This window comes from Algoriphagus aquaeductus, from assembly GCF_003253485.1.
In the GTDB taxonomy this organism is placed as follows: Bacteria; Bacteroidota; Bacteroidia; order Cytophagales; family Cyclobacteriaceae; genus Algoriphagus; species Algoriphagus aquaeductus.
Genome location: NZ_QKTX01000008.1, coordinates 76902 through 134278, shown reverse-complemented (window position 1 = coordinate 134278; position 57377 = coordinate 76902). Strand labels below are relative to the sequence as shown.

Genomic DNA, 57377 nt, shown 5'->3' with positions numbered 1-57377 from the left:
TGATTGTGGAGAAGTTTGCACCAGCTCTGTACGGGCAATTGGGTATCTTCCTCCCTTTGATCGCGGTAAACTGTGCCATTTTGGGTGGATCGCTTTTCATGGCTCAGCGTGATTATACTTTTGCAGAATCGGCTGTTTATGGATTTGGTTCTGGAACTGGTTTCATGCTTGCTATCGTTGCCCTGGCGGCAATCAGAGAGCGATTGAAGTATTCCGCAGTACCCAACGGACTCAAAGGCCTTGGAATCACCATGCTTCTGACTGGTTTGATGGGAATTGCGTTTATGTCCTTTATGGGTATTGACCTTTAAAATCAAAACTTAGTAGATTTTAGGCTCTGGGGGTAACTTCAGAGCCTTTTTATTTTTGCGGTACATGGACACGTCTTATTCTTAATTATCTTTCACTATCATAACTCAAACCCAAAACATATGAAGAATTTATTTGCATTTGTATTCGTGTTTCTTTTTTCCATTTCCGGTTTTGCGCAGAAGGGTAAGTGGATTGAACTTTTCAACGGCAAGAATCTGGAAGGATGGAAAATTTCTGAAAATCAGGCCTCTTTTTCAGTGGTGGATAAAACGATTAAAGTAGACGGACCTCGTGCCCATGCGTTTTATGCCGGACCGGTCGGCAATCATGATTTCAAAAATTTCGAGCTAAAAGTGGAGGTCAAGACTATGCCTAAGGCTAATTCTGGTATTTTCATCCATACTACCTACCAAGAAACCGGATGGCCGAATAAAGGCTACGAAGTTCAGGTGAACCAATCACACGGAGACTGGAGAAAATCAGGTAGTCTTTATTCTTTCAATGATGTCCGAGAGGTCTATGTCAATGACGGAGAATGGTATACCTATCATATCATTGTCAATGGTGACAAAGCGACCGTGAAGATCAACGATAAAGTGGTGATGGAATATGATGAATCTGAGGATCAAAACAGACCTGCCAATGCCGGAGAAAAAAAGTTTGACCGAGGAACTATCGCTCTTCAGGCCCATGACCCTGAGAGTGTGATCTATTACAGAAGTGTAAAAATTAAACTCTTGGATTAAATTCAGTTTTCCTCAACCAATACAGTCTAGGAGGATCTGATCTGCCCTAAAGCTGGTGGAGATTTGAAATTTTTAAATTTCCACCAGTTTGTGTTTTCTCCGGGAATGCTTAACTATGCTTTGGAAGGCTTTTTGAGAAAGTCCTGTTCTAAACTGATTGTGAAAACCTATGGCCTTTACCTATCGAAGAATTCTCTCCTATTTTTTTCGAGGGCTGTTATTTTTAACCCCTTTGGTTGTCACCATTTATATTGTTTATGAGATATTTCTTTTTTTGGACAACCTGATTCCTGTCCCTATTCCGGGGATAGGGATTTTGATGGTTTTGGGATTGATCACCTTTGTAGGCTATCTCGCGAGTTTGTTCTTCACCAAGCCCCTGTTTGACTGGTTTGAACGGGGAGTATTCAAAATTCCTTTTGTGAATCTACTTTATACTTCCATCAAAGATTTGATGGGGGCATTTGTAGGAGAAAAGAAGAAGTTTAGTTCTCCGGTAATAGTCGAAATCTCAGATACAATGAGTCGGCTTGGATTTATTACACAGGAAGATTTGACGGTGATTGATCTTCAGGATAAGGTGGCGGTTTATTTTCCACACAGTTACAATGTTTCTGGGAATGTTTTTCTCGTCAATAAAGAGAAAGTCAAGCCCTTGAAAGGGGTCCGAAGTTCTGACGTAATGAAATTTTTGGTGTCAGGAGGGGTTTCCCCTTTGGAGCATTGATTGAGGCATTGAGCCTGATGCCTGGATTGGTTATATCTCCGCTTTTTTACCTGAAGGCTTTGCAAACTTTGGAAAGGTATCGAAAAGGTGAATATCTGAAATCCTTCGTTCGCTTGTGCTGGGCGCAGTCTAAGCATCCGACCCTTAAATCATAGCCTATTTGGATCGTGAGGCTATTGCCGATAATCCTATTTGGTCAAATCCCAAATTGTCCCAAATGATGCTCGACATGTTTTGCATGAAATTTTTCCCATTCCTCAAAGGATAGTTTTCCAAACCTTGGATGCATTGTTTTAAGATCAGGCTGCTGATCAAACGTTTGATAATATGCTTCTACTGATTTTAGAAGTTCATTTTTAGTCTCTTCAAGATTTGAGTATCTCAATTCCATGAGCGTTTCAGGCAATCCGGGTGCTTTGATTCCTCTTGGAAAAGTGAGATCAGAAAAGATCAAGGCCTGTTTTTGCGCCAGTTGTTTTTCGGTGGGTTCAAATTCCGGGATTTTTATCCGTCCGTAAGAAAGTTTGTAAGTGAGTATCAAATGCTCAACCATGTGTTGAGGAGTCATGATACCAAATTGCGCCGGTGTCGAGGGCATCAATTTGTCGAGGCGGGTTTGAAGAGTGTCTTTGATCATGTCTTAGCTGTTTAGATAAAAAAAGCGCTTGATACCATCAAACGCCTTTTCTCCATTTTACGAACTCTAGAAAATTAAATTAACTGCCGCACATTTCGCATCCTTCGGGGTTGTCGAGAGAGCATGCGATTGCATCTTGTTTTTGATTTTTTGCTACTTCAGGTTCACTTGCTTTTTCAACTTTTGGCTCCAAAGCAGATTTATCCAAAGTGAATTTGATAGCCGAAGTGGCTGCTTGAGATCTGAGGTAATACATACCGGTCTTCAGTCCTTTTTTCCAGGCATAAAAATGCATGGAGGTCAGTTTTCCGAAATTCGGGTCTTGCATGAATATGTTCATGCTTTGAGACTGACAAATGTAGGCGCCCCGGTCTGCTGCCATATCGATAATGACTTTCTGCGAAATCTCCCAAACCGTCTTGTACAGATCTTTGATGTTCTGAGGAATGCCTGGCACGTTTTGTACCGAACCGTTGGTTGAGATCAAACGGTTTCTCATGGTGTCATTCCATAATCCAAGATCAATCAAATCCTTCATCAGGTGTTTGTTTACCATGATAAATTCACCTGAAAGGGTTCTTCTGGTGTAGAGATTAGAGGTATATGGCTCAAAGCATTCGTTATTGCCAAGTATCTGTGAAGTGGAGGCAGTAGGCATTGGAGCTACCAACAGTGAGTTTCGCATGCCGTACTTTTTGATTTTCTCCTTCAACCCATCCCAGTTCCATCGGCCTGACTTAGGAGTTACACCCCACATGTCAAACTGGAGGATGCCTTTGGATGCAGGGCTTCCCTCATAGGTTTCGTAGGTGCCTTGAGTTTTGGCTAATTCCATAGACGTCTCCGCAGCAGCATAGTAGATCGTTTCAAAGATGTCTTCATTCAATCCTCTCGCTTCTACGGAGTCGAATGGCATTCTCAGCATGATGAAAGCATCTGCCAATCCCTGAACGCCCAACCCGATAGGTCTGTGTCTGAAGTTTGATCTTCTGGCCTCTTCAACAGGGTAGTAATTGATGTCAATTACCTTGTTCAGGTTTCTGGTGGCGACTTTGGTGATTTCATAAAGCTTGTTATGGTCAAAGAACAACTTTCCATCAGGCCCTGTTGTGACGTATTTTGGCAACGCGATGGAAGCTAAATTACAAACCGCTACTTCGTCTGGCGCAGTATATTCAATGATCTCAGTGCAGAGGTTGGATGACTTAATGGTTCCCAAATTCTTTTGGTTGGATTTGCCATTGGCTGCATCCTTATACAGCATGTATGGAGTACCTGTCTCAATCTGAGATTCTAATACTTCAAACCAAAGCTCCTGAGCTTTAATGGTTTCTCTTGCTTTTCCTTCGCGCTCGTATTTTTCATACAATCTTTCGAATTCTTCGCCATGGCAGTCAGAAAGTCCGGGGGCTTCATTGGGACAGAAGAGTGACCATTCTTCGTTTTTCTCCACACGCTTCATGAACAAGTCAGGAATCCATAGTGCATAGAACAGGTCTCTGGCTCGCATTTCTTCTTTACCGTGGTTTCTTTTCAGCTCAAGAAAATCCTTGATATCCGCATGCCAAGGTTCCAGATAGATCGCGAAACTTCCCTTTCTTTTTCCTCCTCCCTGATCGACATATCGTGCAGTCATGTCGAAGTTTCTAAGCATCGGTACAATTCCGTTAGATACTCCATTGGTGCCCTTGATATAGCTTCCTTTGGCCCGGACATGGTGAATAGAAAGCCCGATACCACCAGCCGATTGGGAGATTTTTGCACACTGTTTTAAGGTGTCATAGATACCGTCAATGCTATCGTCCTTCATGGTCAGCAGGAAGCAGGAGGAAAGCTGAGGTTTTGGAGTACCTGCATTGAACAGGGTAGGAGTGGCATGAGTAAACCACTTTTCAGAAAGCAAATGGTAGGTTTCGATGGCTGAATCGATATCCTCCCGGTGAATTCCTACTGCCACTCGCATCAGCATATGTTGGGGTCTTTCTACGACCTTACCATCCAAGCGAATCAGATAGCTTCTTTCAAGGGTTTTATAGCCGAAGTAATCGTATCCAAAATCTCTCTTGTAATCAATCACCTCATCGAGTTTGGCAGCGTACTTTTTGATGATGCCGTATACTTCTGTGTCGATGAGCTGGGCATTTCCACCGGTCTTGGGATTGACATAGGTGTACAATCTTTTCATCGTATTGGAAAAAGACTGACTGGTGGTTTTGTGAAGATTGGAAATGGCAATTCTCGCAGCCAAAATAGCGTAATCCGGATGTCTCACCGTCAGAGATGCACAGACTTCCGCCGCCAAATTGTCCAGTTCAGAAGTGGTCACTCCATCGTAGAGTCCATCAATTACTTTTTTGGCAACCTCGATGGGCTGGATAAATTTTGGATCAAGTTCGTAACAAAGATTCTCAATCCTAGCTGTGATTTTGTCGAATCTAACTGATTCTCTTCTTCCGTCTCTTTTGATTACTAACATACTCAGGTGATTTTAGGATGGTTGGTGGTTGAAAAATGGATGGTTATCAGAAGTCTTCCTCGATGGAGAAGCGTGCGGAACTTTCGGCCGGTTCGGTGGATTTCATGACGCCGGCTTTTTGATAGTCTCCCACTCTTTTTTCAAAGAAGTTGGTTTTCCCTTGGAGCGAAATCATATCCATGAAATCAAATGGATTGGTGCTGTTCCAGACTTTTTCACAGCCCAGTTCCATCAATAATCGATCTGCTACAAATTCGATGTATTGGCACATCAAGTCGGAATTCATCCCAATCAGCCGCACAGGGAGTGCATCAGTGACGAATTCTTTTTCAATCGCTACAGCGTCCATGATTATTTCCCGCACAGTATCTTTTGGAAGCTGATTGTTCACATGTTTGGTGTAAAGGTGACAAGCAAAATCACAGTGAAGTCCCTCGTCCCGTGAAATCAACTCATTGGAGAAGGTAAGGCCCGGCATCAGGCCTCTTTTCTTCAGCCAGAAAATCGAGCAGAATGAACCGGAGAAGAAAATGCCTTCTACTGCTGCGAAGGCAATGAGTCTTTCTTGAAAGGTCCCATTATCGATCCAACGGAGTGCCCATTCCGCTTTCTTTTTGACACAATCGATATGTTCAATAGCATTCAATAACCGATCTCTTTCTACGGCGTCTTTGATATAGGTATCTATGAGTAGAGAATAGGTTTCGGAGTGGATATTTTCCATTGCGATCTGGAATCCGTAGAAAAACTTGGCTTCTGTATATTGAACCTCTGCCACAAAATGTTCTGCGAGATTTTCATTTACAATACCATCAGAAGCAGCGAAGAAAGCCAATACGTGGGAAATAAAATGTCTCTCGCCATCATTGAGGTTTTTCCAATCAGTCAAATCCTGGCTTAGATCAATCTCCTCTGCTGTCCAAAAACTCGCCTCAGCTTTCTTATAATACTGCCAGATATCGGCATGCTGAATCGGAAATAATACAAATCTTCCTTTGTTCTCCTGTAAAATGGGCTCTTGCTGCATCGCTCTCTCGGTTTTGTTGTTCAAGTAAAATGGTTTTAGCCTTTAAACTTGTCTTCATTTAGACTGGTGATAACAAAGGCTGCCTCTTCAGAACAGCCTTTGAACAAATATGTGACGGAAAATAATAAAAAAAAACATGCAAAAAGGCTGTTTTGACCAAAAATTGACCAAAGGTCGAAAAATTCATTAAAATCTATTAATCAATAAGATAGAAGTATTGAAATAAATCAAAGGATCAATCATTTGGACGTTTTTGGCCATTTGGAATAATTTTCAACATTTTCAAAAAAGTTTTCCACAGTGATTTTTGAATCAAATTTTGAACAAAAGTCAAAAAATAATGGAATCAGAAGCTCTTTTTTTTGATTTGGTTTTCAGGGATTTGCCTCTGAGACCGTCGAGCAGACATCAAAATCAGTGTTGATTTTTCGGAAAAAATCGTAAGCGAGATTGACCATAATCTTAGTCCCTCAGATTTACCGGCAAGATTAAGGCTTGATCCTCTTTATTGAAATTTGGGGAAAGTTTTTTTGTTCAATTTTCCTTCTCTATATTTGCACTCCGATTTCGATAAATCAATTCTCATGTACGCAATTGTTAACATCGCAGGAAAGCAGTTCAAAGTAACAAAAGATCAGTTCGTCTATGCCCCTAAGTTGGCTGGCGAAGCTGGCGCTTCCGTCGAATTTGATCAGGTCCTCTTGGCTGAAGCCAATGGCACTGTATCCGTAGGTGCTCCCGTTATTGCCGGAGCCAAGGTATCCGGGAAAATCCTGGATCATGTAAAAGGTGACAAAGTGATTGTCTTCAAGAAGAAGCGTAGAAAAGGCTACAAAAAGAAGAACGGTCACAGACAAGACTTCACCAAAGTATTGATCGAAAATATTTCACTCTAAGATTTTCCCTCAAGGAGATCATAAACGAATAAAACCATGGCACACAAAAAAGGTGTAGGTAGTTCCAAAAACGGTCGTGAGTCACATTCCAAAAGATTGGGTGTGAAGAAATTTGGCGGTGAAGCAGTAATCGCCGGTAACATCATTGTGAGACAAAGAGGCACCAAGCATCACCCAGGTCTTAATGTGGGTGTTGGAAAAGATCATACTTTGTTTGCTTTGACAGACGGAGTGGTTGCTTTCAAAACCAAAGCTGACGGTAGATCTTACGTTCACATCGTTCCTTCTCAGGCTTAAGTACTACTTACAAAAAAACATAAACCTCTTCCACAGAAGAGGTTTTTTTTTGCCTCTACCTCATTCTTCTCTGCCCTTTATCAATTTTTTGAATAAATATCTGGATCAATCAGCTATTTTTTAATTTGAATTCCAATCAACAAGACCTTACATGTACACTCCTTTCAAATCAGCCTGGTCAGGACTTCTCCTGATTTTGCTGCTCTTGGGCAATACGCTTTTTGCTCAGCAAGTCCCCGGTCCCAAAATTTACGATGCCATACAATGGCGACTCATTGGCCCTTTCCGAGGTGGTAGGGCTGACGGAGTCACAGGCGTCAAGGGAAGTGACAAAGCCTACTATTTCGCTTCCACAGGCGGAGGAATCTGGAAAACCACCAATGCCGGCCAAACCTGGAAATCTGTCTCTGACGGCTTTTTTGGAGGCTCCATGGGAGCTGTGGCAGTAGCAGAAAGTGATACTTCCGTCGTCTATGCCGGTGGTGGTGAGAAAACCGTTCGAGGCAATGTGTCTTTTGGTTATGGGATCTGGAAAAGCATAGATTCAGGTAAAACCTGGTCTCAGGCTGGTCTAGACAAAAGCCGCTTCGTTTCCCGTCTTCGCATCCACCCAACCAATCCCAACGTGGTCTATGCCGCAGTGCTAGGCGATATTTTCAAGCCTGATTCGACCCGTGGCGTTTTCAAGACCACCGACGGCGGGGCTACATGGCAAAAAATTCTGTTCGTAAATGACGTTTCCGGCGCGGTAGATCTGATTTTGGATCCCAATAATCCCGAAGTGATCTATGCGACCACTTGGGAATTGAAACGCACTCCTTATAGCTTGGAAAGCGGTGGTCCCGGTTCCAAGATGTTTAAATCCACCGATGGGGGCAAAACCTGGGATGAGCTTTCAGCTAAAGAAACATTCCCCAAAGGCCTTCTTGGCATCATGGGAATTGCGGTTTCTCCGAAAAACTCCAACCGCCTTTACGCCATTATCGAGAATGACAACGGTGGTGTATTTACCTCCAAAGATGCAGGACAAATCTGGGAGCGTGTGAATGAAGACCGAAACCTGCGTCAGCGGGCTTGGTACTATTCCCGAATCTATGCAGATACCCAAGACGAGGAAACCCTCTATGTGCTCAACGTGGATTACCACAAGTCTACCGATGGTGGAAAGACCTTTAAAAACTTCGAAGCTCCCCATGGAGATCACCATGACCTCTGGATCGATCCTGCCAACAATCAGCGAATGATCATTGCGGATGACGGGGGAGCGCAAGTTTCCGAAGATGGTGGGGCGACTTGGTCCACTTATATGAATCAGCCAACCTCTCAGTTTTATCGAGTGACTACGGACAATAGTTTCCCTTACCGGATCTATGGGGCGCAGCAGGATAATTCTACGGTCCGAATCCGTCACCGCAATGACGGTGGAGCGATTACCGAGGCCGATTGGGAGCCTACAGCAGGTGGTGAATCCGGCTGGATTGCTCCGGATCCTTTGGATAATGACATCGTGTATGGCGGTTCGTATGGTGGCCTCTTGACCCGGGAAAATCACCGCAACGGAACTTCCCGTACCGTCAATGTATGGCCTGACAATCCGATGGGCCATGGGGCTGAGGGCATGAAGTACCGGTTCCAGTGGAACTTCCCGATTTTCTTTTCCCCACATAACCCAAAGCTGCTTTACACGACCAGTAATCAGTTTCACCGCTCGACGAATGAAGGCCAAAGCTGGGAGGTCTTTTCTCCTGACCTGACTCGAAATGACAAGAGTAAACTTGGTCCTTCAGGTGGTCCGATTACCAAGGACAATACTTCGGTGGAATATTATGCAACCATCTTTACTGCAGCGGAGTCTCCTGTAAAGCAAGGAATCATCTGGGCGGGTTCGGATGACGGATTGGTGCATGTGACTGTGGATAATGGAAAAACCTGGCAGAACGTGACTCCGAAAGAAATGCCGGAGTGGCTGCAGATCAATTCGATCGAGGCCAGTCCATTTGAGGCTGGGGAGGCGTATTTTGCAGCGACCGGCTACAAGAGCGGTAACTATGCCCCTTACCTCTACAAGACCAAGGATTATGGAAAAACCTGGACCAAGATCGTTTCAGGTATCGATGCGGAGCACTTTACCCGTGTGGTGCGAGCTGATCCTGCGAAAAAGGGTATGCTCTATGCAGGAACGGAAACAGGCATGTATTATTCCAAAGATGATGGGGCAAGTTGGCATTCGCTTCAGTTGAATCTTCCGATTGTGCCGATCACTGATCTGACGATCAAGGAAAATAACCTCATCGCTGCGACTCAGGGCCGTTCGTTCTGGATCATTGATGATCTGACTGTACTCCATCAGGCTGAGCAGGGAATTGCAAATAAGGCCTTCCATCTCTACAAGCCACAGGATTCATACCGAATCGATGGCGTTAAGCGAAACAGCCTGACCAATGGTTCCAACCGTCCGGGTGGCGTTCTAGTCTATTATTTCCTAAAGGAAAAGCCCAAGGAGGAATTGAAAATCGAATTCTTCAATGAGAAAAATGAGCGTATCCGATGGTTCTCTTCCAAGGGGGTGAATGGGGATACTCTGAAAGTCAAAGAAGGGGCGGGTGAATTCAATTGGAACCTAAGGGCAGAAAATGCCGAAGGCTTCGACGGACTCATCATGTGGGCAGCCAACCTACGTGGACCTAAAGTAGTTCCGGGAACCTACAAAGTGAAAATGACGGTGGATGGCCAAGCGCAGGAACAAAGCTTTAAAGTCTTGGCAGATCCTCGTTACGAATCCACGCAGGCTGAATTGGAGGAGCAATACACTTTCCTTTTGGCCGTGCGGGATAAAATCACCGAAACCCATCAGGCTATCAAGATGATTCGGGTGTATCGATCCGAGTTGGATTCACTTTCTACCAAACCTGACAATCTCGAAGCCATCAAAGCCGAAATGCAGGAGATTGAGGAGACGCTCTATCAGACCAAAAATCGAAGCGGTCAGGATCCACTTAACTATCCGATACGTCTAAACAACAAACTCGCTCACTTGAGCAGTGTGGTCGGTAATGGAGATTACAAGCCCACCGATCAATCTGAGGCAGTAAGAAAAGAGCTGACTGAGCAAATCGATGTGCAGCTCGCTCGATTCCACAAACTGGAGCGAGAGCAGATTTCCCGACTGCTCAATATCGAGGAAATGAAAACCAAGTTGGAAATCAAGAAGTAATGCGAAAGGCCTCCGGAGTGATCTGGTGGCCTTTTTTTGATAAGGCCTGGTAGGTTTTGAAAACCTACCAAGTCTTTGTTTTCTAAAACAACCTAAACCCCTTAATCTGCTCCAAAAACATCCCTGCACTCGAGGGAGAAATGATCAAAATAAAGGCAATCCCAAAAATCGCTCCGTACAAGTGCGCGTCATGATTGATGTTGTCCCCGCCTTGTTTTCCCTTGACATAAGAGTAAATCAAGAAAAGAACTCCAAGGATAAATCCCGGTAAACAGATGATTCCAAAGAAGCAAATGTCTGAAAGTGGCATCAAAATTATACTTGCAAAAACTGTTGCGGCCGTACCTCCCGAAGCTCCCAAAGCGCGATAGTAGCTGTCTTCCTGATGCTTTTTATAAGTGGGCAAATCTGATATGACTATCCCTAAAATGTAGAATAACACAAACAAAATTCCTCCTAAACCCACTCCAAATTTGTATCTCAGAAACAATTCCACCACGCCACCAAAGAAGTAAAAGGTGAACATGTTGAAAAGTAAGTGCATGTAGTCCTTGTGGATAAATCCCGATAGGACAAACCGATCCCATTGATTCCGATGCTTGATCCGATAGGGCATAAACATCCATCGATCCATCATTTCTGGTCGATTGAAGGCCAAAATACTCGTGATCGCAGTGATCGCGATAAGGATGACGGTCAGCGATAATTCCATGGCTTATTTCTCCCGGTGAATCAGGTCTTGGGTGATGGCATAAAGTGCCTGATAATATTCCTCATTTTGGAAGTGAAGGCCATCAAATTGGCTGAAGCCCGCATCAAAATAGGATTGCATCTTGGCTTCGGTTAGGCTGCGGATGCCGAGTTTTTCATAGATTGCCTTTACGGCATTTACCTTTTCGACTTTGTCAAATTCCTTCAGCGAAAGCCAATAATTCAATGCTGCCAAATCTTCCCCTTGGGCCAGTTCCAAGGCCTTGATCAAGAGGAAGGTCTTCTTATTGGAAATGATATCTCCGCCTACCTGCTTGCCAAATTTGGCCTGATCGGCATAGACATCGAGGAGGTCGTCTTTCAGCTGGAATCCCACACCGATATTCACGCCAAACTCATACAGCTTCTGCTCATCTTCCTTTTCAGCCCCAGCCAAAACTGCTCCGAGCTGAAGAGCAAAACCCAACAACACGGCTGTTTTGAGACGGATCATATTGATGTATTCGTCTTCGTGGACGGTCTCGTAGGCCTCAAAGTTCATGTCAAACTGCTGCCCTTCACAGACTTCGGCCGCTGTCTTATTGAACAGGCGGATCACCTCAGTTAGCAACTTTGGATCTGTACCCAATAGCAAATCATAGGCTCTCACGAGCATCACATCTCCGGAGAGAATGGCGATATTGGCATTCCACTTTTCATGAACCGTAGCCTTTCCTCTACGCAGCGGAGCATTGTCCATGATGTCGTCATGCATCAGGGTAAAATTGTGAAAGACCTCCACTGCCGCCGCCTGAGACAGGATTTCCTCGGGATTTTTCCCATAGATCCCATACGCCAAAAGCGAAAGCAGCGGACGGATCCGCTTGCCTCCGAGGCTCATGATGTAGGTGATGGGTTCGTAAAGTTCGGTGGGTGATTCTCCGAAAGAGTGGGTGGTGATGTGTTGTTCCAGCTTAGTTAAAAGCGCGTGGGCGAGACTTTTTTCTGTCATTTTCTGCAAATTCCAAATCGATGGTTCGACGGTCGATATCGGTGTTAACCACTCTGACCATTACTTTGTCACCCAAAGTGATCATTTTTTTACTTCTCGTCCCAATCAGACGCATGTTTCTTTCGTCAAATTCATAGTAATCGTCGTCCATATCCTGCACCCGAATCATGCCTTCGCACTTCGTTTCAGTGATCTCGACGAAGACTCCCCACTCGGTCACGCCGCTGACGATACCCTCGTAATCCTTCTGTTCGGCAAGGGACATGTACTCGACCTGCTTGTATTTGATGGAGGCGCGCTCGGCGTCTGCGGCACGCTTTTCCCGCTCGGAGGAATGCACACATTTCTGCTCCCAGGATTCTGCTTCAGGAGATTTGCCTCCCTCCAGGTAATGCTCCAGCAGTCGATGCACCATCATATCGGGGTATCGGCGGATAGGAGAGGTGAAGTGGGTATAGTGTGGAAAAGCCAAGCCAAAGTGACCTTTGGGCTCGGTAGTGTATTTGGCTTTGGCCATGCTTCGAATGGCGAGTTGCTCGAGGACATTTTGCTCGGGTTTGCCCTGAATCTCATCCATGAGTTTATTAAGTGCGGCAGAGATTTTCTGCACGTTGGTCACGTCCATTTGATGGCCAAATCGCTTTGCAAAACCTGAAAATGTCTCCAACCGGTCCAAATCCGGGCTGTCGTGTGTTCGATAGACAAAGGTGTCCGTGCCGTTATTTTTCTTGTAAATAAATTCAGCTACATACTTATTAGCCAAGAGCATAAACTCCTCGATGAGCTTGTGGATGTCTTTCCGCTCTTTGACAAATAGCCCAAGTGGCGTTCCTTTTTCATCCAGCTTAAACTTCACCTCGACGGTCTCAAAGTTGACCGCTCCTTTGTCAAATCGCTGCTTCCGGATCTTTTTAGCCAGCTCATTGAGCAAAGTCAACTCCTGGAAATAATCTCCCGATTGGGTATCGATGCACTCCTGAGCTTCCTCATAGGCATAGCGTCGATTGGAATGAATGATGGTCCGGCCGATCCAGTGATTGACCACTTTGGCATTTCGGTCCATCTCAAACACACAAGCAAAAGTCAACTTGTCCTCGTTGGGACGAAGGGAGCAAAGCCCGTTGCTGAGTCGCTCGGGTAGCATAGGGATGGTGCGGTCGACCAGATAAACTGAGGTGGCTCGATTGAAAGCTTCCTTCTCCAAAGCTGTTTTAGGCTTCACATAATGGGTCACATCGGCGATATGGACACCAATCTCCAGGTTGCCATTTTCAAGTTCCCGATAGGAAATCGCATCGTCAAAGTCCTTGGCATCGACTGGGTCAATCGTGAAGGTAAGTACGTCGCGAAAGTCTTTTCGGGCCTTGATTTCCTTGGCAGAGATCTTTTCGGGAATGGCATTCGCTTCTTCGTCGGCCTCTTTGGGATATTCGAAAGGCAATCCGAATTCGGCCATGATGGAATGGATTTCCACCTCGTGCAAACCGGCCTTGCCAAGTACACGAATGACTTTTCCTGTAGGATTTTTGTCATCCTCTCTCCATTCGGTCAGCTTGACAATGACTTTTTCATTGTGCTCGGCCCCCATCAAATCACCGCGATGGACAAAAATGTCCTTGTGCATCTTTTTGAAATCAGGCACCACAAACGCAAATCGCGGGGAGATTTCAACCCGACCCACAAATTCATCCCGGCTGCGCTCCAAGATCTCGAGCACGCGGCCTTCGGTACGACCGGTTTTCCCTTTTACAGGAAATACCATCACCCGGACTTTGTCTCCATCGAGGGCCTGCTTGAGGTCGGCCTCTTTGATCAAAATATCTCCATCTACGGCTTCCTTATCATCTGGGACAATGAAAGCAAAACGTGGATTGACAAAATCAACCGTTCCGGTGATGAAGTCAGGATCCTTGGTGGACGAAAAATAATTTCTTGCATTGCGGGAGACTTTTCCGGCATCTACCAGTTGGTAAAGTACCGGTTCGACTCCGCCTTTGTTGAGTGCGTCCCGGATATCGAGCTGCTTGATGATCTGCTTGGCGTTGTATTCCTGGCCAAAATTAGAGTCTAAAAATTGAAGGATTCGTCGGGCCAGTGAGGCGGAATCATTTCCACCGGAATAGCCCCCTTTATTTTTTTTTGAATGTTTTCTGTCTGATTTTCTTCCCATGAGGGGTGTATTTTTTCTTAAGGTAAAAAGAATTGGATGCTCAACGGCATCAATCCTTGTGATCTTTTTTTGAATCTTCTGCGGAAACTATTTCAATTTCCATTTCGTCAAGTTGCGGATGCATGGCCATATAGATTCGGGCGGTTACTTCCACATCACGTTGACAGTATTTTTTGATTTTTTCGAGGTCTTTTTCTTTGTAAAAAGTAGCATTGACCTCGCTGCCATCGATGGATTCTTTGGAGGTGGGAATTCCAAAAACACCCGCCAAGAGCTCCAATCGCGTGTAATATTTGTAGTCACCAAAACGCCAAAGCTCCATCGTGTCCAAATGCCTTACTTCCCAAGGCTTTTTGCCGGCGATGTGTAGCGGCTCGGGAAGGGAAATCCCGTTGATCAGCATGCGTCGGCAGAGGTAGGGAAAGTCAAATTCCTTGCCGTTGTGCGCGCAGAGGATCCATTTTTTCTTCTCTAACAAGCCTTTAAACTCCAGTAAAAGTTCCCTTTCTTCCTCATGCGCAAAAACCTTAGATCGGAAATAGAGCTTTTTCTCTTTCTTTTTGGTCTGAAAAAAGCCCACACCCACACAGATGACCTGCCCAAATTCGGCATGGATTCCTGCTCGGTCAAAATACAGGGAACCAGGCTCCGGATTGGGGTTTTCGGTGCGTATCAGCTTTTCTTTCTTGAGCCATTCGGGCTGAAGGCGTGGATCGAGGTCCTCGAAGTGCTCGGTTTGCGAAGCCGTCTCAATATCCAAAAAAAGAATGTCGCTCAATTGGTCTAAAAAATCTGCCATAGTGAGGAAAGATTAACTGTGAAGGATGCCTTCCAATCCCAATTCCGGGATCATCCGGAGGTTGACAGGATCAAAACTGCCAGGAGTAAAGATAAACTTTTTGTCAAAAATCTGATCCAGAATGTAATAGCTGACCCAGTATTCATTGGTAAGCGCAAAGACAGATGGATCGATGGGTTCGACTTTGGCAACGGATTGCGACCCAAGCTCCTCAATCATATGTCGTAGGGTGGAGGTTTGTTTTTTTTCCCCGTCCAAAATCCCATAGCCTTTGGATGTGATCATCACGTTGCTTAGTTCGATGAGATTGAGATTGATGATAAAGACGCCCCATTCAGCACCGGTGGGTTTTTCTTCTTTTGCTATGGCTAGTTTTACTCCTGTGACGGGTGAGAAGTCGATGTCTTTTTTCATTTTCCTATTTGAGTATTTAGGAGCTGTTTATTTCTCGAATTAAACTTTTTAAATCCCCCCTGCCCCCTTGACAAGGGGGAGTTGCCTTGATTTGGACCTCAATCTCCAAAACTAGAATTTAAAGGGATTTAGTATTAAGATCTATTTTACTTCGATCAGGTTCATTTCAAAAAGGTCAACCAAGTGCTTTTTGACCTTGTTTTTGGCTTCGGTTTCATCCACAGGTATGCCCAATTCCAGATGAAGAGAAGTCACGGCCTTGTCATCGATGCCGCAGGGGATGATGTGTCCAAAGTAGGAGAGGTCGGCATTCAGATTAAAGGCAAATCCATGCATGGTCACCCATCGGCTGGATTTGACACCCATGGCGCAGATTTTTCGTGGATTTTTTTGTTCCACATGATCCAGCCACACCCCGGTCAGTCCATCGATTCTTCCTGCCTCAATTCCATAATCTGCCAAAGTCAGAATAATAGCCTCCTCCAATAGCCGGAGGTATTTGTGGATGTCGGTGAAGAAATTATCCAAGTCCAGGATCGGATAGCCGACCAACTGGCCCGGACCGTGGTAGGTGATATCACCGCCCCGGTTGATTTTGTAGTAGGTAGCATGGTGTTTTTCCAAGCCCTTTTCATCCAAAAGCAGGTTTTCAGGCTTTCCGCTTTTTCCCAAGGTGTAGACATGGGGATGCTCGACGAAAAGGAGATAATTCGGAGTTGGGGCTTGTTGATCGGCTGAAAGGTTTCGATTTTTGATCTTCAGAGCCACGATCTCGGCAAAAATCTTTTCCTGAAAATCCCAAGCCTCCTGATAATCCATGCAGCCTAGATCTCGGAATTGTACTGATTTATTGATAATTTGGTTCATGTGACTTCCTCTTGGAATTCTTTTTCAACAGCCCTTCTTGCTGTATCGTTCTTCGATTTTTCAAAATTAACCAATAAATCCGATGGCAGAACACAACGACACTGGAAGACTGGCCGAGCAGCTTGCCGCAGATTGGCTGGTGAGCAAAGGCTACGAACTCTTGGATACCAATTACCGACATGGACATGCGGAGATCGATCTGATCATGCAGCATCGGGGACTTCTGATTTTTGTGGAAGTCAAATTCCGTTCGGGCACAGGTTTTGGGTACTCAGAGGAGTTTGTTGATTCCATTAAGAAAAAACTACTCGTGAAGGCCGCCGATCATTATATCCATGAAAAAGACTGGCACAAAGACATCCGTTTTGACATCGTGGGCGTTTACAAAGACCGGAATGGAAATTTTAACTTTCGGCAGTTTGAGGATGCGTTTTATTAAACTTGGTAGAGGCAAGAGGACCGAAGATGGAAGACAGACTGAAGTAAATCAGTTTTCAAAGTTTTTCTGTCTTCGAAGTTTGAATCAAGTTCTACTAGTAAATAGAACGTTCTGGGAAATGAATGTACGGGAACCTGCCAGTAGAATCCAAGGATGTCAGTGGATCAAGTTCATGTCACGTTTTTGGAAATCTTCGGTCTCCTGTTTTCCATCTTAATACCTGATAACTATTCGTCTACTGTCAGAATACCGTATGTTCAGATTCTGTAATTTTCCAATCACCCAATAATTCACTTATATCTAATGAAAAATTTAATTCTCTTTTTGGTATTGAGTCTGTTTTCCGTTGTGGCATTTGCCCAAACTGATGAAAAAGGTGAAAAAATCATGGCTGATTCGGAAGATGCCAAGGCTGCTTTTCTCAAGGATGATCCGGGGATGATGGAGTTTTTTGAAAACTCCTACGGTTACATCATTTTACCTAATGTAGGCAAAGGGGCTTGGGGGGTAGGGGCCGCCGCAGGAAACGGAATAGCGGTCGAGCAAGGAGTTCATGTCGGTTTTGCACGAATGACTCAGCTTACGATCGGCTTCCAAGCGGGAGGTCAGGCGTATTCCGAGGTGGTCTTTTTTGAGACCAAGGAGGCTTTTGACCGCTTTAAGCAAGGAACTATTGAAATGGCAGCACAAGTTTCCGCTGTTGCAGCCGCTTCGGGAGCTTCGGCCAATGCCAAATACAATGAAGGAGTGTTGGTTTTTACCCGAACCAAAAAAGGGCTGATGTACGAAGCCTCGGTAGGAGGGCAGCAGTTTAAGTTTCGAGCCAAGTAATCAATCTCGTCGATACACGAGATTTCCCTCCTTGTCCCATTCGGCCCGGATATAAGGGCGAAAATTTTTGGTATAGGGAGTCTCCTGGTATTGGATTTCCCGTTTGCGAATGGCCTTGGTGTTTTTGGTGTCCCAGTACTCGGTCCAAAGGCCTACTTTTTCTCCGTATTTATATTCTCCGGTGACAGCGATTTGTTGATTTTCGTAGAAATGGAAGTAATTTCCCTCCTCCAGTCCATATTGGATAGGAATGATTTCTTCCACTGATTTGGATGCCTCATTGAAGTAGCTGACCTTGGATTCCTTGGGCCAACCTTCGCTGAAATGGGCTTTATCCTGAAGCACACTTCGGTCATCAAAAACCATCCAGGTTTTGTGTTTCATTCCATAATAAAACATCCCGCTTTCTACGACGGTCTCATTTACCAATCGCTCATAGGGCCCGTGAAGCAAATAGCCCAGTCCTTTTGCAAACCCCTCCTTTCTTACGGCTTTTTCTTTGGGATCATACCAATAGACATCTCGGATATATGGATTGGGATTTCTTTCAGCGTCGGTGTAGTTAAAGTATTCCAGATATTCCTGGCCTCTGATCGAGCGTCGGGTATACCCCCTCATGGTTTTGATTCCAAACCAGATGTTTTTCCGGGCGTTTTTCTTTTTCTCTTTTTTTTCCTCCTTAACTTTCTCTTCATCGAATAGTAACAAAGGTGCTACAGTCGGTAAAAGCACAGAACTCACGACGCCTGAGGAGTCCGGATCTGACTTTTTATCTGGGTCGGTTTTTTGAGCCATGCCGACTTTGCCCAAGCCAAAAATTAAAAGGAATAAAATGAGGGTTTCTTTCTTCATTAAGGCAAAAACGAAGTTGGAGCTTTGCTATTTTATTCAAAAATAACATTCTGTTTGATTTTAAACTGAATTTTCTCGGGAGCATCCACTTTTTCCAAATTGAATGAATATTTTGATTTTTTGTCGATTTTTCTCCAAGAGGGAAGCTTTATCCCCGATTTATCCATCAATTCCATGGGATTATTTAGAATTTATAATCTTCTGTCTATTTTTGAGGAATTTGTAAAAAAATCAATCAAAAAATGAATTCTATTCTATCAGATCGCATCCTGAATATGGAAGAGTCTGCTACTCTCGCTATGGCAAAAAAAGCGAGAGAGCTCAAGGCTCAGGGTATTGACATCATCAGTCTCAGCTTGGGAGAGCCGGATTTCAAAACTCCAAAGCACATTCAGCAGGCTGCCAAAGATGCGATCGATGAGGGAAAATATTTTGCTTATCCTCCTGTGGCAGGCTATCAGGATCTCCGGGAGGCAATCGCCAAGAAACTCCGGGAGGAAAATAATATCACCCAGGCAAAGGCTGAAAACATCGTAGTGTCTGTAGGTGCGAAGCATTCCATCGCCAATACCTTCATGTGTATCATCAATGAAGGGGATGAAGTGGTGATCTTCTCTCCGTATTGGGTGAGCTATGCCGAAATCATCAAACTGTGTGGTGGTGTGCCTGTCCTGATTGAGGGTACACTGGAGAATAATTTCAAAGCTACTGCAGCCCAGTTGGAAGCGGCGATTACGCCGAAAACCAAGGCAGTGATCTATTCTTCACCATGTAATCCTACCGGCTCGGTCTTTTCTCAGCAGGAGTTGGAGGCGATCGCAGCGGTGGTGATGAAGCATCAAAACATGGTGGTGATTGCTGATGAAATCTATGAGTTGATCAACTTTACCGGTAAAAACTTCAGCATCGCTTCCCTTCCGGGAATGTTTGAAAGAACGGTGACGGTCAATGGTTTCTCTAAAGGTTATGCGATGACTGGCTGGAGAGTGGGCTATATCTGTGCATCTTTGGAAATCGCAAAAGCGGTAGAAAAAATGCAGGGACAGTTTACTTCCGGAAATACCGGAATTGCCCAGCGAGCTGCCTTGGCAGGTATCGCAGGGGATCAGACTCCAAGTCAAGAAATGGCTGCTGAATACTTGAAGCGTAGGGAGTTAGTTTTGGGGCTATTGAGAGATATTCCAGGAATCAAAACTCACGTGCCTGAAGGAGCCTTCTATTTCTTTCCTGATGTGACTGCATTCTTCGGAAAGTCCGCCCATGGACACAGCGTGGCTAATGCCGATGATCTTTGTCTTTACCTTTTGGCTGTGGCTAACGTTTCGCTGGTGACTGGTTCTGCTTTCGGAGCACCCAACTGCGTGCGTATTTCTTACGCAGCATCCGAAGCTGAATTGATTGAAGCAATGAAGCGAATCAAGAAAGCGCTGGGCGATCTGGCTTAATACGTTTGTAGACGCTATTCCAATTGCCCCGGCGAAAGTTGGGGCAATTTTTTTTCGGGGTTAAATTTCCCGAAGACCTGACCGCTGTCAGGCAAGTTTCCACAGAAAAAGACACAGATTTTCGCGGATTATTCCGATAAAACCCCAGTCCATTCTTAATCTAAATTTTACTGAAAATCATCTTTATTTTCTACCTAAGCAGAAAGCCCTAATTTTGGCCAAATCTTTTATCATGGCCGAAGTACTCGTCATCACTCCCGTAAAAAACTCCATCGAAACTACCCTCGATACGGCCAAGGCAATTGCATCTTCTACGGTGAAAGTCCATCATGTCATTTTCAATGACTTCAGTTCGGCGGAGACCAAAGCGATTTTGGAGAAGAAAAAAGCAGAGATCGGCTATGAACTGATTCACATCGAAGACCTCACAGACCATCCTTCACCCAATTACAAATTGGTGCTTCAGCTTTCACAAAAGCGGGCGCTCGAAGAAAACCTTCCGCTTTTAGTCATCGAGTCTGACGTAGTAGTGAAGCAGGATACTATTGAAAAGTTGCTTCAAACGCTTAATGCTCAATCCAAGCCTGGTTTGATTGGCTCCGTGACTGTCGATGAATTTGGCGTGGTCAATTTTCCTTACCTCAAGTTTAAAGGAGTAAAAGAGCCGGTGATCGATACGCAGCGGAGTTTGAGCTTTTGCTGTACGCTATTTTCACCTGATTTTTTGAAAAGCTATGATTTCACAGGGCTGGATGAGGCTAAGGATTGGTACGATACCTTTATTTCAAAAAAGGCAATCGAGTTAGGTTTCAAAAATACGGTGCTGATGAATGCGCCCGTGTGGCATCGTCCACATGCAAGCCGTCCTTGGAAGCAACTCAAGTACACCAATCCCCTGAAATATTACTTCCTGAAATTTTGGAAGGGATGGGATAAAATCTGATCAGAGTTTTCCAAGGAACTTCAAGAGGGTATTGTAAGGCTTGGACCAGGTTCGTTGAAAGCGCAAAGGCCCATTTAATTCTCTTTCGAAGAAGTCCATATGTTTTGCGTTGAGATAGGCAATCCGCTCCCTTTTTTTCTGATTGGTTCCGGTTTTTTTTCGCTTGCTGCCGCTATGAATGCGATAGTGAAATCCAATAAATGGGAGTTTGACTACCTCTCCACCATTTTTGAGCAGTTTAATCCAAAATTCCCAATCCTCGCGGCCCATGGTCATGTCTTCTGAGAAGCCTTCTGCTGCTTCCCAGTCTGATTTTCTAAACAATGAACAAGCAAAAATCATATTGTCTCTTGCCAAGAGATTAAGGCTGAAGGGTTTAAGCTTCCATGGTTTTTGACCAAAGTCCCCAAACTTGACAGCTTGGCAATACACTACTTTTACCTGCTGGGATTGATCCAGAATTTTGGCTGCTTCGGAAAGATAGCGCTCTGAAATCAGATCATCTGCGCCAAGAGGAAAAAGATAGATCCCATTTGCGGCTCTGCAACCTGTATTGAGTGCTGCTGAGACTCCGGCATTCTTCTGGGAAATTACCACTAGTTCAGAATGTTGTTCTGCAAGTCGATTGGCAATATCCAAGGAGGAATCCGTAGATCCATCATTTACCACCACAATTTCCAAGGGTATATGAATGGAATGAAGGGCAGAAAGGATAGTTTCCTCCAGGTATTTTTCTCCATTAAAGACTGGAATAACGACAGATATCAGAGACTGGGACATTTTTGAGTCTAGGGTATGGGGTTAAATCATCAAAGATCGTGTAAATAAATATTCATCCAAATGAGACCAACTTTCAAACTGGACCAAGGGAATAGGATTGGAAAAAGGGAGGAGGAAAAATTGAATCGGTTTTCCCACCTTTCCAGACTTTTATCCTAGGGCAATGAATTTGCCTTGAAATAGTTCAAATTAAAATTTGATAAATTGAAAAGATTAAATACTTTTAGTTCGGTGATTAACAACTTTTCTCATATTTCCTTTTTCAAAAAATGAGATTCTCAGGAATCCATTTTTCGAACTCTCATAGTTTCAAAGGATCTTGACCACGGTCAAGATCCTTTTTGATTATATTTGATGCCTGATTTATTGTTTTATGGAGCGAAGTGTTTTCCTGATTTTTTTATTGGTCTTGCTTGGAAGTTCCCTTGTGTCCGGGCAATCCAAAATTGACTCTGCCTACATTTCTTATGATGAGGAGGTGATGGTCACCCGGTTTTATTTTTCCAAGAAGTTTACCGATTTCAAAATCCCTGAGAAGGAAGTTAGGTACCGTCCGAATACAGGTCTTAATGCCGGATTGGGATTTACTTATCAAAAATTTACCTTGAATGTGGCCTTTCCGCCTTCGTTTTTAAACCCAAACAGAGAGAAAGATTTTCCGAGGTTTTTGGATCTTCAGGGGCACTTTTATCCTGTAAATTGGATGGTGGATTTCTTCGGACAGTTTTACAGTGGGTACAAAATTCCCGATTGGCAGGGGAGTGGCAAACCCTATCTAAGACCGGATATTGGGTTGCTTAAAGTGGGGATTCACGTCAATTACGTTTTTTTTGGAGACCGAATTTCTATCAATGCGGCCATGCATCAATCGGAGATCCAAAAGAAGTCTGCGATTTCACCGTTGGTAGGGTTTGAGGTCTATCGGGCAAGGGTTTCTGGGGATTCCTTGATCATTCCTGAGGAGTTAGCCCCTGATTTTAATTATTCTAGGGCTGATTTTATGCATTTGGGGCCAAATGTTGGAGTTTTGGGAACTCTTGTTTTTGGCAAAGGTTTTTTTGTCACGGGAGCATTTTCTGGGAATTTAGGTGCCGGTCATTCCTGGCTCGATGGGGGAAATGGCGAGAGAGAAAGCGATTGGAGCATCCTCCTAGGCTATCATTTTAGAGGCTATATCGGCTACAACAGTTCACGGTTTGGCTTTAACCTCAACTACGTCTACAAAAATCTCAACCTGAATCCGATCAGGGAACTTGAGCAGTCCGCCGACACGGGTAATTATCGCCTCAACTTTGTCTATAAAATCCGACCCGGGGAAAAATTTTCAAAGACATTCGGCAAATTCAATCCGACCAGAATTCTTTGAAATTGGTCGGGAGAGGAGGGAAGAATTTTTAGCTTTGAGTCCTAATCAATTCCCGTTTCTATGAACGATCCATTTGGCATTCATCTAAGTCTTAAAAATCTTGGTATCCACTCGACTAACCTTGGTTCATCGACAGGTTTGACCTGGTTGGATTCCGGAGCGAGTTATTTTTCATCTGATTCACCGGCAGATGGTCAGCTCATCGCACAAGTTCAGGGAGCTTCTGAAGATACGTATGAGGCGATCATTTCTCAGGCATCGGTTGCTTTTGAGAAATGGAGGCTCGTGCCGGCACCTCATCGGGGCGAGATCGTGAGGGAAATCGGCAATTCGCTGCGTGAAGTAAAAGCAGATCTAGGAAAACTCGTTTCCTATGAAATGGGCAAATCCTACCAGGAAGGATTGGGAGAAGTACAGGAGATGATTGATATCTGTGATTTTGCTGTGGGTCTTTCACGTCAGCTTTACGGTTTGACGATGCACTCCGAGCGTCCGGGCCATCGGATGTACGAACAGTGGCATCCGTTGGGTATTGTAGGGATCATTTCCGCTTTCAATTTTCCTGTGGCCGTTTGGTCTTGGAATGCAGCCTTGGCCTGGGTATGCGGAGATGTTTGTATTTGGAAGCCTTCGGAAAAAGCACCGCTTTCGGGGATTGCTTGCCAATATATCGTGGCTAAGATTTTTGCAAAGCATGGATTTCCTGAAGGTGTTTCCAATTTGATCATCGGTGACTATAGAATAGGAGAGCTGATTTCTCATGACTCCAGAGTTCCTTTGGTGTCTGCGACCGGATCCACCCGAATGGGTAAACTGGTGGGAAAAGCAGTGGGGGAAAGATTGGGGAGATCCTTGCTCGAATTGGGAGGCAATAATGCCATCATCATAACCGAGCATGCAGATCTTGACATGGCTATCCGGGGAGCTTTATTTGGAGCGGTAGGTACTGCTGGTCAACGATGCACTACGACACGCCGCCTGATCATTCAGGCTAATGTCTATGAGGAAGTGAAAAGCAGACTGGCCACAGCCTATTCCAAACTGGTTATTGGAAATCCTCTGGACGAAAAAAATCATGTGGGACCACTTATCGATCAGGATGCTGTGAAAAATTACCTCATCGCTATCGAAAGAGTGAAAGCTGAAGGGGGCAAAGCTGTAGTCGAAGGAGGAGTCCTTGCCGGATCTGGTTTTGAATCAGGATGCTACGTGAAGCCAGCGATTTATGAGGCTGAAAATCACTTCGAAATCGTGCAGCATGAAACTTTTGCCCCCATTCTTTACCTAATCAAATACGAAAATCTCCAAGAAGCCATCGCACTTCAAAACGGAGTGCCTCAGGGATTGTCTTCAGCGATCATGACTACTAACATGAGAGAAGCTGAAGCCTTTTTGTCGGTAGCAGGCTCGGATTGCGGTATTGCCAATGTCAATATCGGAACTTCAGGAGCTGAAATCGGAGGGGCTTTCGGAGGAGAAAAGGAAACCGGTGGAGGCAGGGAATCAGGCTCTGATTCCTGGAAAGCCTACATGCGACGTCAGACCAATACCATTAATTATTCCTCGCAGCTACCATTGGCGCAAGGCATCAAGTTTGATATTTGATTTCAGGAAAAATTGATCCAGACCAAGGGCAAACTTGATTTCCACTCGAAGTCTGGTTTGCCTTTTTTTTAGAAAGGGGACTGCTGGGATTGAATCTTTCTCCGTCCGTTCTAATCCCGAATGGATCGAATATCTGCCAGTACTTCAAAGGCGTTTGAGTCTCGTTTTCCTTTCCTCTTATCCCATGGTTTACGATTTTCAGGGTGCCAGAGCGTTTTCCTAACTCACTTTTCATGGAGAAGAACTTCCTTCATTTCCATGAGTTGGGCCATTTCTTCAGGGGCCAGAGTCGGATAAGCAAGATTCATTTCATCCAAGGCCTTGATCATGGCAGCGGCAATAGCAATCCTAGCGTAGGATTTGTTATCAGCGGGGACTACATACCAAGGGGACTTCTTGGTGGAGGTCTTTCGGATCATTTCCTCGTAGGCTCTCATATAGGTATCCCAATGGTTCCGCTCTTTGATATCACCGGAGTTGAATTTCCAATTTTTGTCCTGCTGATCGATCCGCTCAATGAACCTTCTTTTCTGCTCCTCTTTGGACACATGCAGAAAGATCTTAATCACTTTTGTTCCGTTTCGGTCAAGATATTTCTCATAGTTTCGGATGTCTTCCAATCGTTCCTCCCATATTTTTTTTGTGATGAGCTGAGGAGGAAGTTTTTGGTTATGAAGAATGGCCTCATGGACTCTGACCACGAGTACTTCTTCGTAATAGGATCTGTTGAAAATGCCAATTCTGCCTCGTTCAGGCAAAGCCCGATTGCATCGCCAAAGGAAATCATGGTCGAGTTCCTCAGCACTTGGGGCTTTGAATGAAGTCACATGACATCCTTGAGGATTGACACCGGACATGACGTGTTTGATGGCTCCGTCTTTTCCTGCGGCATCCATAGCCTGAATGATCACCAAAAGAGACCATTTGTCTTGAGCATAAAGGATTTCCTGTAAAGTTGAAAGTGCGCTGACTCCTTGTTCAAGTGCTTCTTTTACCAAAGGCTTGTCTTCGGGGCCAAGATTCATCTTGGGAATAGTAGAAAAATTTTTGAGCTTGAAATTTTTACCCTCGCCAACACAGTATTTTTTCGCAAACTTTTTTGCCCGTCCTATGAGCTCTTCATCGCTCAATTTCTTCAATTCTGAAACGCTGTCTTCTTGGTTATGGATCATGATTTGAGTGGGTTACAGGTAAGAAGTCTTTTGAAAATCTGTTTTTGTGAGTGATACTTGGTTTTGGAAAAGGGGGCCTCTTAATTGAATAAGTTAAAGAAATAACTGATTAAATGCCCTCTGAACTCGTATAAAACGAATAAAATCTTAGATTTAATCACTTTTAAAAACCAACAAACGGACCATGAAGAAGATACTTGTTGCCACTGGAGGAGGGGATTGCCCGGGATTGAATGCGGTCATTAGAGGCATCGTCAAAAGGGCTTCTCAGGAAAAAGACTGGGAGGTCTGGGGAAGCTTTGAAGCATTGAACGGTCTGATGGAAGAGCCAACAAGGCTGATCAAATTGGATGATAAAACTGTAGCAGGAATTCACGTTTTGGGAGGGACTATCCTTGGGACTACCAACAAGGGAAACCCAATGAACTATCCAGAACGCCAGCCCGATGGTACTTTTAAAACAGTGAATCGAATTCCCTGGTTGGTGGATCGGTTAAAATCCAAGGGCTTTGATGCGGTGATCAATATAGGGGGAGACGGTTCCCAAGCGATCTCCCAAGCCATGTTTGAAGCAGGCATGCCAGTGGTGGGTGTTCCGAAAACGATAGACAATGATCTTTCTTCAACTGATTTTACGTTTGGCTTTCAGACGGCTGTTCAGACAGCGAGCGACTCATTTGATCGGTTAGTGACCACGGCCGCCAGCCATCACCGGGTTATGATTATGGAAGTGATGGGAAGAAATGCCGGTTGGATAGCACTTTACACCGCCATCTCCGGAGGGGCCGAAATCTGTCTGATTCCTGAGATTCCTTACGATCTTGATGTTTTGGTAGAGCGGATCAAAGGAAGATACAATGAAGGAAGAGGTTTTGTCAATATCGTAATTGCCGAAGGCGCCTATGCCAAAGAGGGAACAATTACCGCTTCAAAGGGAGAATTTGGCAGGCATTCCGTCCGATTGGGAGGGGTTTGTTTTTCGCTCAGTCAACAGCTGAAGGATGCAGGAATTGAGGCGGATATCAGAGAAACTGTCCTAGGCCACACTCAGCGTGGAGGTACACCCATAGCCTTTGATCGAGTCATCGCCTCTGTATTCGGAGTCAAAGCTATGGAATTGGTTTTAGCCGGAAAGTTTGGTCAGCTGGTCATCTTGAAAAACAATGATTACACCGCTGTTCCGATCCAGGAAGCCATCAGTTCTTACAATGTGGTAGATCCTCATGGTACCCTGGTTCAAGCGGCAAAAGGGTTGGGGATTTCTTTTGGAGACTAAATACCTCTTGCTGTCAATTATTGAGGGGAAGGAATGAGAAAATAAGCTTTCCGGAAAATCCCTTTGGTCAGCCTGACTAAAAAGGTATTGGCACACAACTAGATAGTCATTCCTTCAAAATAGGACCTCGAAAATTAGAGTGGAACTTTGAGCGAAAGAGAAGGATAACTCCTTAGCTGACTAGTCATGGGAAGATTCAAACTTTGCGACCCAAGGCTAAGTTTCGCAGCAGTTCTTCCGTTGTATCCTGAAGATAAAAAAAGCGGGATACTTGTGCTAATCGACAGGACCCCCGTCAAGCTGAAAAAACTCTTGACTCTTCGGTTATTGCTCCCATCAGTATAGTCAAACCTATTTGGTATGGCCGCAGCTGTAAGGATCATGGCTGTTCCTCCTCCGAGAAATATCCAGCCTGCTTTGTATTGGGTGTCACTTTTTTTCATGAGGTCTTCTATCAGGAACTGCTGTGACTTGGAATCTTGACCATACCCCTGGTAATAAAGACCAATCAGAATAAGAATTAGAATAGATTTCTTCATGGGATCAACGATTCAAGGTTAAAGGAATAGAAAAACTGACTGCAGGATACAGTCCGGTAGAAGTGCCCGTGTTGGGAAGATTTGGAATTCTGCCGGTTACTAAACTCAATTTTCCCGCCTTCCTTCCATTCGATGCAGAACTGACCAAAATAGGAATACTGACCAGCGTAGAAATACTCCCAGCAGTAAACAGAATGGCTCCCGTCACTCCTAAAAACTCAGATCCCCCGCCCCAAGCCGCACCAAACATGGCTGTGCCGATCACCGTGGCGCCGAGTCCCGTCCCCAGCATGATCAATCCGGTTTTTTTCTGCTTTTCACTCTGACGGAGGAATTCTTCGATCAAAAGCTTGTTGGGGTCTTGTTGGGCGATAAGCGGCTGAGTCAGCCCAGTCCAGATTAATAGGGAAAAAAGAAGAAGTTTTCGCATTACTTACTTTGGTTGTTTTGATGAATGGGAAGAGGATCAGTATACCAGCCGGAATCAAGGTAAATAATATTTTCAAAACTGCAGTCAGGATGCAATCTGAAACTACGGTGTTCGGGGCTTTGGGGTCGGAGAATGGCCATGGTAGCGGATTTTCAAAAATGGATTGTTGATCCCTCTCTTCCGAAATAGGGCTATTTTTTTTGCAATGAAAAATAGAAATATTCACATAAGATTATTTAAATTAAACTTTATTCAAACCCAAAAAACTTTTTATTCAATGCCAGCACAGCCACTTGAGTTGATTTTAGCCCGACAATTTGGAGATAGCTTGAGCCTCCCTATGTTTCTGGTAGATCCTGATGGAAATTTGCTTTTTTACAATGAACCTGCCGAGTCCATTTTTGGACTAAAATTTAACGAAACGGGTGGAATGCGGCTCGAAGAATGGGCCACTATTTTCAAACCCACAGACCATGCTGGCAATCCCTTGGCTCCGGATCATTTACCTCTTGTGAAGACGCTTTCATCCAAACTTCCTGCCAATGGAGAGTTTTATGTAGATAGTTTGATTGGAGTCAGGACTTTGATTTCGGTCAGTACCTTTCCAATTATGGGAAAAACAAAAAGATTTTTAGGTGCAATGGCGATTTTTTTGAAATCACAAGAACTATGAGAGCTAGAATTTGGGGCTGCAGAGGTTCATTGCCTGCTCCTGGTCCGGAAAATCACAGGTACGGGGGGAACACTTCCTGTATACAAGTCACAGAAGGAGATACTTGTCTGATCCTTGATGCAGGGTCAGGTATCATGAGGTTAGGTCGGTTTTTGGGTCCCGACGTCAAAGAAGTCCATATTTTGCTCACCCACCTCCACATCGACCATACCATGGGGTTGGGTTTTTTTCAGCCGCTTTACAATCCAAACGTGAAAGTACACTTGTGGGGGCCCACTGCCGGCCAAGAATCCTTACTTCACCGATTGAGGAGATACTTTTCGCCTCCTTTGTTTCCGGTAAAGATGAGTGAACTACCCCAACATCCAGAAGTACATGAATTGGGTGATGAGGAATTGACCATTGGGAATATTAAGATTCGGTCTCAGTTTATATGTCATCCTGGTCCGACATTAGGGTATCGACTGACTGCCAATCAAAAAACAATTGCCTATTTGCCCGATCATGAGGTTCTGCTTGGTTCCTCCGATTTCCCTAATGATCCCGAATGGACCAGTGGATTTGACCTTGCCAATGGGGCTGATATTCTGTTTCATGATGGTGCATATACCTCCAAAGAATATGTTGGCAAGATGGGGTGGGGGCATTCCTCGATTCGTGATGCGGTTTTATTTGGGAAGATGTGTAAGGTGAAGAAGTTGTCCATTTTTCACCATGAACCTACCCGTACGGATGATCAGATTGATCTTCTTTACAAAGAGGCACTTCGAGACGGTAATTTTCAGTTTCAGGTTGAAATGTGTGCCGAAGGCAATGTGTATGAAATGTAAAGTGGAGGCATGTTTTTTTCTGACCGACTGGCTTATTCTTGACGGATCAATCGATTCGCTTGTTGGTTTTCAAATAGGCAATGAGGTTTACGATTTCGGTTTGCGTCAAATTTTCAAACAATCCTGAAGGCATCATCGATACCTCAGTCACCTCTCTGGAGAGTATGCCAGACTTGTTGATGATCAATTGATCTTGACCAACGATCCTCAAGGTGACTTGTCGGTCATTTTCGGAAATGATGTTTCCCGAATAAGTCCTTCCGTCTCTTGTATTGATTACGACCATCTTGTAATCATCTTGGATTTCGGCAGTTGGTTCAAGCACATTCATCAGGATATACTCTGGGTCGGTTCGGTTGCTTCCTGTCAGATCAGGACCTATTATTCCACCCTCTCCGAACATTTTATGACAGCTTCCGCAGGATTTGATGAAGACTGATTTTCCGGCATTAAGATTAGCAGCGTTCAATGCCGACGGATTGAGCATTGCCCGGTATTTGTCATAGGCTTCCTTGTTGCTAGGCACCGATTCGATCGGTCCCCATACTTCAATAAACCCACTTCCTACCACCCGTAGAAGTTGCCTTGCCACACTGGCAGGCACCTCGGATTTGGCAATTTTTTTGGACTTGATCTGCTGGGTTAGCATGTTTCCATACCGAGCCCGCGAGGAAAGGGTCTGCATGGCTTCCAACTTTTCTTCTTGAGTCAATTTCGGAAAGCTTTCCAATAGCAATTTTCCCAAAGGTTCGCTGTCAAATGCCGCAATGGAGCGAATCGCTTCTTTTCGCATTGCTGCTTCCTGAAACAACACCGGGATCTCTGATACTAGTCCCTTTTGTTGTTGAGCAGTAAGAGTTTGAAGTGCTTTCTTCCGCTGGTCCAGGGGTAAGCTTTTGTTTTTCAGAGTGGCGAAGGCCCGTTGGGTAGCTTCCGTATCTCCGAACAAACCTGAAATTTCCAATGCGAGTTGTTCCTTTTTCCCTCCGGCCTTTCGAAGTTTTTCTGAGACGGATTTCCAATTGGAAGGAGTTTTTAGATCGATTCTTCCTTCCATCCCGCTCAGCATCCCAGAAAGTAAATGGTCTGCATTTGAACTGCCTTTCTCAATCAAAGCGACCAGTTTTTCAAGTTGATTGCCGTCCACTGCCCGTCGGGCCATATTTTGGGTCACAAAACTAAGTTTGGATGAAGGAGCGAGGGAAAGAAACTTATCCGGATTTTCTGCAAACCAGGGTTCTATTCCATACCAGAGCATTTTGGGGAGGTTGTGATCTTTTTCGTCTTCTTGATGCTGTAGCAGTCCTTGGGCTATGGTCCATTTTTCGGAAGATGAAATTCTTTGCAGTGCGGAAGTCAAATAAAGCCTCACTACGGGATCGGGATCAGAGACTGAAAGTGTCCTGAATTTTGCCAATGCTTCAACAGAAGGATTCATGTCCTCGCATAGCAATTGGATGGACCAGGCTCTCACGTAGGGATCTTTGTCGGATAAAGATTGAATCAATTCTTTTTCTGTAAATCCTCCGATTTGCTGGATGGTCCACATGGCACGAAGTCTCCAATCAGGATTGGGGTCTGTGGAGAAAATCTTCTTCAGGGCCGTCACGGTATTTGCTTGGAGTTTTTTTTGAACAGAACGTTTGTGCAGAATACCCCTTGCTCTTCGTGCATGCCAATCTGAGGGATTGGTCTGCAAGGCCACCAACTCGGCATCAGTCATTTTATTCAAGTCCGTATATCTTCCGGGAAAATTTTGAGTGAGGGACTTCTCGGGCATAATCCGGAAAATGCGCCCGGTCTCTTCGTTCAGTACTTCTTTGCCGCAAATGTCCGCATCGTGCCAATCTAGCGCATATAGCCCCCCATCTGGCCCGATCTCCATACTGAATCCTACCCACTGTGCATTGTTGGCCATCATAAACTCATCGCCATGTTTGCCTTCATACCCGGATCCTTTAGGGATAAGCAAGTCAGAAAGTATCCCATGCTCGTGAATGTTGGCCATGAAAATCCGTCCTTGCTCTTCTTTCGGAAAGGCGTCAGACTGGTATACTCTCGCGCCTCCATGGGCTGACCGATGGCTGTGATTGGCGATTGTTTTGATATCCTCGTACACGAAAGGATTGAAATGCTGTCCGCCTTGGCGATGGTAGATTCCCCCAGGTATTACATGCCAAAGGTGAGGAATGACGCAGGCGCTCATGAATAGTTGTCCTTTTGCGTTGTAGTCAATACCCCATGGATTGCTGAATCCATGTGCGACTACCTCAAATCTATCTTTGACCGGATGGTACCTCCACACGCCTCCGTTGATGTCTACCCCGTCTGCTTCGAGCAGGTCCTCGGGGAAAGGATCCTTGTGATAATAAAGTTTGGCATTGGCATTGGGTTTCCGGATTTTTGAAGGTGTGGCAAAACCCTGTAGTCCATAGAGCCATCCATCTGGTCCCCAATGTAGACTGTTGAGCGTTTCGTGCCGATCTCGAATTCCCCAACCGGTCAGAAGGATTTTGATCTGATCCAGGTCAGCTTTGTCATCTCCGTTTTTGTCGGGCACAAAAATCAGGTTGGGAGGTGCTCCTATAAACACCCCGTCAAAGCCTACTGCCAGTGCCGCCGGAAAAGCCAACCCCTCCATAAAAACGGTTTGCTTATCGGCTTTCCCATCTCCATCCGTGTCCTCCAAGATCAAAATTCTGCTGTCTCCTGAATTGGAAAATCCGTCTCCCCGGGACTCGTAATCCTTGTTTTCAGCAATCCAGAGCCTGCCCCGATCATCCCAGCAAAAGGCCATGGGTTGGGTCATCATGGGCTCGGAAGCCCACACGTTTACCCGGTAACCCGGCTTGATAGACATGGCCTCGACGGCTTCTTCGGCAGTCAGAAATTTGGCATTTCTCCCTTCCTCCTGGGCCAATCCCCAAAGTTCGGTGGTGCTATACATCCCCGTTCTTCCGGAGAATTTGCCCCAATCCTCGTTGATTTTTAGGTCATTGGCTTCTCCGGTGTAGACCAGAAGCCTGAGCTTGATCGATTCGGTTGTCCCTTCTTCGATGACCCAATCACCATCCCGTGTAAAGGCTGGACCTAATCCCAACTGGCCATCTACCCTCCATTTGTTGGGATAGCCACGATTTTCGGGATGATCAAAAATGGCCACATTGGCTCGGTCTTCCCTTCCTTCCACCTTCATTCCCACATTGATCCACATGGAAGGCTGCCCTTCCGCCTGTGCATTTTTTTGTCTTGCGGCATTGATGATTTCCCCATCGATTCCCTCTTGCCACGGCATTCTCAGAAATAGACTTCCATAGTCATATTGTCCGATGGTGAGTTTGGTTTTCGCGTCTCCTTTCCACTCCAGGTCCAGGAGGTATTCTCCGTTGTATTCGCTCAGGGTCCAGTTTTGAGTCTCCTCCATAATGGGATTTCCCAAGGAATCCAACAGCTGATAGACCGTCTGCCATTTTACCTGCTCTCCGGTATGCTCGACTAGGTTCAGGGCTACTTTTTTCCAATATTCTCCTTCCGGGTGGTGGAAATAATCTCTTCCGTTAACTCGTGTGAAACCCCAATACAGTCCGGTTTGATGCTTATGATGGCCTGGGCTGTACTCGGTAAGGATTCCCTTTCCGTCTGGTGCAAGAATGGGATGAATATATGGTCTGAAATTTTCCTTGGCATGTTGGGTCAGGATGGGTTCTGTTTCTCCTTTTCTGAAAACTGAAATGGTACCCTGGGCTTCATCTTGGATCAATGAAAGTTCAGTGGCTTTCAGATCAGAATTTTCCTCTGAGGATTCTTTGGGTTTGCAATGGATCAGACAAAAACAAAGGAAGATTCCAAGGCAGAGGGTTTTAGAAAAATGCATGATCTAGGAAATTTTTGGGTGGTTGGTCAACTGACTCTCCTGAATTTGCCAAGGAGCGATCATAAGATAATAATTGCCAATAAATTAACCCGTATTTCCAGTTTGGAAATTGTAGAAGGATAGGTGTATTTTTTTGTCCTATACTTTGTATGAAAAGGTATTTTAAAGCAAAGTATCGTACCTCAATTCCTTGCAGGTTGCCGATTGGGAACTTAAAGGCTGGAAAGGTAATCCAGAAGATTTTTGATTTCTTCTTCCGAAAGACCCGCCAGGAGGTTTTCATACATCAATGATTTGAGGACTTCCTCGCTAGACTGGATTTCTGATTTGGGTATTTGGACGATATGATTGCCTACCAGCATCAGAGAGATGGCATTGTCGTCCGTGTAGACAACTCTTCCCAGCAGGACCTTTCCGTCTTTCTTGGTGATTTTGGTCGCGATCATACTGGGTTTGATTCGGTCTGAGGGTTTGTTGATTTCTTCCAAAAGCTCTGCCTGAGAAAACTCCTTTCCGATTCCTTTTAAGTTAGGGCCCAAAAGCTCCGTGGTTCCGTCTACGGCATGACAGGCAGAGCAGGCCCTAATTGCAAAAAGCTGTTTTCCGTTTTCCAAGGAAGCTTCCGATAGGTCCAGCTCTTTGATTTGTTTATGAATCGGGTTTTTTCCTTCCAATCCGGGATCATAGATAATTTTGTAAAATCCCCCGGTTTTCTTTTCAACGGCATTGTACCAATAATCCGAAATCCCGTGATGAGCGACATACAAGGAACCATCCGCTCCAAAGGCTAAATCAGAAAGTTTGGGAATGTCCACTACGGGGAACTCCTGAAACGAATAGCCAGAGGAAGATCGATTCACCACCACTCTTCCTACTCCGCCTCTGGTCCAGTGTTCACCAGGGCCATAAAAGGCCACAAAGAGATTCCCCCCAGTGCCGCCAAAATCATTGCTCACCGAATTGAATTCAATCCCGCTTGGAGCAATTTCATTTTCCAAAGAAAAAACCGGAGGAATGATCGTATCAAACTTGCCTTCGTATTTTTTGGGATTGTGACCGTAAAATTTCCCGGCCTGCAGAAGGTTGAGCTCTTCGGTAGGATTGCCTCCGCCCTTGTTATCGGCAAAAAATAAGTCTCCCGAAGGGTTGAAAGCCATGCCATGGATAGATCGGATGCCTGTGGCTACCTGTTCCCACTGACTGCCATCCGGTGATATTTTCAGAATCGATCCCCTTAGGCCTTGAGGGTCAGGGGAAGCTCCCGGATTCCAGGAGTCGGTGGTAAGTACGAAGTAAATCCAGCCGTCAGGGCCTACACTGAGTGCCGAGGTCCATTCATAGGGATGGTCACTGACAGGCATTTTGTCGAAAAAGGTCCAGGAAGTGTCCGCTTTTCCATCTTGGTCCACATCTTGGAATGCCTTGATTTCTGTTCGGGTCCCTATAAAAACGGTTTCGCCAATATGTGTAAATCCAACCGGGGAATGCAGGCCTAATTCATTCAGATCGGCAAAAAGTAAGGCCGAATCTTCGAGTCCGTCCTGATCCGTATCTCTAAGCGTGTAGATCTCTCCGCTTTGGTTGGCGGCAAAAAGAAAACCCCCAGGCCCCAGAGAGATCTGCACAGGGTTGACAATGGTCACCCCTTTGTCAATAGGGAGCTTGATGACCCGATAAGGGCCATAGACCGCTGCGGTGGTGTCTTCAAAGGTTAGGTATGCTGGGGTAGAAGGGGATTGACAGGAAGACGCAAGAATAATTAGGAGAAGGAATAAGGGAATTCCGGATGGTGTGATGCGGGTCTTCATAGCGTGAATTGGGATACAAGTCACTGAAATTAAAGAATTTCCAAGCTAAAAAATAGCCTAACCTGGGTAAGGAAATTAGGTTTTCAAATGGATCATTTGAACTGCAATAATGCAAAATCCATGATTTTGTCCCAATCAAAACCAATAAGGTCATGGCTTCCTTCTCTCAGGTGGTATGCTACGGATTTTTGGTGAATGGTGGATAATGAAAAAGTAGTAGGGATTAGAGAAATCTCAATCTCTGATTTTCTAAATCTCCGAATCTCTGTCCTCACCCCGCCCATCCTTCTCGGTCCAGGCTTCGGTACTGAATCGCCTCGGCCAGGTGCTCGACTTTGATGCTGTCGCTTTCGGCAATGTCGGCAATCGTTCGGGCTACTTTAAGGATGCGGTCATAGGCCCGGGCGGATAGCCCGAGACGCTCCATGGCGGTTTTGAGCAAGGCTTTGCCGGCTTCATTGATCTGGCAGACTTCTTTGACCATGTGGGAAGGCATCATGGCATTGCAGAATACCTCCGGATTAGATTCAAAGCGTAATTTTTGTTTTTCTCTTCCCTGGATGACTCGCTCACGGATCGCTTTGCTGGATTCACTTTTGCGGGTGGAGGTCATCTCGTCAAATTTCACCGGAGTCACCTCCACGTGCAAATCGATGCGGTCGAGTAGGGGACCACTGACCTTGTTGAGGTAGCGCTGTACGATACCGGGACCGCAGACGCATTCTTTTTCGGGGTGGTTGTAGTAGCCACAAGGGCAGGGGTTCATACTGGCGATCAGCATAAAGTTGGCCGGGTAGTCCACGGAGACTTTGGCCCGGGAGATGGTGACTTTTCGCTCTTCAAGCGGTTGGCGCATCACTTCCAAAACGGTGCGTTTGAATTCCGGTAGTTCATCCAAAAACAAAACTCCGTTGTGAGCCAATGAGATTTCTCCCGGTTGCGGATTGCCGCCACCTCCCACCAAGGCCACGTCTGAGATCGTATGGTGAGGGCTTCTGAAAGGCCTTTGGGCAAGTAGAGAGGCATTTTTACCAAGTTTCCCTGCCACCGAATGAATCTTGGTTGTCTCCAAGGCTTCCTGAAGAGAAAGTGGAGGAAGGATCGAAGGCAGACGCTTGGCGAGCATGGTTTTCCCAGCCCCGGGAGGACCGATCATGATCACATTGTGCCCGCCCGCTGCGGCGATTTCCATCGCCCGCTTGATGTTTTCCTGACCTTGGACATCAGCAAAATCAAATTCATTGTCGTCGAGTGAGTGATAAAAAATCTCCCGGGTATCCGTCACCAACGGTTCGATTTCTAAAGTGCCTTGGAGAAAGTCCACCGCCTGATCGAGTGTTTCCACTCCAATAATATCCAAATTATTAACGATGGAGGCTTCTTTGGCATTTTCCAGGGGAAGGATAAACCCCTTGAACCCTCGCTTTCTCGCTTCGATGGCGATGGGAAGGACGCCTTTAATCGGGCGCAGATTCCCATCCAAAGCGAGTTCGCCCATGATCACATAGCGATCAAGTTCGGGAAAATTGACCTGCTCGGATGCCTGCAGGATCCCCATCGCGATGGGGAGGTCGTAGGCCGAACCTTCCTTGCGGATATCTGCCGGAGCGAGATTGATGACCACTTTTTGCCTTGGCATTCGGTAGTTAAAGTATTTCAGGGCGGATTCTACCCGCTGCTGCGATTCTTTCACAGCCGAGTCGGGCAGACCTACCATAAAGAAACTGGTACCTTGCCCCACATTCACCTCGATGGTGATGAGATTGGCATCCACGCCAGATACAGCACTTCCAAAAGTTTTTGCGACCATAGGGAATGAAAAAAGGAGACGGTTTGGTCTCCTTAATATACTCGATTGTGAAAATTAAATCTTTATTGATCTGTGAAATTTTGACGTGGGCGAATCATTCCTGAAGATTCTTCCTGATTTTTTTGGGGAACAGGTTTGGAAGGTTGGGCTATTTTTGGATGCTCAAGATCATATAATTTGGCTTTGACCGAATTCATCTCAATTTCCATTTTCTTGATTTGCTCGGTCAATCCTTTGGTATGTAGAGTCTTGGTAATCCAAGTAGCAAGAAACAACAGGAGGCCAGTCAGAAATACTTTCACCAAAGAAGAGGAGGCGATGGGGTCCATTCCAAACAAGGAACCCAAGGACTCGAAAAAGATAAAGAAAAGTAAGAATAAAAAGAAGTAGGCTAGCAAGGCGAGTTGGAGATAATGGGCTAGAGTTTTCATGGCATTTGGTTCAGAATTGGGTAATACTAAAGTATCATACAGCTTGTATACTCGAAAGTTTCTGATACAAGCCTTCAACCAACAGAAGCTCCTGATGAGTTCCCTTTTGGACGATTTCACCACGCTCTATGACCAGAATTTCATCAGCGTGTTGGATTGTGCTTAGCCGATGGGCAATCACCAAGGTAGTCCGGTTGCTCATTAATTTGGTCAAGGCCTCTTGGACCAAAGACTCAGACTCCGAATCCAGGGCAGAAGTCGCCTCATCCAAAATCAATACCGGGGGATTTTTCAATACTGCCCGTGCAATACTCAGACGTTGGCGCTGTCCACCAGAAAGCTTAGATCCGCGATCCCCGATATTGGTTTCATAGCCTTTTTCCAACTGAGAAATAAACCCATGAGCATTCGCAATTTTGGCGGCTTCGATGACCCGGGCTTCGGTGGCACCTTTGATACCGAAGGCGATATTGTTAAATACGGTATCATTGAACAAAATGGATTCCTGAGTTACAATTCCCATAAGATTTCTTAAGTCCTGGGTCGAAAATTCACGAATATCTGTGCCATCCAACAGAATCTGTCCTTCCGCAGGATCATAAAATCTTGGGACCAAGTCTGCCAGGGTGGACTTACCACCTCCGGATGGACCAACGAGGGCAATGGTTTTCCCTTTTTTCAGGGAAAAATCAATGTTTTTAAGCACCAATTGATCCTCATAGGCGAAACTTACTTTTTTGAAATCAATGGATTGGCTGAATCCGGAAAGGGGCTTGGGGTGATCCGGAGATTTGATTTGACTCGGGGTGTCAATGACCTCAAATATGCGCTCTGCGGAAGCAATGCCCCGCTGAATACTCGACATGGCACGGGAAATTTCTTTGGCAGGATTGAGCACCTGAGTGAAAATAATGATGTAGGTGATGAAGTCGGAAGCGCTCAAATCAGACTCTCCACTCAATACCAGACTGCCTCCATAGACCAAAATCCCTGCTACGACCGACACACCCAAAAACTGAGAAATGGGTGAGGCCAATTCATTTTTCTTGGCCATGCTGACGTTGACCTGAGAATAATATGCGGTCTCCCGATCAAACTTTTCTCCGACAAACTGCTCTCCATTGAAGGCTTTGATGACCCGCATTCCTCCGATGGTTTCGTCCAAAATGTTGACGATTCGCCCTAGAGACTGCTGACTCTGCACAGCTCTCTTTTTAAGCCTTTTGGTAATACCTCCAATGATCGCTCCTGAAATGGGAATGATCAAAATAGTGAAAAGGGTCAACTTCACGGACATGAAAAAAAGAACCGCAAAATAAAGAAGGATTGTGACAGGCTCCCGAAATACGACTCTAAGCGATTGTACGATGGTATTTTCCACTTCCTGTACATCATTGGTCATTTTGGACATCAGGTCTCCCTTGCGCTCGTTGGAAAAATAACCGATGTGCAAAGCATTGACTCGATTGAAAATATCCATCCTCATCTCTTTGATCACCACGGCACGTACTTTGGCCAGCACCACTCCGGACAGGTAGGTAAACAAGTTGGAAAGGAAAACAGAACCCACAATGATGATACAGACAAAAATCAAGGTTCCAAATTTGCCGTATTCCTCACTCACCATCAGAAATCGATGATTGAAGAGGGATGTGAAATAGTCCACCGAAAAGCTAAACGAGGGCATGGTTCGGAATCTTTCCATAGCCTCAGGTTCTACCTGCTCAAAAATCACATCAAAGAGTGGCTTGAGCAGGGTGAAATTGAGTAAGCCAAAAACAATCGCCAAAAAGGCGTAGAGTATATAAATCGGAACAAACCTTCCAAAAGGGCGGGCATAGGAAAGGATCCGAAGGTAGGTTTTCATTAAATCAGCAAGAATGAATCAGCCCGCAAGTTACGCAAAATTGGCTGAGTGGGTTTTGTCTAGAAATTGAAGTCAGGTCTGACGAAATTCCAACGGAAGGCCAATTGCATGAAATTGCTGCTTTCAGGAGCACTAAGATCTTGCGCGGTTCTTCTTCGAAACGAATGCGAAGCATCGATGAAGAAATTGTGCCTTAGCATATAGCTCGCGGTCAGGTTGGATTGAATCACCCTGTTTTCTACGCCCTGACCGATGAAGTTTCCAAAGAGACCCGTCGGACTGTTTTCCAGTCTGTTTTTGAGAAGATCGCCTCCCCAGTTGATTCCGGCATTTTCATCTGCACCAAAGTATTGGTACATGCCTGTGAGATTGAGATCCAGTCGGGGAAGGGGCTGGAACCTGAGGATTCCCACAAATTCTCTGAAGTTGGCTCCTCTTGGATGGGTCAGAGGAGTCCTCCAGTTGGTGTAAGATTGGTGGGTGACTTTTTCCTGAAAAGTGTACGGTCTAGCCTGATTCCATTCGATCTGGAGATCTAGATTTTTGATTCCCAGAGCATTCATATATTTATATCCTGCCTGGATTCCGTACTTGTTGCGCTTGGAACCTTTTCCATCGATTCCAAAAAATTCATTGAAGACAAACTCATCCAGAGCAAACTGTCCATAGAGTTCCATGCCCGGTCTGAATATCCATTTACCATCCAATCCCAGCATGACTTTGTCCGGGGTCCCTTGCTGCTGCTCTACCCAGCGCGTAAAAATGATCGGGTTGAAGTAATTGAAATTGATTTTGTCGGTCATGACCGAGGAGAAAAAGCCCAAGTTCATGCTTTTGCCCACATTCATACCTAGGCGATGATAGGAGAAATATTTCTGGGGATATCGGCCATCTGTAGGTCTGCGTCGATTGTAAAAGACATCGGCTGTCATTTGGGTCCAGAGGTTGGTCAATTGAAATCTCCAAACTTTTGTATTGAACTTGACAAACATGTAGGGGTTTGAAAAATCGGAAATCTGGAAAGAGCGATATCCTTCACCCACAAAATTACGGTCGTGTCCGGCTTGGATCTCGATATGTTTGGTAATCTGAAAAGACACATGGCCCAAAGCAGAAAAATAGCTGTATCCGTCTGATTGATATTCTTTCCAAAAACCTTCACCAGGCACGGCACCATTGTATGCCGCATAGTTTTTTACCCAAGAAGGGAAAAACACTTCGGAGGTGGTCAGGTAGGTGTAAAAACCCACTTTTTTGTCCACCGAACCTCGTATCATTAAACCTCTTGCCAGCCTTGCCGGGTTGCGCTCATTTCCGGTTTCGGTTCCGCCACTGAGATAAATAACAGGTGAAAGGTGAATCCCAAAGTCTTCTCCTTCGTAATGTGCAAAATCTCCTGGCCGCCGATAGAGTGATTTAAGAAAGGGTTTTCTGGACTCTAGAAGCTCTCTTTTGGAAAATTCCCAAGAATCCTGACTCAAATAATCCAGGTTGAATTGATCCGATTTGGATTGGATGACCGTGGGATTCTCTGCCAAACTATCCAAGTATTGCGCTAAAATATCCCGGCGAAAGGGCTTGAACCCTGTGTTGAAGAAAGGGTTGGTTTTGCCTTGAAGGATTTCATATCGTTCTATTTTATGGTAATACTCCCGATCATAAGGTATATAGGCTCCTTGGGATAAGGCCGGATATGATACTACGATCGTCTGTAAAATTCCTATGAGGAAGAAAAGTCGGAGGTAGAGATTTTTTTGCATCACCTAAATCTAGAAAAGAAAAAGAAATACTTTTTGAATGAAACCAAAGGAATCTTGAAATGCGGGATTTCGCATATCTGGAATTTATTCAAATAATTTAAAACCAATCGTTTGAAGTCGGTCCATGATGTTCTGGATCAGATTGGATGGATTTTTGTCCATATCCTGTCTGACGCTTAACGTCCTGTTAACGGTCAAAATGAGCTTTATCTTTATCTTTGAAAAAATTCAAAATCAACCATGAGACCAATTTTCACTGTTTTTCTGATGTCATTCATGCTCGCGACTGGTGTGATGGCACAGGAATCACCCAAAAAACCCAAGCTTGTAGTCGGGATCATAGTAGATCAGATGAGGCAGGAATATTTTTATCGCTTCGCTGATCGGTATGTGGATCATGGATTCAAACGTTTCCTGAATCAGGGATTTATGATGACCAACGGGCATTATAATTATATCCCTACCTATACCGGACCCGGACATGCCTCTGTGTACACAGGTACTACTCCTGCCACACACGGGGTGGTTGCCAACAACTGGTTTGTGCGCTCACTCAACAGGATGATTTATTGTGCTGAGGATTCGACCGTGACCAACGTGGGAGGGAGCCCGGAAAACGGGAAAATCAGTCCTAGAAATATGCTTTCTACCTCGATCACGGATGAGTTGAGGTTGTCTACCGGGAAGCGATCCAAGGCAATAGGAATTGCGATCAAAGACCGTGGTGCAAGCCTTCCAGCCGGTCACACAGGTGATGCTTACTGGTATGATGATGTAAACGGGGAGTGGATGACTTCCACCTATTATTATGAGACTCTCCCTCAGTGGGTAGCGGACTTCAACGCCAAAAAGCGGCCTGATTATTACCTAAAGCAAACTTGGACGACTCTTTTTCCCGTCGAATCGTATGTAAACAGCCTTCCGGACAATAATGATTTTGAAGGTCCTTTTATTGGGAAAAACACCCCGACCTTTCCCTACATACTGGACTCGCTGAAGGAAAATAACGGTGGCTATGGTTTGGTGGCCTCGACACCCTTTGGCAACAGTCTTACCCTTGACTTTGCCTATGCTGCCATAGAAGGAGAAAAGTTGGGTCAACGTGAGGTGACTGATTTCTTGGCGGTCAGCTTTTCCAGTCCGGATTATATAGGACATCGGTTTGGTCCCTCTTCAGTAGAAGTGGAGGATAATTATCTACGACTTGACCGAGAGCTGGCTCAGTTCTTTGATTATTTGGACAAAAAATTCGGCAAAGGCGAATACCTCGCTTTTATTTCAGCTGACCATGCTGTAGCTGACGTACCCGCCTACATGATCAGTGAAAATATCCCCGCGGGAAATTTTAACTCAGGGATGGTCTTAGGGCAATTGAAAGGATTTGCACTGGCGATGTATGGAGAAGGGGACTGGATTATGAACTTTTCCAATGAACAGATTTTCCTGAATCATGAGTTGATCAAGTCCAAAAAGATGAATCTGGAACAGATGCAAAGAGATTTAGCGGAGTATGTATTACGGTTCAGAGGAGTGAAAGAAGCGTATACCGCTACGGATTTACGAAGACAAGAATTTACCCAGAACCGGCCTCATCTACTCCAAATGGGCTATAACCACAAAGCATCTGGTGATGTCTTGCTGATTTTGGAACCGGCTTGGCTGGTAGGCGGTCAGCGAGGCACCACACATGGATCGGGATTTACCTATGATACCCATGTGCCTATTGCATTTTATGGCTGGGGGATCAAACCCGGTAAAAGTGCGGCCTACACCACTGTGACAGACATTGCACCTACCCTGGCCCAATTGCTCCAAATCCGAATGCCGAATGGAGCTACCGGACAACCGATCAAGGAATTGTTGGATAGGTAAAAGATTCTATTTTACATTTCTTTTATGCACCCCTATTTCATTTTCCTTTCTCGATAGAAGGAAGGTGAACTAGGGGTGTTTTGTTACAAAATTACCAAGAGTACTGTTGGGAGGTTTTTGATTTTATTTCTAAATTATGAGCTTTCATTTTCATTAATGACTCATTCATACTCAAATATTTGGACTCATGTGGTGTTAGAAGTCAAAGACCAACAACCCGCAATCTCAGAAAAAGTCCGCCCTTTGGTAAAAAAAGCATTGGAAGAATATTTTTCTGAAACAGAAGATCAGCAAGCGGGCTTTAGTGTTCTAGCTGACCATTTGCACCTCTTGGTGAAGCTTCCCCAAAATATGTCCGTCGATCAACTGGTGCATTCGATCAGGGGACAAATCTCCATCCGTTTGGAAAGAGAAAAGCTAGGGAAAAGGTTAGATTGGGAAGATCGCTATCATGCGCATTCAGTAAGCCTAAACCGGCTTTCGATCATTAGGTCATTGATAGATCGACAGGAATTGAAGCATAAAGAAATGACTTTGAAAGAAGAATTAAAATTTTTCGGTCTGTAAAGAAAAGAGGCCTGATTTTCGAAATCAGGCCTCTTTTGCTTATTCCGTCCAGCTCATGGGATAATTTTTGTCTACAAACTCCAGTGCATCCGTCGTGATGAATAAGGGACGGAAGGTGTCCAGCATGACAGCATATTCTTTTGTTTCTTTAGCTCCGATGGACTTTTCAACTGTCCCCGGATGAGGACCATGAGGCAGCCCTCCCATGTGGATGGTAAAGGATCCTCTGTCGATTCCCTTTCGGCTCATGAATTCCCCTTCGGCATAATACAATACTTCATCGGAATCGATGTTGCTGTGATTGTAAGGAGCAGGTATAGCCAAAGGATGGTAATCAAAAAGGCGGGGAACAAAAGAACAGATTACAAAACCCCAAGCCTGGAAAGTCTGATGAACCGGGGGTGGTTGATGAATGCGGCCGGTGATGGGTTCAAAGTCATGGATCGACAGGGCATAAGGATAGAGGTATCCATCCCAACCTACGATATCCAAAGGACTGTGTGCATAATGGTATTGGTGCAGGAAGCCCTGTTTTTTGATTTGTACTAGATAATCTCCTTTCTCACGCTCGACATGGATTTCATGGGGAGGCCGGATGTCCCGCTCACAATATGGGGAATGCTCCAAGAGTTGCCCTACTTCATTTCGGTACCTTTTGACCGTTTCGATAGGTCCATGAGATTCGATTACGAGAAGTCTGAGTGGACCTTCTTCTGCAAATTCAAATCGATAGATGGTGGTTCGGGGAATGACTACATAGTCTCCTTTTTTCACCTCCAGTTTTCCAAATTGGGAGTAAAGCACCCCTTCTCCATCATGGATGTAAATCAGTTCATCCCCGTCTGCGTTTTTGAAGTAATAACCCATTTTACGCTTTTTTGGAGCGCAAATGCCCATCATCACATCGTTATTCATCATGAGCATTCGGCGGGCGCTGAGGTAGTCATCTCCTGTGGTTTCTACTCCCGAAGTCTTGAGGTGTGTTTGGTTGAGTCCATGTTCCTTGGCAGGTTCCCAATGAAAGGGCTTGGGTGTTCCGATGGATTTGACTTCGTTGGGATTGTAGATATGGTACAGATTGGAATAAATTCCTGAAAACCCTTTGGAGCTCACCAGCTCTTCTTTGTACAAGCTACCATCCGGCTGGCGGAATTGGGTGTGGCGTTTAGGGGGGATTTGCCCCATTCTTACATAGTAGGCCATATTTTCGGGTTTATATTCGCTGCTAAATTACAATTTATCCCAGGAGGAAAAGTCGATAATCCAACCTTTTATGGGTTCAACCCTTCTCCTTTTGGTAAAGTTTTGTAATTTTCTTCAACTCAGAAATTATGAAAAATTTAATTCTCCCTTGCATTCCCTTTATTTTATCGCTTACTGTTTTTGCACAGGGCAGTCTACCTGCAAAACTACTTTGGTCTCAGGAGTTTGATCAGAGCGGATTGCCTGATCCTAAATGGTGGAGCTATGACGTGGGGGATCATGGCTGGGGGAATAATGAACTTCAATATTATTCCAAGGAAAATTTGAGAAATGCCCGGATAGAGGATGGGGTCCTGATAGTGGAAGCCCATGCTGACTCCTCCCGTCCCAAAGGATACAGTTCGGCAAGATTAGTCACCAAAGGAAAGGCGGCTTGGCAATATGGATACATTGAAGTTCGGGCCAAATTGCCGCAAGGACTCGGTACTTGGCCGGCTATTTGGATGCTTCCTGAGGAAAATCGCTTTGGAGGATGGCCAAAAAACGGAGAAATCGATATCATGGAGCATGTAGGATATGATCCGGGAGTGGTCCATGGCACGGTGCATACGGAAGCCTTCAATCATGTGAAAGGAACCCAAAAAGGGGCTCAAAAAAAAGTGGAGACCTTTGAAAGTGAATTCCATCTGTATGCGATCGATTGGAAAGCAGATAAAATTGATTTTTTTATCGATGGACACAACTATTTCACTTTTGAAAATACAGGTGGTGATTATAAGGAGTGGCCATTTGATCAACCCTTTCATTTGATTTTGAATATTGCCGTAGGAGGCAATTGGGGAGGGCAAAAAGGGGTGGATTCATCCATTTGGCCTCAGCGGATGGAAGTGGATTATGTGAGGGTATATGACAAAATGCCGGATTGATGCCGGAAAGTAAATCGTAAGGATTTGCTTTCATTTTTTGGGATTTAGAGATATAGTCTTTTACTTAACCACATCTCTTTAGTTAGAAATACTCACGCCAAATGAATAACCACGTGCTGAAAAGAAGAAAAGTCAGAGCTTTTATTATCATCGGGATTTTATTGTTGATGCTTTATGGGAAAAACCTTCTCGAGAGACAGTCCTTTCGGAGTATCAGCGGCACCTTTACCGAAGTGTATAATGACCGCCTTGTAGTGGAAGGGTATATTTTTAAAATTTCAGAGAAGTTGTTTAAGATTCAGAAATTGGTGGATCATTGTGATTTAGATTATGATTATTCCAAGGTGATCAATGAAATCTCCGAGCATGAAAAGGCAATTCTGGATATTGTAGTGGAGTTTGAGGCCACCAATCTCACCGAGCAGGAGGCCACCTATCTGACTGATTTTAAGAAAATAATTTCAGAGGATCTGAATATAAAAAACTACAACTTGCTCTACACAGATTCATCCGGGGTCAATCGTGAGCAGGTCAAAGTATATGACCAAAAAATCACCCGAGCTCAACGGGACCTGGACAACCTCAGCAAAATCCAATTGGAAGAAGGTGAAAAATTGATCAGCAAAGCCAAAGTTCTCATCAATCGTTCCCAGATCTGGGCTCAGTTTGAAGTGGCTCTGCTGATCATTTTGGTGGTCGTCATGTTTCTCTTACTTTTTAGAAAGTCAGAAAGCAGTGACCGGGAAATGATTTAAAATTCCAAAGAAGCCAAATATCGAGCATTGGCTTCTGCAGCTTCCAGTGGAGTGCCTGTAGGGAATCTCTCCTGCTCCACAATGAAATACTCCATTCCCAAATCTTTGGATTGTTTGATCAGACTGGCATAGGGGATTTCACCTTGACCCAGCAATACTCCCCGCTGATGAGGATCGCCCGTGCCGGCCTCCGCGTCTTTCACATGACAAAGTCTGAATCTGCCGGGATACTTTGCCAAATACTCACCGGTATTCACATTGGCCACATGGGACCAATAGATATCCAGTTCAAAATCAACCAAAGTTGGATCAGTTTCATTCATCAACAGGTCCTGAGGAAGCTGACCTTCCAGCTCAACAAAGGTATAGTCATGATTGTGGTAGGCAAACCTGATTCCGAAGGCCTTCAGTTTTTCACCAATTTGGTTGAATTGGGTGGCCATTTTTCGATAATCTTCCAATGATTTTTGGGGACCGATCCAGGGGCAAATCAAGTATTTAATTCCAACTTCTGCTGCCTGTTGGGCTTGAGTTTCCAGGTTTTCGAACACGTTGCAGTGACTGGCGACCATTTCCACCCCTATCTCATTCATCAACGATTTGAACTCGGGCGGAGTCATTCCCCAAAGGATTCCTTTCCCGCCATCAAAACCTTCAAACTGCTTATATCCATATCCAGCTAAGGCGCGCATGGTCGCCACGGGATCCAAAGCCATGTCTTCTTTTACGGAGTATAATTGAATGCCAAACTTGTCAAGTTTAGATTTGGGGGTTTCTGCCGTTGACTCTTCCTTTTTGGGTGCTGCACAAAATTGAAGTGGCAGGAATGCAGTGCCCACACCGAGCATCGCACTGATTTGAATGAATTTTCTTCGTTGGTTCTTCATAGGGGGGTAGAATGAAAATGCCTGCCCAAAATAGGGGCAGGCAATGGGTTTGAATTAATTAGGATCATCCGGTATAGGCTCGGTCTCCTTTTTTGTAGTCCACGCAGGGGTCAAAACGACCTGGCGTCTCTACATATCGAAGCGCTTGAGTGGCTCCGATTTCAGAAGTAAAGTACCCAAGCACGGTCAAATCTCTCAGCATATTGATCACGATGGGCTGTCTCTCTTCTCCGCTTGCTTTGAATTTTTCTTGCATTCCGTTGAGAAAAGCCAATCTGTCTTCTGCTCCTGCTTCCATGAAATCAGTCCCTTTTTCGGTCTTGAAGTCTTTTCTGAGCGCATTCAGACCATCGATAAAGGCCTTTTGCTGATCTGCATCATAGCAGTCCGTCACCATCATCTTCATAAACTCGCCAATCTTCGTAGCCTTGGCTCCCGGAGTATCAGTGGTAGGAATGATGGTTTCTCCGATTTCATCCAAGAATGCCAAATCATCCGGAGTGAAATTCAGGTCTTTGATCTGAGTGTCCGGTGCACATCCGGTCAAAATAGCGGTGGCACCGATCATAGTACCTCCCATCATGAGCACGACGCTTTTCAAAGCATCTCTTCGATTCATTACAGTCATATCTTTTTCAGATTAGAGGTTTTTCTTTTTCAATTCTTCCACGGCGAAAGCTGCCGCTCGGGCAGTCAAAGCCATGTAGGTCAAGGATGGGTTTTGAGCTGCTGCCGAAGTCATACAAGCTCCGTCAGTTACAAATACGTTTTTAGCATCCCAGACCTGATTGTTGCCGTTAAGCACCGAGGTTTTTGGGTCTCTTCCCATTCGGGCAGTACCCATTTCGTGGATGCCCTGTCCGAAGGTGTAGCCATTGTCATAGGTTCTTACGTTTTTGAATCCGGCCACTTCGAGCATTTCAGCAGCGTCGGCCATCATGTCTTTACGCATGTTCAGCTCGTTTTGCTTGATTTCAGCATTCATTACCAGCGCTTCCATGCCCCATTTGTCCTTCACTGTATCAGAAAGTTTGATGGTGTTTTCATGGTAAGGCAAGATCTCACCAAATGCAGTGATCCCCATCGACCATGGTCCCGGTTCGGTGAGGGCATCTTTCATCCCCGCACCAAATCCTAGTTCGGCCACATCTCGGCTCCAGCCACTTCTGCTGGCACCTCCCTGATAGCCGAATCCTCGGATATAGTCACGTTTTTCTCCGTTGAGGTTTCTGAATCGTGGGATGTAAAGTCCGGTCGGTCTTCTTCCAAAATAATACTTGTCTTCAAATCCTTCGTAGGTTCCGCTTGCTCCCAACCGGAAGTGGTGATCCATTACATTATGCCCTAATTCTCCAGAGCTTGATCCCAGTCCACCTGGCCAAATATCAGTGGCTGTTCTCATCAGGATTGCTGTGGAATTGAAAGCTGAAGCACAAAGGAAGATGATTTTGGCATCATACGCTATGGTCTGATTGGTTTCCGCATCCAATACCTCTACACCGGTGGCTTTTTGAGTGTCTTTGTCATAGATCAATCGACGTACGATCGACCAAGGTCTCAAAGTCAAATTGCCGGTGGCTTGTGCAGCGGGAAGCGTAGAGGCCTGGGTACTGAAGTAGCCTCCAAAAGGACAGCCTAGGGAGCATTTGTTTCTATACTGACATCCCGGACGTCCGGGAAGCGGCTGCGTTATGTTGGCAGGACGTCCAATGGTCCAGGTTCTTGCCCCTTTGTAATGCTCTTTGATTTTAGCTGCACCGGCCTCTTCTACACAGTTCATCGGCATAGGTGGCTGGAATTCTCCGTCGGGAAGGATGTCTAATCCATCCTTGGAACCGGATACTCCGATAAACTTTTCCACATAGCTATACCAAGGCGCAATATCCTTGTATCGGATCGGCCAATCTACGGCGATACCTTCTTTGGCATTGGCTTCAAAGTCAATCTCAGCCCAGCGGTAAGATTGTCTTCCCCAAAGTAAGGATCGGCCTCCCACCTGATAGCCTCTGAACCAAGTAAATGGTTTTTCTTCCACATAAGGAGAATCACTCTCATGTGCCCACCAGTCCAGATTGAGCTCATTCAGAACGTAGTCTCTCTTTAGATTGGGGTGATTATTCAGGTGCTCTTGTGTTCTTCTTCCTCTATGTGGAACCTCCCAAGGTGCTAAGGTTGCCGTCTTATAGTCTTTTACATGTTCGACCATTGGGCCTCTCTCCAGGAGCAATACTTTCAGCCCCTTTTCCGTCAGCTCTTTAGCGGCCCATCCGCCGCTAATCCCTGACCCAACTACGATTGCGTCATACGCTTCATTTGCCATAGGTTATGGTATTTGGTTTAATTAGTTACACATCACATACTTGCACTGCCTGAGCGAGTGCAGCGATTTTATCCTCAGACTTTGGGATAAATTCATGAGAAACATATCCTTTATAGCCAGTTGCTACAATGGCTCTCATTACCGCGGGATAATTGATTTCCTGGTTTTCATCCAGTTCATTTCTGCCTGGATTTCCGGCAGTATGATAGTGACCAAAGTATTGATGATTGGTCTGGATACTCCGGATGATATCTCCTTCATCGATCTGCATATGGTAAATATCAAAAAGGAGCTTAAAGTTTTCACTACCAATCATTTTGCAGAGCTCCACTCCCCAAGGGGAAAGATCACACATGTAATCTTTGTGGTTTACCTTGCTGTTGAGCAACTCCATTTGGATGATTACGCCGTGCTTTTCGGCCACGCTCATGATTTTTTTCAATCCTTCTGCGCAATTTTTCATCCCGGTCTCATCATCCATTCCGTTACGGTTGCCGGAGAAACAGATCAGGTTTTTGTACCCGTATTTAGCTACTTGAGGGATCAATTCTGTATAATTCTTGATCAACTGTTCATGGTATTGGGGATCATTCCAGCCTCGGGGGATGCCTAGCTCAGCGCCATTGCACATGGAGCAATCGACTCCATGTTTTTTTAAAGTATCCCAACCCTGAGGACCTACCAGATCGATTGCATTGAAGCCAATTTTTTTAATGGCGACACAGAGTTCATCCAAGTTCAGCGAAGGCATCGTCCAGGCACACACTCCGTGGTTGATATTACCTTTCAGTGGAAGGGGATTTAGCTCCTTAAAATCAAAGGAGGTTAAACTCCCGAAGGCGGCGCCACCCAAGGCCAATTTTTTAAAGGCTAATCGCCGGCTAGAATCAAAATTCATAGGTTATTGATGGGTTAAGGTTTGAGAATTGTTTTTTCAGGTTTGAAAAAAGTGATGAAAAATAGTAAAACCAAAAGGGAAATCCCAGCAGGAATTAGCCAAATTGACTTCCAGTCGTGATTGCCAGCCAGATCAAGGTAATGGTTGGAGATTTGACCTGCTGCCCAAAACCCAATCAGCATCCCAACTCCATAGGTTGCTAAGGTAATTAAGCCTTGAGCAGAGGATTTGAATTTTTCGCCTGCATGGTAGTCGGTGTAGATCTGACCGCTGACAAAGAAAAAATCATAGCAGATTCCATGTAAGATAATGCCCAGCAACAACATCCACACGCCTGCCTCTGCATCCCCAAACGCAAACAGGAAATATCTCAAAGCCCAAGCCAGCATGGCGATGATCAGGGTCTTTTTCAATCCGAATCTGGAAAAAAAAACAGGCAATGCGAGCATAAACAGTACTTCAGATACCTGCCCCAATGCCATTTTTCCGGTAGAGTTTTCGACACCGATTTCAGTTAAAAAAGGGCTGGCATTTTGATAGTAAAAGGCGAGTGGAATACAAATCAGAATGGAAGAAATAAAAAAGATGGCGTAATTTTTATGTTTCAAAAGGGACAAAGCATCCAGTCCCAAGGCTTCGGAAAGCTTGAATTTTCCTGAGCTTTTCGCTCTAGGAGGTGTGGCAGGCAGCGTAAAACTATAAATCCCCAAAATGACCGACACACCAGCGGCCATGAGCCAGGTGTTTTTCAGCAATCCTTCGCCCATGCCTGACTGACTGTCCCAAGCAAGGTAAGAGATCAGCATTCCCGCTGCTATCCATCCGATCGTTCCCCAAACTCTGATGACCGAAAATTCTTTTTCGGGATTGGTCATTTGATTAAAAGAGATCGAATTGACCAAAGCAAGAGTGGGCATAAACAGGATCATATAGGCAAGGATCAATGGAAAAAAACCTCCAAAATCGACCGCTTGATATAGCATGTACATCAGTAAAGCTCCCAGAAGATGAATTACTCCCAGGATCTTCTGGGCCTGGAAGTACCGGTCTGCAATCAAGCCCACAATAAATGGAGCGATGATCGCACCAAATGACTGAGTGGAAAAGGCTAGTGAAATGTCTTGGTCTTGGGCCTTAAGGTTGGTGCCTAGAAAGGTCCCCATAGTAACATACCAAGATCCCCAAACAAAAAATTCCAAAAACATCATTAGGGATAGACGAAACTTGATCGGTATGGGCATAGGCAATTTTGGGTTAGAAAAGTGTGATTTTAGGGCGTGGAATTTAGAATTTGGGCTTTTTACTCTATTTTAAGCATCTCAATTGAGAATCCTAAGAAAGGGGTAAAAAAGTTTTGGCAAAGCCATTCATAACCCAATGATGCAATTGGTCATAAACCGCCTTCCTTTGAGGGAGAATAGCCGAAATTTCGCTTCCAACTCAAAAAATCATAAACTCAATTAACCTATAAACTAATCTTTTGACCTATGTCAGCAGCTAAAAAACTGAAACTCGGCCTTGTGGGCGGAGGTCCAGGATCTTTCATCGGAGCTATTCACCTGAATGGTGCTCTGATGGATGGGATGTTTGAATTGGTGTGTGGAGCGTTTAGCTCCAACCCAGCTAAATCCAAACAAAAAGGGGAAGAGCTCATGCTCGATCCAGCCAGGGTCTATGGCAACTATGATGAGATGTATGAAAAAGAATCTCAACGTCCTGAAGGAGACCGGATGGATGTGGTGGCGATTGTGACGCCAAACAATGTGCATTTCGATCCTACTGTGAAAGCCCTGAAGCATGGTTTCCATGTGGCTTTAGATAAGCCGCTTACGCTGAATTACCAGGAAGCCAAAGACCTCTACCATATTGTCAAAAATTCGGATCGGAGATTTCTCCTTACCCATACTTACACAGGCTATCCGATGATCAAGCAAGCCAAACAAATGGTCATGGAAGGTAAAATTGGTAAAGTCCGCAAAGTATATGTGGAATATCCCCAGGGGTGGCTTTATAAGCTTCTCGAAACCGAAAACAACAAGCAGGCAGAATGGAGGACCGATCCTAACCGCAATGGTTTGGCGGGCTGCATGGGAGATATCGGAACCCACGCATTTAATATGGTCGAGTATGTCACCGGATTGAAAGTTTCGCATGTCTGTGCAGATTTGTATATCAAAATCGAAGGAAGACCGATCGATGATGATGGAGTGGTTTTACTTCGTTTTGAAAACGGGGCCTCAGGGGTATTGATGGCATCTCAGACCGATACTGGATGCGAAAACAACCTGAAGATCCGTGTTTACGGAGAAAAAGGAGGACTGGAGTGGGAACAGGAACTGAACAATACCTTTGTTTTCAGAGAGCCAACCGGACCGGCTCAGATTTACCGAGCAGGGACTGGATATTTAGGTTCTATGGCCCAAGAAAACACCCGAACCCCTGCGGGACATCCAGAGGGCTACATCGAAGCTTTTGCCAACTTGTACCGTAATTTTGCCCGATGTATCTATGCTGATCGTGCGGGCCAAAAACCCAAGTGGGAGTGGGAAGATTATCCCGGTATCGAGGATGGAATCCGGGGGATGGCTTTCATCGATCATGTCCTTCGAAGCACTCAATCAGACCAGAAGTGGACCCCATTTATTGTAGAGAAATAACTTTTACTCAAACTATTCAAACCCGAAATCAATATGAAAACTATTAAAGGGCCTGCAATCTTCCTTGCGCAGTTTGCTGATGATAAGGCTCCATTTAACAATCTTAAAAATATCAGTCACTACATGGCTGATTTGGGTTATAAGGCAGTCCAGATTCCTTCCTGGGACACCCGAATGATCGATTTGCAGAAAGCTGCTGAAAGCAAAACCTATGCAGATGAGATCAAAGGAATTGTGGCGGACGCTGGTATGGAGATCTCTGAGCTTTCTACGCACCTTCAAGGCCAATTGGTTGCTGTACATCCAGCTTACAATGAACTCTTTGATGGATTTGCCCCTGCCAATCTGAAGGGGGATTTGAAAGGAAAATCTGAATGGGCTACTCAGCAGCTAAAGTATGCCGCCAAAGCATCCGCAAACTTGGGACTCAATGCTCACGCCACTTTCTCAGGAGCCTTGATGTGGCATACCGTATATCCTTGGCCTCAGCGTCCAGCCGGTTTGGTAGAGACAGGATTTACCGAGTTGGGCAAAAGATGGAAGCCGATTTTGGATGCCTTCGATGAAGTCGGAGTTGATGTGTGCTATGAGCTTCATCCCGGTGAAGACCTGCATGATGGGATCACCTTCGAAATGTTTTTGGACAAAGTGGGTGGCCATAAGAGAGCAAACATTCTTTATGATCCAAGTCACTTTGTGCTTCAGTGTCTGGATTATCTTCAATTCATTGATTTTTATCACGAGCGGATCAAAATGTTCCATGTGAAGGATGCCGAGTTTAATCCGACAGGAAAGCAAGGAGTCTATGGTGGATTTCAAGGCTGGGTGGAAAGAGCCGGAAGGTTCAGATCTTTAGGAGATGGCCAAGTTGATTTTGCAGGAATATTTAGCAAACTTTCGCAGTATAATTACAGTGGTTGGGCGGTGTTGGAATGGGAATGTGCCATTAAGCATCCTGAGCAGGGAGCGGCTGAAGGGGCACCGTTTATTGCCTCTCACATTATTAAGGTTACAGAGAAGGCTTTTGATGATTTTGCCGGTACGGGTGCAGATGAAGCGTTCAATAGAAAAGTATTAGGAATTTGAATACCCAAACTAAATAAACAATGAAAATTACAAAACCATTAAACCTAGCCCTGTTGGCAGTGGCGGGACTTACCTTCGCCTGTGGAGGTGGAGAAAAAACAACAGAAACAACAGCTGAGGCCTCTGCACCGGCAGCTTCACCAGCTAAAGAAATCAGCCTTGAAGACAAGTACAAAGACGATCCTATCTACATCAAGGGTTTGGAGAAAGTAAAAGGGTCAGATTGTACCTCTTGCCATATGGTAGAGCGTAAAATCGTAGGGCCTTCCTATGCAGAAGTAGCTGCAAAATATGAAAGCACTGAAGAAAACATCACCATGCTAGCACAGAAAGTGATTGCAGGTGGAGTTGGTGTATGGGGTGAAGTGCCTATGCCTGCACACCCAGGTTTGAGCGAAGAAGATGCAAAGGACATGGTTCGCTATGTGTTGCTTTTGAAAAAGTAAGAAACAGATGAATAGACAAACAATTATGATTTGGGCAGCGGCAGGTCTTTTGGTGGCCTGCTCACCACCCAAAACTGAAGAAACCAAAACAACCGACACGACAACCGAGGCTGCGGTTACAGAAGAATGGATATCCCTTTTTGACGGTCAAACCTTCAACGGATGGTCTAAATATGGAGGAGGAGAGGTCGGTAAAGCCTGGAAAATTGAGAATGGAGAGCTCTATCTCGATGCAGCGAACAAAGATGGCTGGCAGACTGGTGATGGAGGTGATATTGTGACCAATGAGGAGTTTGAAAATTTCCATTTCAAGTATGAATGGAAAATCGCTCCGAACGGAAATAGTGGAGTCATCTTTTTGGTTCATGAGTCTCCGGAATATCAATATCCTTGGCAAACAGGTCCGGAGATGCAGGTATTGGACAATGCCGGTCATCCAGATGCTAAAATTATAAGTCACCGGGCAGGTGATTTATACGATCTGATTGTCAGCAGTGAGGAAACCGTAAAACCTGCAGGAGAGTGGAACCAAGCTGAAATCGTAATCAATCAAGGCAAACTTGATTTTTATCTCAATGGCGTAAATATCGTTTCCACCCAACTTTTCACTCCTGAGTGGGAGGCATTGATCGCAAAAAGTAAGTTTAAAGATATGCCGGGTTTTGGTAAGTATAAGAAAGGTAAAATTGCCTTACAGGATCACGGAGATGTGGTCCATTATCGGAACTTGATGATAAAAAGACTATAAAAATAAAGGGCTTCAATCGAAGCCCTTTATTTTTATAGTCTGGTCACATCGTTTTTTTTGATATAACCAACTTGGTTTTTCCATTCGATTTCAAACCAAACATCTTTAGAAGATTTGATTTTTACCCGATGTCCAGGCTCAACCAAGCCAATAGGTTCTCCTCCGGCTGTCGGTTTAGTCATGATCAATGAAGGACTCGAGGTGACTAAGGCGGTATTAGGTCCTTTTAGAAAATTATTGGTTACAAAAATCAAAGTAATTAGAATCACTGAAGGCCAATAGAATCTGGCCTCGGTGAGTTTATTTCCTTTGGACCACAGGAAAATCAGTGACATGATCAAAAATAAGGTCAGTGAGGCTACAATTAATTCTTTGTATTCCACCAAAAAAAGAACAAACCGCATGCCGTCGCTTACTTCATAGCCTACTAGTTCAGATTGTTTTGTAAGAGATTTTATTTTAGCGATGGTTTGTGGATTAGGACTTAGGTCGTAATACTTACTCAGGTACAAAGTCGCATTTTCACTGTCTCCAATTCCTTCGGCGATGAAGGCCATTTTCAATAACATCGAAGGGGAATATATGCCTAATTGGAAGTTCGGCTGGTAAATTTCCATGGCTTCCTTATAGCTTCGTTGATTAAACAAAGAATCTGCTACCAAAAGCTGGGGTACATTGGCCTGACAATGAATACTTTGTAAAAACAGAATAAAAAATATAGAAAGTTTTGTAAGAAAGATTGATTTGAGGCTTTGCATTTAGGAATCAGAGTCATAAATTTGCAGTCCAATTACGGCAATGATCTGGCAAAAAGCAAGCTCAGAGAGTCAATTTGGAAGATTTAAGATTCCGTAGCTCAGCTGGTAGAGCATCCCGATTTTATCGGGAGGGTTCAGGGTTCGAGTTCCGCCGCAAAAGCAAAAGCGCTTTGCATATATAAAATATTAGATTCCGTAGCTCAGCTGGTAGAGCAATACACTTTTAATGTATGGGTCCTGGGTTCGAATCCCAGCGGGATCACAAGTTTAACTTGTAAGGAGTTAAAATTAAAGTTTCGGGGTGTAGCGTAGCCCGGTATCGCGCCACATTTGGGATGTGGAGGTCGTAGGTTCGAATCCTGCCACCCCGACTTTATTATAACTAGAAGTAGTTATCCAGGTCCGCTAGCTCAGCTGGATAGAGCAACTGCCTTCTAAGCAGTAGGTCTTAGGTTCGAATCCTAAGCGGATCACTAAAAAATGAGCGGAATTCGTTCCGCTTTTTATTTATAAAGCCGATACCGTAGCTCAGCTGGTAGAGCATCCCGATTTTATCGGGAGGGTTCAGGTTTCGAGTTTCGCAGTAAAAGCAAAAGTGCTTTGCATATATAAAATATCAGATTCCGTAGCTCAGCTGGTAGAGCATCCCGATTTTATCGGGAGGGTTCAGGGTTCGAGTTCCGCCGCAAAAGCAAAAGCGCTTTGCATATATAAAATATCAGATTCCGTAGCTCAGCTGGTAGAGCAATACACTTTTAATGTATGGGTCCTGGGTTCGAATCCCAGCGGGATCACTAAAGCAGACTAAAAATGGTCTGCTTTTTTTATTTTTATGGAATTCAACTTTTTCGCTATGGCATGGGTCTATATTTTGTATTCGAAAAAAATCGACAAGTACTATGTAGGTGCCTGTACGGATTTGGATCGCCGGCTTTACGAACATAATCTTGGTCACTCCAAATTTACTTCCACCGGAGTGCCTTGGGAGTTGGTGTACAAGGAAGAATGGGTGGATCTAGTTTCGGCGAAACAACGAGAGCTGAAGATAAAAAAGATGAAGTCAAGAGCGTATATTCAAGATCTTATCCGAAAATGGCGGACGGAGCTCAGCTGGTAGAGCATCCCGATTTTAATCGGGAGGGCCCTGGGTTCGAATCCCAGCGGGATCACTAAAGCAGACTAAAAATGGTCTGCTTTTTTTATTTTTATGGAATTCAACTTTTTCGCTATGGCATGGGT

At 44.9% G+C, this 57377-nt stretch carries 51 protein-coding genes and 7 tRNA genes (1 of these 58 only partly in view); 31 read left to right on the top strand and 27 right to left on the bottom strand.

Going from position 1 to position 57377, the window contains the following annotated elements; all coding sequences use genetic code 11:
* From nqrE to CLV31_RS12385, 3 genes are all read left to right on the top strand, one after another.
* Positions 1 to 311 carry the 3' portion of an NADH:ubiquinone reductase (Na(+)-transporting) subunit E gene (gene nqrE / locus CLV31_RS12395; RefSeq protein WP_111393202.1) on the top strand. Its footprint begins 301 nt before the window's first position, so 311 of the gene's 612 nt are visible here — the last part of the coding sequence; the start codon falls outside the window, past its left edge; the stop codon is at positions 309 to 311.
* A gap of 120 nt (positions 312 to 431) precedes the next feature.
* Positions 432 to 1058, top strand: coding sequence for a 3-keto-disaccharide hydrolase (locus CLV31_RS12390; RefSeq protein ID WP_111393201.1), 627 nt, complete (start codon positions 432 to 434; stop codon positions 1056 to 1058).
* A 169-nt stretch (positions 1059 to 1227) separates the two neighbouring features.
* A complete protein-coding gene (locus tag CLV31_RS12385) occupies positions 1228 to 1785 on the top strand; it encodes a DUF502 domain-containing protein (RefSeq protein ID WP_111393200.1) in 558 nt (185 codons plus the stop codon).
* Positions 1786 to 1981: 196 nt separating this feature from the next.
* Here CLV31_RS12385 and CLV31_RS12380 read toward each other — a convergent pair whose 3' ends face one another.
* From CLV31_RS12380 to CLV31_RS12370, 3 genes are all read right to left on the bottom strand, one after another.
* On the bottom strand, positions 1982 to 2422 hold the full coding sequence (locus CLV31_RS12380; RefSeq protein WP_111393199.1) for a DUF1569 domain-containing protein: 441 nt from the start codon (positions 2420 to 2422) through the stop codon (positions 1982 to 1984).
* Between the two features lie 79 nt (positions 2423 to 2501).
* Positions 2502 to 4898 (bottom strand): ribonucleoside-diphosphate reductase subunit alpha, encoded by a 2397-nt coding sequence (locus CLV31_RS12375; RefSeq protein ID WP_111393198.1) that lies wholly within the window; start codon positions 4896 to 4898, stop codon positions 2502 to 2504.
* 46 nt (positions 4899 to 4944) lie between these two features.
* The gene (locus tag CLV31_RS12370; RefSeq protein ID WP_111393197.1) at positions 4945 to 5925 is read right to left on the bottom strand and encodes a ribonucleoside-diphosphate reductase small subunit; all 981 of its coding nucleotides are present in this window, start codon (positions 5923 to 5925) and stop codon (positions 4945 to 4947) included.
* Positions 5926 to 6509: 584 nt separating this feature from the next.
* On the opposite strand from CLV31_RS12370, the gene rplU reads away from it, so the two are divergent.
* The 3 genes from rplU to CLV31_RS12355 all read left to right on the top strand — a co-directional run bounded on the left by rplU (position 6510) and on the right by CLV31_RS12355 (position 10332).
* Positions 6510 to 6821, top strand: coding sequence for a 50S ribosomal protein L21 (gene rplU / locus CLV31_RS12365; protein WP_111393196.1), 312 nt, complete (start codon positions 6510 to 6512; stop codon positions 6819 to 6821).
* A 36-nt stretch (positions 6822 to 6857) separates the two neighbouring features.
* Positions 6858 to 7118 carry a 50S ribosomal protein L27 gene (gene rpmA, locus CLV31_RS12360; protein ID WP_111393195.1) on the top strand — a complete coding sequence of 87 codons (261 nt, stop codon included), beginning with the start codon at positions 6858 to 6860 and terminating at the stop codon, positions 7116 to 7118.
* A gap of 151 nt (positions 7119 to 7269) precedes the next feature.
* Positions 7270 to 10332 (top strand): WD40/YVTN/BNR-like repeat-containing protein, encoded by a 3063-nt coding sequence (locus CLV31_RS12355; protein ID WP_111393194.1) that lies wholly within the window; start codon positions 7270 to 7272, stop codon positions 10330 to 10332.
* An 82-nt stretch (positions 10333 to 10414) separates the two neighbouring features.
* On the opposite strand, the gene CLV31_RS12350 is transcribed toward CLV31_RS12355, so the two are convergent.
* The 6 genes from CLV31_RS12350 to lipB form a co-directional block, all read right to left on the bottom strand.
* A complete protein-coding gene (locus tag CLV31_RS12350) occupies positions 10415 to 11044 on the bottom strand; it encodes a rhomboid family intramembrane serine protease (protein ID WP_111393193.1) in 630 nt (209 codons plus the stop codon).
* Between the two features lie 3 nt (positions 11045 to 11047).
* Positions 11048 to 12034 (bottom strand): polyprenyl synthetase family protein, encoded by a 987-nt coding sequence (locus tag CLV31_RS12345; protein ID WP_111393192.1) that lies wholly within the window; start codon positions 12032 to 12034, stop codon positions 11048 to 11050.
* Positions 11997 to 14204, bottom strand: a complete 2208-nt coding sequence (rnr, locus tag CLV31_RS12340) for a ribonuclease R (protein ID WP_111393191.1) — start codon at positions 14202 to 14204, stop codon at positions 11997 to 11999. The genes CLV31_RS12345 and rnr overlap by 38 nt, the downstream gene beginning before the upstream one ends.
* Before the next feature lie 49 nt (positions 14205 to 14253).
* Entirely contained in the window at positions 14254 to 15003 is a 750-nt protein-coding gene (locus tag CLV31_RS12335; protein WP_111393190.1) for a 3'-5' exonuclease, read from the bottom strand.
* Between the two features lie 12 nt (positions 15004 to 15015).
* A complete protein-coding gene (locus CLV31_RS12330) occupies positions 15016 to 15417 on the bottom strand; it encodes a hypothetical protein (RefSeq protein ID WP_111393189.1) in 402 nt (133 codons plus the stop codon).
* Between the two features lie 141 nt (positions 15418 to 15558).
* The gene (gene lipB / locus CLV31_RS12325; protein WP_111393188.1) at positions 15559 to 16284 is read right to left on the bottom strand and encodes a lipoyl(octanoyl) transferase LipB; all 726 of its coding nucleotides are present in this window, start codon (positions 16282 to 16284) and stop codon (positions 15559 to 15561) included.
* An 82-nt stretch (positions 16285 to 16366) separates the two neighbouring features.
* Between lipB and CLV31_RS12320 the strand changes: the two genes are divergently transcribed.
* Positions 16367 to 16723, top strand: coding sequence for a YraN family protein (locus tag CLV31_RS12320; RefSeq protein WP_111393187.1), 357 nt, complete (start codon positions 16367 to 16369; stop codon positions 16721 to 16723).
* Positions 16724 to 17026: 303 nt separating this feature from the next.
* A complete protein-coding gene (locus CLV31_RS12315) occupies positions 17027 to 17554 on the top strand; it encodes a YSC84-related protein (protein WP_111393186.1) in 528 nt (175 codons plus the stop codon).
* On the opposite strand, the gene CLV31_RS12310 is transcribed toward CLV31_RS12315, so the two are convergent.
* A complete protein-coding gene (locus CLV31_RS12310) occupies positions 17555 to 18406 on the bottom strand; it encodes a toxin-antitoxin system YwqK family antitoxin (protein WP_111393185.1) in 852 nt (283 codons plus the stop codon). It lies immediately after the preceding gene.
* 242 nt (positions 18407 to 18648) lie between these two features.
* On the opposite strand from CLV31_RS12310, the gene CLV31_RS12305 reads away from it, so the two are divergent.
* The gene (locus CLV31_RS12305; protein WP_111393184.1) at positions 18649 to 19851 is read left to right on the top strand and encodes a pyridoxal phosphate-dependent aminotransferase; all 1203 of its coding nucleotides are present in this window, start codon (positions 18649 to 18651) and stop codon (positions 19849 to 19851) included.
* Positions 19852 to 20083: 232 nt separating this feature from the next.
* Positions 20084 to 20794, top strand: coding sequence for a glycosyltransferase family 2 protein (locus CLV31_RS12300; protein WP_111393287.1), 711 nt, complete (start codon positions 20084 to 20086; stop codon positions 20792 to 20794).
* Here the strand turns inward: CLV31_RS12300 and CLV31_RS12295 are convergent, their stop codons facing one another.
* A complete protein-coding gene (locus tag CLV31_RS12295; protein WP_111393183.1) occupies positions 20795 to 21574 on the bottom strand; it encodes a glycosyltransferase family 2 protein in 780 nt (259 codons plus the stop codon). It abuts the gene before it with no gap.
* A gap of 373 nt (positions 21575 to 21947) precedes the next feature.
* On the opposite strand from CLV31_RS12295, the gene CLV31_RS12290 reads away from it, so the two are divergent.
* Both CLV31_RS12290 and amaB read left to right on the top strand, forming a co-directional pair.
* Entirely contained in the window at positions 21948 to 22940 is a 993-nt protein-coding gene (locus CLV31_RS12290) for a DUF4421 domain-containing protein (RefSeq protein ID WP_111393182.1), read from the top strand.
* Between the two features lie 60 nt (positions 22941 to 23000).
* Positions 23001 to 24545: an L-piperidine-6-carboxylate dehydrogenase gene (gene amaB / locus CLV31_RS12285; RefSeq protein WP_111393181.1), complete on the top strand. Its 1545-nt coding sequence runs from the start codon at positions 23001 to 23003 to the stop codon at positions 24543 to 24545.
* A 224-nt stretch (positions 24546 to 24769) separates the two neighbouring features.
* Here amaB and CLV31_RS12275 read toward each other — a convergent pair whose 3' ends face one another.
* Positions 24770 to 25717 (bottom strand): polyphosphate kinase 2 family protein, encoded by a 948-nt coding sequence (locus CLV31_RS12275; RefSeq protein ID WP_111393179.1) that lies wholly within the window; start codon positions 25715 to 25717, stop codon positions 24770 to 24772.
* A gap of 184 nt (positions 25718 to 25901) precedes the next feature.
* Between CLV31_RS12275 and CLV31_RS12270 the strand changes: the two genes are divergently transcribed.
* Positions 25902 to 26993, top strand: coding sequence for a 6-phosphofructokinase (locus tag CLV31_RS12270; RefSeq protein ID WP_111393178.1), 1092 nt, complete (start codon positions 25902 to 25904; stop codon positions 26991 to 26993).
* 134 nt (positions 26994 to 27127) lie between these two features.
* Here the strand turns inward: CLV31_RS12270 and CLV31_RS12265 are convergent, their stop codons facing one another.
* Both CLV31_RS12265 and CLV31_RS12260 read right to left on the bottom strand, forming a co-directional pair.
* Positions 27128 to 27532 (bottom strand): hypothetical protein, encoded by a 405-nt coding sequence (locus CLV31_RS12265; RefSeq protein ID WP_111393177.1) that lies wholly within the window; start codon positions 27530 to 27532, stop codon positions 27128 to 27130.
* Positions 27533 to 27536: 4 nt separating this feature from the next.
* A complete protein-coding gene (locus tag CLV31_RS12260; RefSeq protein WP_111393176.1) occupies positions 27537 to 27962 on the bottom strand; it encodes a hypothetical protein in 426 nt (141 codons plus the stop codon).
* Positions 27963 to 28239: 277 nt separating this feature from the next.
* On the opposite strand from CLV31_RS12260, the gene CLV31_RS12255 reads away from it, so the two are divergent.
* A complete protein-coding gene (locus CLV31_RS12255) occupies positions 28240 to 28635 on the top strand; it encodes a PAS domain-containing protein (protein WP_111393286.1) in 396 nt (131 codons plus the stop codon).
* Positions 28632 to 29465 (top strand): MBL fold metallo-hydrolase, encoded by an 834-nt coding sequence (locus CLV31_RS12250; RefSeq protein WP_111393175.1) that lies wholly within the window; start codon positions 28632 to 28634, stop codon positions 29463 to 29465. Before CLV31_RS12255 ends, CLV31_RS12250 begins: the two co-directional genes overlap by 4 nt.
* A 46-nt stretch (positions 29466 to 29511) precedes the next feature.
* Here CLV31_RS12250 and CLV31_RS12245 read toward each other — a convergent pair whose 3' ends face one another.
* The 6 genes from CLV31_RS12245 to CLV31_RS12215 all read right to left on the bottom strand — a co-directional run bounded on the left by CLV31_RS12245 (position 29512) and on the right by CLV31_RS12215 (position 41015).
* On the bottom strand, positions 29512 to 33339 hold the full coding sequence (locus CLV31_RS12245) for a PVC-type heme-binding CxxCH protein (protein ID WP_111393174.1): 3828 nt from the start codon (positions 33337 to 33339) through the stop codon (positions 29512 to 29514).
* A gap of 212 nt (positions 33340 to 33551) precedes the next feature.
* The gene (locus CLV31_RS12240; protein ID WP_111393173.1) at positions 33552 to 35147 is read right to left on the bottom strand and encodes a DUF7133 domain-containing protein; all 1596 of its coding nucleotides are present in this window, start codon (positions 35145 to 35147) and stop codon (positions 33552 to 33554) included.
* A gap of 271 nt (positions 35148 to 35418) precedes the next feature.
* Positions 35419 to 36957 carry a YifB family Mg chelatase-like AAA ATPase gene (locus tag CLV31_RS12230; protein WP_111393171.1) on the bottom strand — a complete coding sequence of 513 codons (1539 nt, stop codon included), beginning with the start codon at positions 36955 to 36957 and terminating at the stop codon, positions 35419 to 35421.
* A 62-nt stretch (positions 36958 to 37019) separates the two neighbouring features.
* Entirely contained in the window at positions 37020 to 37388 is a 369-nt protein-coding gene (locus CLV31_RS12225) for a hypothetical protein (protein ID WP_111393170.1), read from the bottom strand.
* 34 nt (positions 37389 to 37422) lie between these two features.
* Positions 37423 to 39255, bottom strand: coding sequence for an ABC transporter ATP-binding protein (locus CLV31_RS12220; protein WP_111393169.1), 1833 nt, complete (start codon positions 39253 to 39255; stop codon positions 37423 to 37425).
* Positions 39256 to 39314: 59 nt separating this feature from the next.
* Entirely contained in the window at positions 39315 to 41015 is a 1701-nt protein-coding gene (locus CLV31_RS12215; protein ID WP_111393168.1) for a hypothetical protein, read from the bottom strand.
* A gap of 240 nt (positions 41016 to 41255) precedes the next feature.
* On the opposite strand from CLV31_RS12215, the gene pafA reads away from it, so the two are divergent.
* Complete coding sequence (gene pafA / locus CLV31_RS12210; RefSeq protein ID WP_111393167.1) at positions 41256 to 42887, top strand: alkaline phosphatase PafA; 1632 nt, start codon at positions 41256 to 41258, stop codon at positions 42885 to 42887.
* 156 nt (positions 42888 to 43043) lie between these two features.
* On the top strand, positions 43044 to 43454 hold the full coding sequence (locus CLV31_RS12205) for a transposase (protein WP_111393166.1): 411 nt from the start codon (positions 43044 to 43046) through the stop codon (positions 43452 to 43454).
* A gap of 39 nt (positions 43455 to 43493) precedes the next feature.
* On the opposite strand, the gene CLV31_RS12200 is transcribed toward CLV31_RS12205, so the two are convergent.
* On the bottom strand, positions 43494 to 44657 hold the full coding sequence (locus CLV31_RS12200; protein WP_111393165.1) for a homogentisate 1,2-dioxygenase: 1164 nt from the start codon (positions 44655 to 44657) through the stop codon (positions 43494 to 43496).
* A gap of 128 nt (positions 44658 to 44785) precedes the next feature.
* On the opposite strand from CLV31_RS12200, the gene CLV31_RS12195 reads away from it, so the two are divergent.
* The gene (locus CLV31_RS12195) at positions 44786 to 45583 is read left to right on the top strand and encodes a glycoside hydrolase family 16 protein (RefSeq protein ID WP_111393164.1); all 798 of its coding nucleotides are present in this window, start codon (positions 44786 to 44788) and stop codon (positions 45581 to 45583) included.
* A gap of 101 nt (positions 45584 to 45684) precedes the next feature.
* Positions 45685 to 46338: an MCP four helix bundle domain-containing protein gene (locus tag CLV31_RS12190; protein ID WP_181452623.1), complete on the top strand. Its 654-nt coding sequence runs from the start codon at positions 45685 to 45687 to the stop codon at positions 46336 to 46338.
* Here CLV31_RS12190 and CLV31_RS12185 read toward each other — a convergent pair.
* From CLV31_RS12185 to CLV31_RS12165, 5 genes are all read right to left on the bottom strand, one after another.
* The gene (locus tag CLV31_RS12185) at positions 46335 to 47225 is read right to left on the bottom strand and encodes a sugar phosphate isomerase/epimerase family protein (RefSeq protein ID WP_111393163.1); all 891 of its coding nucleotides are present in this window, start codon (positions 47223 to 47225) and stop codon (positions 46335 to 46337) included. The two genes, CLV31_RS12190 and CLV31_RS12185, sit on opposite strands and share 4 nt — an antisense overlap.
* A 64-nt stretch (positions 47226 to 47289) precedes the next feature.
* Entirely contained in the window at positions 47290 to 47844 is a 555-nt protein-coding gene (locus CLV31_RS12180) for a gluconate 2-dehydrogenase subunit 3 family protein (protein ID WP_111393162.1), read from the bottom strand.
* A gap of 21 nt (positions 47845 to 47865) precedes the next feature.
* The gene (locus CLV31_RS12175) at positions 47866 to 49545 is read right to left on the bottom strand and encodes a GMC oxidoreductase (RefSeq protein ID WP_111393161.1); all 1680 of its coding nucleotides are present in this window, start codon (positions 49543 to 49545) and stop codon (positions 47866 to 47868) included.
* 25 nt (positions 49546 to 49570) lie between these two features.
* The gene (locus tag CLV31_RS12170) at positions 49571 to 50443 is read right to left on the bottom strand and encodes a hydroxypyruvate isomerase family protein (RefSeq protein ID WP_111393160.1); all 873 of its coding nucleotides are present in this window, start codon (positions 50441 to 50443) and stop codon (positions 49571 to 49573) included.
* Between the two features lie 14 nt (positions 50444 to 50457).
* A complete protein-coding gene (locus tag CLV31_RS12165) occupies positions 50458 to 51684 on the bottom strand; it encodes a nucleoside permease (RefSeq protein ID WP_111393159.1) in 1227 nt (408 codons plus the stop codon).
* 246 nt (positions 51685 to 51930) lie between these two features.
* Here CLV31_RS12165 and CLV31_RS12160 point away from each other — a divergent pair, with 246 nt between their 5' ends.
* Genes CLV31_RS12160 through CLV31_RS12145 form a run of 4 tightly spaced genes read left to right on the top strand, consistent with a single transcriptional unit; the run spans position 51931 to position 55380 of the window.
* Positions 51931 to 53100 (top strand): Gfo/Idh/MocA family protein, encoded by a 1170-nt coding sequence (locus tag CLV31_RS12160; protein ID WP_111393158.1) that lies wholly within the window; start codon positions 51931 to 51933, stop codon positions 53098 to 53100.
* Between the two features lie 33 nt (positions 53101 to 53133).
* Positions 53134 to 54186: a sugar phosphate isomerase/epimerase family protein gene (locus CLV31_RS12155; RefSeq protein WP_111393157.1), complete on the top strand. Its 1053-nt coding sequence runs from the start codon at positions 53134 to 53136 to the stop codon at positions 54184 to 54186.
* Between the two features lie 20 nt (positions 54187 to 54206).
* Complete coding sequence (locus tag CLV31_RS12150; RefSeq protein ID WP_111393156.1) at positions 54207 to 54632, top strand: c-type cytochrome; 426 nt, start codon at positions 54207 to 54209, stop codon at positions 54630 to 54632.
* Between the two features lie 7 nt (positions 54633 to 54639).
* Positions 54640 to 55380 carry a 3-keto-disaccharide hydrolase gene (locus CLV31_RS12145; protein ID WP_111393155.1) on the top strand — a complete coding sequence of 247 codons (741 nt, stop codon included), beginning with the start codon at positions 54640 to 54642 and terminating at the stop codon, positions 55378 to 55380.
* 32 nt (positions 55381 to 55412) lie between these two features.
* Here CLV31_RS12145 and CLV31_RS12140 read toward each other — a convergent pair whose 3' ends face one another.
* Positions 55413 to 55949 (bottom strand): SH3 domain-containing protein, encoded by a 537-nt coding sequence (locus CLV31_RS12140; RefSeq protein WP_245943392.1) that lies wholly within the window; start codon positions 55947 to 55949, stop codon positions 55413 to 55415.
* Positions 55950 to 56231: 282 nt separating this feature from the next.
* Between CLV31_RS12140 and CLV31_RS12135 the strand changes: the two genes are divergently transcribed.
* From CLV31_RS12135 to CLV31_RS21845, 8 genes are all read left to right on the top strand, one after another.
* Positions 56232 to 56297: transfer RNA gene (locus CLV31_RS12135), tRNA-Lys, on the top strand.
* Positions 56298 to 56327: 30 nt separating this feature from the next.
* Positions 56328 to 56400: transfer RNA gene (locus CLV31_RS12130), tRNA-Lys, on the top strand.
* A gap of 35 nt (positions 56401 to 56435) precedes the next feature.
* Positions 56436 to 56509 (top strand) — tRNA-Pro (locus tag CLV31_RS12125).
* A gap of 28 nt (positions 56510 to 56537) precedes the next feature.
* Positions 56538 to 56611: transfer RNA gene (locus CLV31_RS12120), tRNA-Arg, on the top strand.
* A gap of 152 nt (positions 56612 to 56763) precedes the next feature.
* Positions 56764 to 56829: transfer RNA gene (locus CLV31_RS12110), tRNA-Lys, on the top strand.
* A gap of 30 nt (positions 56830 to 56859) precedes the next feature.
* A tRNA-Lys gene (locus CLV31_RS12105) sits at positions 56860 to 56932 on the top strand.
* Positions 56933 to 56991: 59 nt separating this feature from the next.
* Positions 56992 to 57255 (top strand): GIY-YIG nuclease family protein, encoded by a 264-nt coding sequence (locus CLV31_RS12100; RefSeq protein ID WP_111393284.1) that lies wholly within the window; start codon positions 56992 to 56994, stop codon positions 57253 to 57255.
* A tRNA-Lys gene (locus CLV31_RS21845) sits at positions 57240 to 57307 on the top strand. The genes CLV31_RS12100 and CLV31_RS21845 overlap by 16 nt, the downstream gene beginning before the upstream one ends.
* Positions 57308 to 57377 lie beyond the last annotated feature (70 nt).

Excerpts from the sequence above, each read along its gene's own strand:
- CLV31_RS12370 (WP_111393197.1), bottom strand. The coding sequence starts at position 5,925 with ATGCAGCAAGAGCCCATTTTACAGGAGAACAAAGGAAGATTTGTATTA.
- CLV31_RS12345 (WP_111393192.1), bottom strand. The coding sequence starts at position 12,034 with ATGACAGAAAAAAGTCTCGCCCACGCGCTTTTAACTAAGCTGGAACAA.
- CLV31_RS12275 (WP_111393179.1), bottom strand. The coding sequence starts at position 25,717 with ATGATCCATAACCAAGAAGACAGCGTTTCAGAATTGAAGAAATTGAGC.
- CLV31_RS12295 (WP_111393183.1), bottom strand. The coding sequence starts at position 21,574 with ATGTCCCAGTCTCTGATATCTGTCGTTATTCCAGTCTTTAATGGAGAA.
- CLV31_RS12330 (WP_111393189.1), bottom strand. The coding sequence starts at position 15,417 with ATGAAAAAAGACATCGACTTCTCACCCGTCACAGGAGTAAAACTAGCC.
- CLV31_RS12260 (WP_111393176.1), bottom strand. The coding sequence starts at position 27,962 with ATGCGAAAACTTCTTCTTTTTTCCCTATTAATCTGGACTGGGCTGACT.
- CLV31_RS12355 (WP_111393194.1), top strand. The coding sequence starts at position 7,270 with ATGTACACTCCTTTCAAATCAGCCTGGTCAGGACTTCTCCTGATTTTG.
- CLV31_RS12375 (WP_111393198.1), bottom strand. The coding sequence starts at position 4,898 with ATGTTAGTAATCAAAAGAGACGGAAGAAGAGAATCAGTTAGATTCGAC.
- rnr (WP_111393191.1), bottom strand. The coding sequence starts at position 14,204 with ATGGGAAGAAAATCAGACAGAAAACATTCAAAAAAAAATAAAGGGGGC.
- CLV31_RS12200 (WP_111393165.1), bottom strand. The coding sequence starts at position 44,657 with ATGGCCTACTATGTAAGAATGGGGCAAATCCCCCCTAAACGCCACACC.
- CLV31_RS12155 (WP_111393157.1), top strand. The coding sequence starts at position 53,134 with ATGAAAACTATTAAAGGGCCTGCAATCTTCCTTGCGCAGTTTGCTGAT.
- rpmA (WP_111393195.1), top strand. The coding sequence starts at position 6,858 with ATGGCACACAAAAAAGGTGTAGGTAGTTCCAAAAACGGTCGTGAGTCA.
- CLV31_RS12305 (WP_111393184.1), top strand. The coding sequence starts at position 18,649 with ATGAATTCTATTCTATCAGATCGCATCCTGAATATGGAAGAGTCTGCT.
- CLV31_RS12205 (WP_111393166.1), top strand. The coding sequence starts at position 43,044 with ATGACTCATTCATACTCAAATATTTGGACTCATGTGGTGTTAGAAGTC.
- CLV31_RS12145 (WP_111393155.1), top strand. The coding sequence starts at position 54,640 with ATGAATAGACAAACAATTATGATTTGGGCAGCGGCAGGTCTTTTGGTG.
- CLV31_RS12310 (WP_111393185.1), bottom strand. The coding sequence starts at position 18,406 with ATGAAGAAAGAAACCCTCATTTTATTCCTTTTAATTTTTGGCTTGGGC.
- CLV31_RS12320 (WP_111393187.1), top strand. The coding sequence starts at position 16,367 with ATGGCAGAACACAACGACACTGGAAGACTGGCCGAGCAGCTTGCCGCA.
- CLV31_RS12385 (WP_111393200.1), top strand. The coding sequence starts at position 1,228 with ATGGCCTTTACCTATCGAAGAATTCTCTCCTATTTTTTTCGAGGGCTG.
- CLV31_RS12335 (WP_111393190.1), bottom strand. The coding sequence starts at position 15,003 with ATGGCAGATTTTTTAGACCAATTGAGCGACATTCTTTTTTTGGATATT.
- pafA (WP_111393167.1), top strand. The coding sequence starts at position 41,256 with ATGAGACCAATTTTCACTGTTTTTCTGATGTCATTCATGCTCGCGACT.
- rplU (WP_111393196.1), top strand. The coding sequence starts at position 6,510 with ATGTACGCAATTGTTAACATCGCAGGAAAGCAGTTCAAAGTAACAAAA.
- CLV31_RS12250 (WP_111393175.1), top strand. The coding sequence starts at position 28,632 with ATGAGAGCTAGAATTTGGGGCTGCAGAGGTTCATTGCCTGCTCCTGGT.
- CLV31_RS12180 (WP_111393162.1), bottom strand. The coding sequence starts at position 47,844 with ATGAATCGAAGAGATGCTTTGAAAAGCGTCGTGCTCATGATGGGAGGT.
- CLV31_RS12300 (WP_111393287.1), top strand. The coding sequence starts at position 20,084 with ATGGCCGAAGTACTCGTCATCACTCCCGTAAAAAACTCCATCGAAACT.
- CLV31_RS12215 (WP_111393168.1), bottom strand. The coding sequence starts at position 41,015 with ATGCAAAAAAATCTCTACCTCCGACTTTTCTTCCTCATAGGAATTTTA.
- CLV31_RS12240 (WP_111393173.1), bottom strand. The coding sequence starts at position 35,147 with ATGAAGACCCGCATCACACCATCCGGAATTCCCTTATTCCTTCTCCTA.
- CLV31_RS12380 (WP_111393199.1), bottom strand. The coding sequence starts at position 2,422 with ATGATCAAAGACACTCTTCAAACCCGCCTCGACAAATTGATGCCCTCG.
- CLV31_RS12390 (WP_111393201.1), top strand. The coding sequence starts at position 432 with ATGAAGAATTTATTTGCATTTGTATTCGTGTTTCTTTTTTCCATTTCC.
- lipB (WP_111393188.1), bottom strand. The coding sequence starts at position 16,284 with ATGAACCAAATTATCAATAAATCAGTACAATTCCGAGATCTAGGCTGC.
- CLV31_RS12245 (WP_111393174.1), bottom strand. The coding sequence starts at position 33,339 with ATGCATTTTTCTAAAACCCTCTGCCTTGGAATCTTCCTTTGTTTTTGT.
- CLV31_RS12175 (WP_111393161.1), bottom strand. The coding sequence starts at position 49,545 with ATGGCAAATGAAGCGTATGACGCAATCGTAGTTGGGTCAGGGATTAGC.
- CLV31_RS12350 (WP_111393193.1), bottom strand. The coding sequence starts at position 11,044 with ATGGAATTATCGCTGACCGTCATCCTTATCGCGATCACTGCGATCACG.
- CLV31_RS12160 (WP_111393158.1), top strand. The coding sequence starts at position 51,931 with ATGTCAGCAGCTAAAAAACTGAAACTCGGCCTTGTGGGCGGAGGTCCA.
- CLV31_RS12230 (WP_111393171.1), bottom strand. The coding sequence starts at position 36,957 with ATGGTCGCAAAAACTTTTGGAAGTGCTGTATCTGGCGTGGATGCCAAT.
- amaB (WP_111393181.1), top strand. The coding sequence starts at position 23,001 with ATGAACGATCCATTTGGCATTCATCTAAGTCTTAAAAATCTTGGTATC.
- CLV31_RS12185 (WP_111393163.1), bottom strand. The coding sequence starts at position 47,225 with ATGAAGAACCAACGAAGAAAATTCATTCAAATCAGTGCGATGCTCGGT.
- CLV31_RS12190 (WP_181452623.1), top strand. The coding sequence starts at position 45,685 with ATGAATAACCACGTGCTGAAAAGAAGAAAAGTCAGAGCTTTTATTATC.
- CLV31_RS12165 (WP_111393159.1), bottom strand. The coding sequence starts at position 51,684 with ATGCCCATACCGATCAAGTTTCGTCTATCCCTAATGATGTTTTTGGAA.
- CLV31_RS12100 (WP_111393284.1), top strand. The coding sequence starts at position 56,992 with ATGGCATGGGTCTATATTTTGTATTCGAAAAAAATCGACAAGTACTAT.
- CLV31_RS12265 (WP_111393177.1), bottom strand. The coding sequence starts at position 27,532 with ATGAAGAAATCTATTCTAATTCTTATTCTGATTGGTCTTTATTACCAG.
- CLV31_RS12170 (WP_111393160.1), bottom strand. The coding sequence starts at position 50,443 with ATGAATTTTGATTCTAGCCGGCGATTAGCCTTTAAAAAATTGGCCTTG.
- CLV31_RS12315 (WP_111393186.1), top strand. The coding sequence starts at position 17,027 with ATGAAAAATTTAATTCTCTTTTTGGTATTGAGTCTGTTTTCCGTTGTG.
- CLV31_RS12195 (WP_111393164.1), top strand. The coding sequence starts at position 44,786 with ATGAAAAATTTAATTCTCCCTTGCATTCCCTTTATTTTATCGCTTACT.
- CLV31_RS12140 (WP_245943392.1), bottom strand. The coding sequence starts at position 55,949 with ATGTTATTGAAAATGGCCTTCATCGCCGAAGGAATTGGAGACAGTGAA.
- CLV31_RS12150 (WP_111393156.1), top strand. The coding sequence starts at position 54,207 with ATGAAAATTACAAAACCATTAAACCTAGCCCTGTTGGCAGTGGCGGGA.
- CLV31_RS12290 (WP_111393182.1), top strand. The coding sequence starts at position 21,948 with ATGGAGCGAAGTGTTTTCCTGATTTTTTTATTGGTCTTGCTTGGAAGT.
- CLV31_RS12255 (WP_111393286.1), top strand. The coding sequence starts at position 28,240 with ATGCCAGCACAGCCACTTGAGTTGATTTTAGCCCGACAATTTGGAGAT.
- CLV31_RS12270 (WP_111393178.1), top strand. The coding sequence starts at position 25,902 with ATGAAGAAGATACTTGTTGCCACTGGAGGAGGGGATTGCCCGGGATTG.
- CLV31_RS12220 (WP_111393169.1), bottom strand. The coding sequence starts at position 39,255 with ATGAAAACCTACCTTCGGATCCTTTCCTATGCCCGCCCTTTTGGAAGG.
- CLV31_RS12225 (WP_111393170.1), bottom strand. The coding sequence starts at position 37,388 with ATGAAAACTCTAGCCCATTATCTCCAACTCGCCTTGCTAGCCTACTTC.